Source organism: Desulfuromusa kysingii (genome assembly GCF_900107645.1).
Lineage (GTDB): Bacteria > Desulfobacterota > Desulfuromonadia > Desulfuromonadales > Geopsychrobacteraceae > Desulfuromusa > Desulfuromusa kysingii.
On sequence record NZ_FNQN01000002.1, the window covers coordinates 288358 to 346028 of the forward strand.

Genomic DNA, 57671 nt, shown 5'->3' on the forward strand with positions numbered 1-57671 from the left:
GGATCGAGGAAAGAAATAACATGTAGGGCTCTGGTGCTGAATTGGTTCCGCCATTGTCTTCAGGTTGGTCGGTGGAAACTTCAAACCCGGAAAAATTTGCATTTACTACTGCTCCGCCAGGAAAAGTAGCTGTAATCATTGCCATGAACGTTCTCCTTGTAGATTTGTAAGTATTGATCTGTTTCTTTTTCTTAATCCATCAGTCCCCAAACATCTGACTGATGTTATCAAAAAAACTGCTAGCACTTGCCGCTTCATCTTCCGGGGTGCTGTTCGTCTTTTGTTCGCCGGCTGACTTCTGGATTAACTCTTCCGGAATTTCACTGAGAAAGCGGCTGGGTTCACGTTGTTCCAGCTTGCCGTACTTGCGTCGTTGCTGGGCACCAGAAAAGAAAAGTTGCTGTTGCGCACGAGTTATACCGACATAGCAGAGTCTGCGCTCTTCATCAATATCAAAAGTTTCATATATTGATTTTTTATGCGGCAGGAACCCCTCTTCCAGACCGGTGAGAAAGACAACGGGGAACTCCAAACCTTTACTGGAATGTAAACTCATCAAAGTCACCGCATCAAGTGCGAGTTTGCTCTCTTTATCATTTTTACCTGGAGCATCATCATCAAAAAGAGATATGCGATCTAAAAAACCAGTCAGGTCAGGATCAGCTGTTCGGTCCAGATAAACGGACATGCTGTTCAGCAACTCTTCCTGATTTTCTACTCTACGTCTGGCAACTTGAGGATCCTTTTCCTGACGATAAATCTCGTCTGCGAACTTCAGTTCGACAAACAACTCCTGTAACGTCTCAAGCAATCGCAGCGGCTTCTTGAAGCGCTGCTGATAGCGCTTAATCAGGGTGGTGAAATCTGCACAAGCTGATGCCGTCCGCTCTTTCACTTCGGCAACCTGCTGCGGCTGTTGCAAAACCTTCCAGAGTGAAATTCCCCGGTCGGCAGAATGGCGAATAATCCGGTCAATGCTCCCGGCGCCAATGCCACGTTTGGGATAATTGAGAATGCGGAGCAAATTCACTTCGTCAGCGGGATTTTGAATCACTTTCAGGTAAGCAATGACATCTTTGATCTCTTTGCGGTCAAAAAACTGCTGACCACCAATCAAAACATAAGGGATATTTTCATAACGAAGCTGTTCTTCAAAAGCCCGGGATTGACTGTTGGTCCGATAAAGGATTGCAAAGTCACCATAATTGAGTTTATGGCGATACTTCTCGGCATGAATTCGTTCCATCACCTGACGGGCTTCATCTTCACTATCTTCACACAGGTGATATTCAATCTTTGCCCCACTCCCAGAAGCGGTCCATAACGCCTTGTCTTTACGTTTTACATTATTCTTGATGACGGCATTGGCAGCGGCAAGAATGTTTCCACTTGAACGATAGTTCTGCTCCAGCTTAATCACTTTCGTCCCTGGGAAGTCCTTTTCAAAGTCGAGGATGTTAGCGACATCTGCCCCGCGAAATGCGTAAATGGATTGATCATCATCGCCAACCACACAGAGGTTACCGTGCGCGCTTGCCAGCAGTTTCAATAAACGATACTGCACTGGGTTGGTATCTTGATATTCATCGACCATCTGATATTGAAACCGGGAACCATAGTGTTCAAGCAGGTCGGCATGTTCTTCTAGCAGTTGTACCGTAAACATGAGCAAATCATCAAAATCAACCGCGTTGAAGGCTTTCAGGGCTCTCTGGTAACGGGGATAGACCGCAGCGACAAGCGCAGAGACAGGATCTTGATCGCTAGCCTGATAGTTGTCGGCAGAGATCAGGTGGTTCTTGGCACTGCTGATCCGCCAGAGGACTTGATCCGCATCGGCAGAGCTGCTCTCTGAACTCAACTCTCGCAACAGATCTTTTATCAACCGTTGCTGGTCGGCGGACGCATAGATAGAAAAGTTCTTTTTGAACCCGAGCCGATCAATGTGGACTTTGAGGATGCGAACACAAAGAGAATGAAACGTTGCGATCATCATCCCTTTGGCCGCAGCTTGGCCCACCATCTCCCGAACCCGCTCGCGCATCTCCCGCGCAGCTTTGTTGGTGAAGGTTACGGCAAGAATCTGTTCAGCAGGAATTCCCTGGTGCAGCAGATGGGCAATTCGGCAGGTAATAACCCGGGTTTTCCCCGATCCTGCACCAGCTAAGAGGAGCAGTGAACCTTTTTTATGGATGACGGCTTGACGTTGTTCTGGATTAAGACTGTTGAGGTCGAACATATTATGTCTATACTCTGTTATCAGTTGTTGATTCGGGTGCATTCTTCTGCTAAATTGCGCCCCATGTTTCGATTAGTCATTCTACTTATTAGCCTTGTTTGGGCATCGTTAATGCTGATTTCTTGGAGTGGGGCAACCCCGGTCCAGAACAGTGCAGACGTTGAGATGCCCATCTCTGTCAGCTCCTAAGCCCTTTTAATCACGGCTTATCTCTGCTATTGCGGAGCGTACGCGATTTTTCTCTGCGCCTCACCTGGCATATTTATCCCCCTGTTTAGAGTTCCGTCGCTCCAGTTCAGCATCAATGGCATTCAGCACTTCCCATTTATTGATTGACCACAAAGGGGCAAGCAGTGCCTTGCGTGGGCCGTCTCCAGTGAGGCGGTGAATAAGCGTCTGTGGGGGCAACCGTTCAATAAAATCGACGACCGTCTCAACATACTCATCCATCGTCAACATCTGCACCTCACCACGTTTATAATATTCACCCAGAGTTGTCCCCTCTAAAATATGCAACAGGTGAATTTTGATACCGTCAACATTCAACCGTGCAATCTCAGCCGCAGTTGCCATCATATCAGCATGACTTTCACCGGGAAGGCCCAGGATGACATGGACACAAACCTTCAGGTTCCGCTGCTTGGCCCGTTGATAGGCGTCAAGAAAGCAGGCATAGTCATGCCCCCGCTGGAGATAATCAAGGGTACGGTCATAGATACTTTGCAGCCCCAGCTCCAACCAGAGATCTGTTTTCTGATGATATTCTCCGAGCAGATCCATGACCGGTTCCGGGACACAGTCCGGTCTGGTGCCAATCGCCAAGCCAACCACATCTTCCACTGCAAGTGCCTGATCATAATAATCACGCAACTTGGAAACGGGAGCAAAGGTATTGGAAAAAGGTTGAAAATAGGCGATAAACCACTTGGCCCGATATTTTCTTCGCATCACCTCTTTGGCATTCTCTATTTGCGTCGCAATCGATTCGCCGCGCTCAATACCGACCGAACCGGATCCTCCCGGACCACAGAAAATACAACCATCCGTATTGCGCCCACCTTTGCGGTTCGGACAGCCAAAACCTGCATCAATAGAGATCTTATGAACTCTGCCACCAAAGCTTTGCTTCAGATGGGTCGAGTAGAGATTGAAAGCTTTTTTTTGCATGGCCGGAACTATGCCAGTTGCCGGGCGACAGAGCAAGGGACTTATTTAAAAGGCTCAATTTCAACAACGTAATATTGATAAAAAGTCAGGACGCCACTCTCTGATTCGGTCTATAATGATTCTTTCAGCTCACTTTGTATCCATACAGTTACTGACGAATAGCAATAACCTGCGAAAGAAAAGGAAAGCGAATGGCAGCCCTTGCCGCGACGCCTGGAAATATAAAGCCCCTGAAAGTTTGCATCCTCTGGCACATGCATCAACCCGATTATCTCGACCCGATCAGCGGACAGACCCTACTTCCCTGGACCTGGTTGCACGGCGTCAAAGATTATGGGGAAATGTTAGATACCATTGTCGAAACCGACGCACGGGTCACCGTCAATCTGGTTCCATCCCTCCTTGAACAATTAGAACGTTACAGCAACGGGACAGATCATGATCGCTGGCTCGACATCCTCTCACGCAAGCCGGAAGAGCTCGCCGATACCGAACGTCAGTTCATGGTTGAGCATTTCTTCTCCGTGAACGAAGAAACCCAGATTCTCGCCCACACCCGGTACCACGAACTGTTTCGTCAACGTGGCAAAGGGGCACGACCCGACGCTCTGAACTTTAACGAACAGGACCTGCTGGATTTACAAGTCTGGTTTCTGTTGGCCTGGACAGGTCATTATCTGCGGCAAAAATCCACTCTGGTTGCCAAACTTTTACAGCAGGGGACACATTTCCGCGAAGAGCAGAAGCAACAGTTGTTAAGTTGCTGCAACGATGAGGTGAAACGAGTCCTCCAATTTCATCGCCAATTAGAAGAGAGTGGTCAAATAGAGATCTCTGTGACCCCCTATGCCCATCCAATCTTACCGCTCCTTTGTGATTTACATACGGCACAGGAAGCGAGCCCAGGCCTCCCCTTGCCGGCAGCGACATTTCGCTACCCGGAAGATGCCCGCTTGCAGGTGCGGGAGGGGTTAAAAACAGCTGAACGGATTTTTGGTCAGCGTCAACGTGGCATGTGGCCAGCAGAAGGGGGCGTCAGTGAAGCCGCTGTGACCATATTAGCGGAGGAAGGGGCCCTCTGGGGCGCAACGGATGAGGACATCCTCGCCCGTAGCCTTAACGGCGGTCTGAGTGATCGCAGTAAACTCTATCAGCCTTATGAATACAACGGCCTGCCGTTACTGTTTCGCGACCGTGAACTCTCTGACCGAATCGGTTTTCTTTACGCCAGCTGGGATGGCAAAGAAGCGGTCAAAGACCTGTTACAACGGTTGCATACCATCGCTCGATTGGCCCCGGGGGGAACCGTCGCGATCATTCTGGATGGTGAAAACTGTTGGGAGCGCTATCCTGATAACGGCTACCCTTTTCTGCGCGACCTGTACCTGTCTTTAAACCTTGCCCCGGATTTGCAGATGGAAACAGTTCAAGAAGCCCTCTCCCACTCTGAACCGCGTCATCTGGACCGGTTAGCTCCCGGATCATGGATTCGTTCCGACTTTACTACCTGGGTGGGCCATTCTGAAGAAAATCTGGCATGGGAGCTGCTACATCAGGCGCGCCAGGACACTGTCACCAATGAAATCCACCACGCCCTTGAACACCCGGATGAGCCCCTCACTGATCTGGTGCGTGAACTCCTTCGTGCCGAAGGGAGTGACTGGTTCTGGTGGTACGGTGATGAACATGCTTCAGCTCAGGCTGAAATTTTTGACCAGCTGTTCCGCCGGCACCTCGAAGGGTTGTATCAACTTCAAGGTCTTTCTGCCCCAGCCCATCTGTTTAAGGCGATTAAACCTGTTTCGGTCAAGGCCGCAGGCTTTGAACCCACCGCATGTTTTACCCCTGAGATCGATGGTTTGGTTGGAGATTATTTTGAGTGGTTAGCTGCAGGTTGTATTGAGCTGTCGGTTGGTGGTGCTATGTATGCCAGTCGTGAGAGCTTACAGAAACTGCACTACGGTTATGATGCCGCCAATCTCTACTTCAGGATCGACCAGATTGCGATGATCAGACGTCTTGCAGGCCAGAAAGGGATCTTTGAGATCCGTTTGATGATCAAAGAACTCTTTTATATCCGCTATAATCTTAGTAACAACATCCTTGAGATTTGCCGTAACGGCCAAGTTTTGGCCTCAGGAGAGGCGGCGAGTGATCAAGTCTTAGAGATGGCGGTTCCATTGGACAAGCTCGAGCTTCATCCCGGTGATATGGTGACCTTGAGTTGCCACGTCTATAAAGATAAACGTGAAAACGGCCGGTGGCCAACTGAAGGCAGTGCCAGCTTCTGTTACCGTGGAGCGGTTCTGGATGAAGAAAACTGGCTGGTTTAATGTTAAAATAGTATTTTTGCTGACCGGATAAAAACGTTCTTACCTTGAAAGGAAAAAGTCATTGTCAGAACTACGTTGGGATCCATTAAAAGATAATTGGACTATTCTCTCGCTGGGGCAAGGCCGTCGGCCACAAGATTTCTGGCAACAGCATGAAGCTCCCCCCGCCAGTTTTTGCCCTTTTTGCTCCGGAAATGAAAGTCATACCCCGGCGGAAATTTATGCTCACCGTCCGGGAGGAAGCCCTCCCAATCATCCGGGATGGCAAGTCCGGGTCATTCCAAACAAAGTTCCGGTTCTCGGGATTGAAGGAGAACTGGACAACCGGGCAGAGGGGCTTTACGACCGGATGAACGGCATCGGCGCCCATGAATTGATTATTGAAACGCCTGACCACGAAACCCAATTGGCGGATATGACAATTGAACAGATGACTGAAGTCCTGAAAGCCTACCGGGCACGGTTGCTGGACCTGCGGAATGATAGCCGCTTCCGCTATATTTTCATCTTCAAAAACTGTCGAGTTGGCACCGCTTCCCGTATCCGCCATTCCCACTCTCAGCTCATTGCCGTGCCGCTGATACCACCATTGGTGGCCACGGAACTGAACTCTTGCCGTGAACATTTCCAGCGCAAAGAGCGGTGTCTGATCTGCGACCTGATTAAACAGGAACGCAAACAAAAAGAGCGCATTGTCAGTGATGACGGTGCCTTTCTGGTTTACGCCCCTTATGCTTCTCGCTTTCCCTTTGAGTTGATGATCACTCCGGTAGAGCACAAGCATGACTTTGCGGCACAGACCGATCAACAATTGAAACAACTCGCGAGGACTCTACGCCAGTCCCTGCAACGAATCAGAACAGTTTTACGTGACCCACCCTACTCATTAATTCTGCATAGTGCTCCGCCGGTCCATTCTCGCTGGGGACGTCCCGATTATTGGGCGATGCTCCCCTTTAATTACCATTGGCATATTGAACTGGCCCCGAAGCTCACCAGAATGACCGGCTTTGAATGGGGCTCAGGTTTCCATATCAACCCAACGGCACCAGAAGAGGCGGCTGATTTTTTACGCCGGGCAGACATCAACGCGACGGTGAAACATGACAGCTAATTTTTTACAAAGGTACTACCCACTGGGTCTACAGTGTGGCCGCAACGCCTGGGATGGAGCACGACTGACACCACAGTTTTCACAAACCCCACGGCCCCAATGGACTTACTTCCGTCACTTACTTGCAGATCACCTGCGGACAGTAGCAACATCCCCCTTTACCGCAGCAGAGATGGAGCTTTGGGCGACGCTGAATGAGGTGCTGCGCTACGTTGCCAGTGACTTCCTCAACAGACGGGGTTTCCGGCTGCAAAACAACCAAATCAGCCTAGCCGACAAAACTCTCCAGGTGGCAAATGTCGATCATCTGTTACAACAATATTTACAACTTTTCCCGGTCCCTGAAATCGAGTTAAAGCAGATAGATTCTGCGAGGCTGATTTCTCTGCTGGAGGAGACACAGCAGACTCGGGAGCTGTTTCTGGAACTGGTGCTGCTCTACGTCCAGAGTCAAAATGTAGCATTGCAACCGGCGCGGACCCTTTTTGCTACGGAAGAGCAGCGGCTAAATGACGTCAGCCGTTATCGTCAGCAACTTGAGTTCATCGATCAGGAGATACCAGAAACAACAGACACTTTTAGCTCGCGACCACAAACACTCCTGGCACGACTGCTGGAATCCATCCGACAAGGGAAAACTCTGCAACAACAATTAACTCTCTTGCGGCAGATCTGGGGCGCTATCCTGCCAAAAACATTACTGGATCGCATTTCTACTGCTTTTGAACAATATGAACAGGAGGGCTTCCAACCTGGATTCCCGGGGAAACCAGAAACAATCGCATTAAACCCGGCAGTTTCTATGGATGAAGAATATGCCGATTTTACCATTGACCACGACTGGATGTCACGGACGGTGTTACTGGCGAAGTCAACCTATGTCTGGTTGGTACAACTTTCGCAAAAATACCAGCGCTCGATTCAGCGCCTTGACCAGATTCCGGATCAAGAGTTGGACCAACTCACCGACGACGGCTTTACCAGCCTCTGGTTGATTGGCATCTGGGAGCGCTCGAAAGCCTCTTTAAAAGTCAAGAACCTCAGCGGTCAACGACAAGTTGCCGCATCGGCCTACGCGATTGATGATTACCGGGTTGCCGCTGACTTGGGCGGTGACAGCGCGCTGGAGGATTTACGCCACCGTTGCCGCCAACGTGGACTGGACTTGGCTTGTGATGTGGTCACCAACCACACCGGAATTGAGTCAGCTTTGTTGCGCGAACATCCCGATTGGTTTATCCAGCTTCCTCATCCGCCATATCCTAGCTATCGTTTCACCGGTGTCGATCTAAGTGAAGACCCCACCTATGCGATGCAGATTGAAGATGGCTATTTTGATCATAGTGAAGCGGCCGTGGTCTGTCGCTACCAGAACCGTCAGACCGGAGAGGTTCGTTTCATCTATCATGGCAATGACGGAACCCACCTGCCGTGGAACGATACAGCACAATTAAATTATCTCTTACCTGAAGTCCGTGAAGCCATGATTCGCCTGATTATCGAGGTGGCGAAACGGTTTCGAATTATCCGCTTTGATGCCGCTATGACGCTGGCGAAAAAACACTTTCAGCGTCTTTGGTTCCCCCTCCCTGGAGGCGGTTCCGGAGTCCCATCACGGACCGATTATGCTATGAGTCAGGAAGAGTTCAATCGCCACTTTCCCGTCGAGTTCTGGCGAGAATTGGTCGATCGGATTCGCGTCGAGGCTCCCGACACGCTGTTGGTGGCTGAAGCCTTCTGGTTGATGGAAGGCTATTTTGTCCGCACCCTGGGGATGCACAGGGTCTACAACAGCGCCTTTATGAACATGTTAAAGAACGAGGAAAACGGCAAATACAGGGAAACCCTGAAGAATATTCTGGCCTTTGATCCGGCCATATTGCAACGCTTTGTCAACTTTATGAGCAACCCGGACGAAGAGCCCGCCGTTGAACAATTTGGCGATGGCGACAAATATTTCTGCGTCGCGACAATGCTGGCGACGATGCCAGGGTTGCCGATGTTTGGGCATGGTCAGGTTGAGGGATTACACGAAAAGTATGGGATGGAGTATCAGGCGCCACGTTGGCAGGAACAGGCCAATCAGCAATTGATTGAGCGACATGAGCAGCAGATCTTCCCTCTGCTGCGTAAGCGGTCATTGTTCAGTGGCGCTGAAATGTTCCAACTCTACGATTTTTCTTCAACTTATGGCGTCGAAGAGGATGTTCTTGCCTACAGCAACAGGTTAGCAAACAATACGGTTCTGGTCCTCTGTAACAATTCGCAGAAACAGATTTCCGGTAAAATAGGCCCGGCGGTGCCGATGGCCGATAAAAACGGGGTGAGCTTCCTCCACGCCTGCGGCATTGATGCCGATCAAGACTTTGTGCTGATGACCAACATCAGTGGTGGGCTGCAATGTCTTCAACCCGCAGAACAACTCCGCTCAGGGGGGAACTTCCATCTCCAACCTTACAGCCATCGGGTTCTGACCCATTTCAATAGTCTATCGGATCAAGACGGTCGTTGGCAGATGATCTGGGAGCGCTACGGTGATTCCGAACGACGGAATCTGTTGCTTGACCACGATGCAATCCTCATTGAATCCAGCTGGGATCTGGCCCACGCACTTCTTGAGCAGTCTTTTAGCAACAGGACTCACTCCAAATTTGAGCAACTCATCGAGAGACTCTTCGCCTGCTACCAAGCAGACAGGGTCACTTTGATGCCAGCAGAATACCTGCTTGAGATCATCGTTCAGGTCCTTTTCCCCGGATCAATGCTGCAAAAGGCTGACTTTTTAGAGCTGGCAACCCTCTTGCAGCGATCTCATCCCATGGATGATCGACAACTGTTCCAACAGCTTGATCGCTTCTTCAACCAACAATCATTCAGGACCCTGCTCTCCTGCCACTACTACGATCATGTCGACTGGCTTGCCGAGGAAAAACTCACAGATTTCTGTCTGATGATGCTGCAATTTGAAATCTTTAACTGTCGCTCAATAGCGAAACATGACCTGCCAGCAGCTCAAGCAAGAATTCTACAGCTGCTGAAGCAGCTCAAGCGGCTGACCCGATTGGCGAAACAGGTGGGCTATCAAGTTGACGCATTGTTGCAGCAACTTGAGACCGAAAAGATCACCGCGAAGGTTATTCCTGTCACAAAAGACCAAGGGATGAAGATCCTCTTCGTCGCCTCAGAGGCAACCCCTTTTGCCAAAACCGGCGGTTTAGCCGATGTCGTGGGCTCCTTGCCGCGAGCGTTGCGGCAACTCGGCCATGATGTGCAGGTGGTGATCCCTTATTATCGGGAAACCGCACGGGTAAAGGTCCCTCAAGTTAAACAAAATAAAAGCATTGAGATCACCTTCCACAACCGAGCTTTCCGAGGCAGTCTGAAACAGGCGGTCTACGATGGGGTCCCCTACTGGTTCATCGATACGCCTGAACTCTTTGATCGTGAAGGACTTTATGGAACCGCAGCAGGTGACTATGAGGATAACAGTTTACGTTTTGGCTTTTTCTCAAAAGCGATCCTTGAAATGGCAAAGGTGCTTGATTTCAAACCTGACATTATCCACATCCATGACTGGCAGAGCAGCCTGATTCCCGCGTTGCTCAAGACCAGCTATAGCCAACAGGAATTTTATGCGCACACCAGAACCCTGTTGACTATCCACAATCTGGGCTATCAAGGAATGTGTGCGACTGACACCTTAATGAAACTGGAATTACCCCCGGAGTTAGGTTCATCTTCAGCTCTGGAATACTACGGCCGCTTATCGATCCTCAAAGGTGGAATTAACTTTGTGGATTTGATTAATACCGTCTCCCCCACCTATTGTCAGGAAATCCAAATTCCTGGGCAGGGACAAGGTTTCGACGGTCTCTTGCGCGACCGCCGCGAAGATCTCTCTGGGATCATTAATGGTCTGGATCAGCGCGTCTGGAACCCGGAAACAGATCATCATCTGTCCCACCACTATGCTGCTAAAAATTTACGCGGCAAGGGGTTCTGCAAATCCTCGTTACAAAAAGAACTCAATCTGACCACCCGCAAAGATGCCCCCATCATTGCTGTCATCAGCCGTCTCGACCAGCAAAAAGGGATCGACCTGATTGAGGCAATCTGGGAACAACTTCTGGATCGCGACGTTCAATTTGTCCTCTTGGGTTCAGGCAGCCAACCACAGATGCAATTCTGGCAAGAGCAGCAAGGACGTTATCCCGGTCAGGTTTCGATCAACCTGACCTTTGACGAGACCCTTTCACACCGGATCTATGCGGCAGCGGATCTGCTGTTGGTCCCGAGTCGCTATGAACCTTGCGGCCTCACCCAGATGATTGCACTCACTTACGGCGCCTTGCCGATCGTCCGCCGCACTGGTGGACTTGCGGATACGGTCATTGATGTCAATGAGAAGCCGAAATCAGGCTACGGCTTTGTCTTTGAGAGATCAGATCCTTCAGAGTTATTGCATGCGATTGACCGAGCGTTGGAACTTTATGCGAACCAGAAAGGTTGGCGATCGATCGTCAAGCGAGGGATGTCTCAAGATTTCAGCTGGGGCCACTCTGCCCAGCGCTATCAAGCTTTATATCAAGACATGCAGGCAAAACAGGCCGAAAACAAGGTCTTGGAGGATAAACCTGTTTCGCCCAAAACCTGACGAAGTCTTCACTCACAACACCAAGGGAGTTTCACGGAGACAACTCCATTCGCCCATGGATGCATCATAAAGTCGATATTGCGGATATCCAAGCAGCTCCAGAACAAAAACACAAAAAGCGGCGCGGATACCCGACTGACAATAGGTGACGATGGTCTTGTCACGACGGAAGCCCAGATCGGTCAACATCCTTTCCAGTTCATTGTTTGACTTGAGAAACTCCGCTGCCCCCTCGCTGGGGGCAGCCAACAATAGATCTGACCAGGGACAGTGTCGTGCACCGGGAAGATGTCCACGACGCAGATTTTTAGTCTCTTCTATCCCCCAGTACTCAGCTTCCCGGCGGGCGTCCCAAATTTGTACTTCCGGGTTCTGGCACCATGATCGCAGCTCTTTCCAGCCGATAAAATAGTTCTCCCGGCGCTTAATGATCATGTCGGAGCCAAACTCTGGACGTTCTAAGATTTTAGAAACCGGACGCTGCTGGCTTATCCAACCTCTGCCACTGCCATCAAGGATACTGACGTTATCGACTCCAAAATGGCGGCAGACACATCTGAACCTCGCAGCGAGAAGACCGTTCTCATCATCATAAATAATGTAGTGTTTGTCGCGTTTGAGCCCAAGGTCATGACAGACAGTCTGAAACTCATCAGCAGTCATGACATATTGGGTCTTCTCACCGTTAGTGTCATAGCGTTTAAGGTGGGGATTGGTGGGCGAACAGACAGCTCCGGGGATATGCCCCTGTAGATAGGAGCTCTTATTCCGGGGATTTTCAATCACCTGAATTTGAGAATTATTCAAGTTCTCTTGCAGCCACTCAGGGCTGACCAGCAAGGGGATCGTCATCAGGTGTTGTGCTCCGGTTAGAGACGGTAGAACAGGAGCTATTTTAAACAGCTCCTCTACCTTCACCAAGGCTTGGCGATAGTCACAGAATCAACCACTTGACAGGCTTGAACATCTCATTCTGAACCCTGTCAACAGCACACTCCGTCCAACACCCGCCTTACCGTTTGGATTAATTCCGGCATGGTCAAAGGCTTCATGAGAAAAGCATCGGCACCGAAATTTTTAACTCCATTTTCATCAACCTTGTTGCTATAACCGGTGCAGACAATGGTACGAATATCGGGCCTGATCTTCTTCATCTCCAGAATCAGCTCCCGACCGGTTAAACCCGGCATAGTCTGATCTGTGAGCACCAGTTGGAAACCGTCGGCATTGGCAGCAAACAGTTTCAGAGCTTCCTGACTATCAGTCATCACCGAGACCTGATAACCCATCTCGGTCAACATGGTGTGACTCATTGTGGCGACCATCTCATCATCGTCAACCAGAAGGATTCGCTCGTCCCCGCTGGGCAACCCGGTGACGTTAAGCATGGGCTCATCGGCAGTTGCCCCTTCACAGACAGGGAAGTAAAGGTGGAAGGTTGCCCCTTGTCCGTTGTGACCTTCGACGGTAATCATCCCCTTAAGCTTTTCCATCACCCCTTGAACCGTCGCAAGCCCCATTCCGGTATGCGTCTCTTTGGTGGTGAAAAAGGGGTCGAAAATCTTTCCTTCAAGCCCTGGAACAATGCCGCAACCGGTATCCTTCACGCTAAGGTGAAGATAGCAGCCGGGCTGACAAAGGGAGTGGGCAGAAATTTGCTGTTGTTGTAATTCAACAGTTTCCAAGCTGACAGTCAGGCTCCCCTGATCTTCCATGGCATGGACCGCGTTATTACAAAGGTTAAGGAGAACTTCCTGAACCTGAGAAGCATTCGCTTGAATGTAGACAGGAATACTTTCTGGGCTTAAGTTCTGCTGTAAACAGACACTGCTGGGGATGGTCGACTTGACCATGTCAATCACTTCGGCGATCGTCTCAGAGAGTTGCAACCGCTCACTACATTGATCGTCCTTGCGGCTGTAGGTCATGATCTGTTTAATCAGGTCACGGGAACGCAGAACGGCAGTTTTAGCGCGGTCAATAAACTCATTGACCTTAACAGGATCGTAGCGTTTTATTTGTGCCAGTTCGAGATTACCGAGAATAACAGAAAGATTGTTATTGAAATTGTGAGCCATACCTCCGGCCAGAACACCGATGGCTTCCATCTTGTACTTCTGCTGCAATTGGTGTTCTAGGTCTCGGCGATCGGCTTCAGCTTTGACCCGATCGGTGATGTCATGGATGATGGAGAAAAGCAATACCCTCTTTTGTACCTGGATGGTGGTCGAATAAACTTCAACGGTCCGGACTTCCCCGCTGACAATCCGGTGCGGAAAAATAAAATGGTTCTCTTGCCCCTGATAAACACTTTGCCACGCCTTGACAATGATATCAGGGGATTCCATGTTGATCTGATTTATATTGGTCGCAATCAGTTCTTCATGTGAATAGCCATAAAATCTCTCTGCCGCCAGATTGGCATCAACGATCAAACCATTGTCAGGATCAACCAGAAACATCACCGCACTGTTATTCTGGAACATCTTCTTAAAGCGTTCCTCACTCTCGCGCAGGTTTTCCTCTGCTTTTTTTTCTACGGTAATATCCCGCGCGACCGCTACGGCTCCAGCGATGTTCCCCTGACGGTCAAAGTAGGGAGCGAAGCTATAGGTTCCAATCCAGGTTTCACCGGTATCCTTGCGACTTAGGATATACTCAACATTGGCCTCAGACTCCCCTCGCAAAGCTCTGGAGATTGGCCATTGAGACAAGGGGACCGGCGTCATATCCATCTGGTAAACTTGTAGGATTTTAGAGTATTCTGCTAAATGAAAGGTATATGCGTCCTTGTTTTTGAAGCGATGAAAACCAGCAAAGGCCTCGTTCAGATAAATCAGCTTCCCGGTATTATCCGAGACAAATACCGCATCGACCATCCCCTCTAGAATTTCATCGACCTTATCCTGATATCTCTGACGCTCCAGTTCGGCTTCTTTGAGGGCAGTGATGTCATTACCGATCGCAAGAATTTCCTCGAGGTTCCCTTCATCATCAAGAATCTCTTTATTCGTCCAGGTCACCCAAACCGTTCGACCGTCTTTGGTTATATTTTCACTCGAGACCGATACATATTGGCTGGGATTTTTTGTAATATCTGCAACCAGTTGATCGAGGTAGCGTCCCGTACTTTTTTCGACGTCCGGAACAATTGTCATGACCTGACGGCCCAGCAGCTCATCAGCGGTGTAACCGAAAAAGCGCAAGCCAAAACTATTGATATAACGGATGATTCGGTCCTTATCCCAGCGGATAATAATACTGTTTGCAGACTCAAGGAGCTCACGAGTGAAATTGAGCTCTTTTTGCAACTTTGAATTTTCTTCCTTTAGCTGTGATACGGACTCATCGTTCATCATTCTACCTCTCGGTTTTAGTCTTCTTCGAGGATGGAAATTGCGAACTACATAACCACGTTGACATTAATACCATTATTGTATTTGGTTGTTCATCTCTAATCTATTGTTATGTTTCACAATTGTCAATTTATACCTAATTCCCATTGCCATTTTATATTTTTATTCATCTGTGCCGCTGGCGTTTCCTTTCATACCCATTCAAATCACTGCCACCTAAAGAAAATCTGGATGAAACCGCCTCAGTTCGTTATGATGTGGTTTCACAACAACCTAACGAGGTCAGCATGTCAGAAGAAAAAAGTGCTTGGATGTGCCATATTTGTGACTATCATTCAACGATTGGTTCAGGGATCGCCTGTAGTGAATGCTTCAAGATTACCTGTAATGAACATATAACCACAGCGACTGTGATGAATCCCGAATCCGGACTTTATGAATTAAAAAACATCTGTGTCGAATGTCAGTTCAAAAAAACTCTAAATCACTAATATTAGCCATAAAGCCCTGCCCTGCCGGGCCATGAGAGAATTATGTCAAACTCCAACAGCAGACTCGTATACTCGGATGAAATGGGATCGACGTGCAAAAACTGCGGTCACCCGCTACAAAAATGCCATTGCAACCAGCAACCAGACAAGCACCCCAAAAGTGATGGGATCGTGCGGATTCAACGTGAAACCAAAGGGCGTAAAGGCAAAGGGGTGACAATTTTAACCGGAATCCCTCTGAACGGGCCCGAACTGAAGTCATTGGCAAAAACGCTGAAACAAAAGTGCGGCACCGGTGGAACCATCAAAAATGGGGTGATTGAAATCCAGGGGGACCACCGTGACCTGCTATTTGATCTTCTTTCAGCAAAAGGTTGGCAGGTTAAAAAAGCGGGGGGATAAGCGGATCCCCCCCCGCAACTTAGCTACCGAAATAGATTATTCAAGCTATCCACCCGCTTTATTTCAAGCAAGGCAGAATAGCAGTATGGCTCTCCCAAAATACATCACCTTTAACAAACACAACCAACAGATGATCACGGTTCTGTTTTTCTGCCATTTAATCTGGGGATTAGCTCTGGTGGCTTTCTGCTCTGTCGGTCAACGGATGAGCCCGGAAATCCCTTGGTTGACGGCCATATTCCTCGCCTTGCAACTTTATTCCGCGGCACAACTGCTGCTTCCGGCTCTGCTTCTAGAGCAAGAAAAACGTTCGCGCGGATTTTATTTTTTTTGGTTTAGCATCATGGTCCTGACCTTATTGCTGATCAATAAAATATCGATTGTTGGGATCTGGCAACTCCCACTAGTCGGGGTCAAATCCGGGTTGTTACTGTTCACCGGAACCCTGATCGGAACGGTACTGGCCCGCTTCGTCAACAAACTCTGGGAAGTAATCCCCATATGTATTGCCATGGCTCTGGCTGACCTTTTCAGTTGGTGGCTCGGACCGACGGCTAACTTTGCCAAAGAGATTGAACAATATTACCTTGCCCCGGTGGGATCACCTCCACTCATCGACATCGTTTTGGTCAAGTTGGCTCTCCCGAATGCGACCAGCCTGGTCCCGGTATTTGGGATCTCTGATTGGATCATGGTCGCCTTCTTCGTCAATGTTTCACAACATTACGCCATCAACGACAATCTGCTCGGGTTGTCCGGTGCGGGATCGGCAACGGGAACACTCCGGAGTCGCTATCTGCCGGTAGCCGTTGTGGCTCTCTTTACTGCTGTTATCCTGGCTCAGTCGAGCGGATTGTTTATTCCCGTATTGCCGCTGATTGCCACGATGATGTTGCTCTGGTATGCCGTCCATCAACTGCGTTCAGGTCAATCGACGGATTAATATGGAAAAATCGAAATTCATCAAAGCCTTTCTCAATGCCAAACCGCTGCCGCTCGATAATATCACCGAGGCCAGAAGACTCGAAAACGCCCGCTCTTCAAGATCGGCAAAAGTTCCTTTTCCCGGGCATATTGACAATGTTACAGCGGACACAGCGGCGGGAACAACCAAAGTCAGAATCTACACCCCCGCGGGAATTGGCCCCTTCCCCATCATTTTATACATGCACGGAGGTGGCTTCAGTATTGGCAGTCCCGAGACCACCGATAATCTCTGCCGGGTTTTCGCCAAAACGGCAAAAGCGGTTCTGGTCAGTGTCGACTATGCTCTGGCTCCTGAACACAAGTTCCCTTATGCGTTGGAGGAATGTTATCGAACTGCGCTCTGGATTCTGGAGAATGATGTCGCCCTCAATATCAGGGCAGACCAGTTGATCATTGCCGGAGACAGTGCTGGAGGAAATTTGGCAGCGGGGGTGTGTCTGCTGGCTGGGACGAGAAAAGATTTTAGCCCCATCTATCAAGTATTGTTCTGCCCGTCTCTTGATCTACAAACAGAGCATCAACACAAAATCAAAGACGTCAATGACAACCTGCTAACAGCCGAAAACAGCCGGACCTTCAGTCACTATTACCTGCAAGATCCAAATGACGTCAGCAACCCGTTGGTATCACCGCTTTTGGCAGAAGATCTTTCCAACCTCCCGCCGACGACGATTATCACCGCTGAGCTGGATGCTCTGGCGGCCGAAGCCATTGCTTACGGGAAGCGGTTGCAAGCGACAGGAATCGCCGTAATCCACCGCCACTACCTTGGGCAGGTTCATGACTTTGTGTTGTTTGTGAAGTCCTTGGATGAAGCTCGGGAGGCGGTTGAATATAGCGGCCATGATCTCATCAGGATAGTGGCCGAATAACCACCAGAATCTGTACCGTAAACCAACCTTTAAACTTCTCCAGCGGGTTTAGAAAAGATGACTGCTGCTGGCGGTCATAACGGCTCGTTGCAGCCATTTTCACGCTTACAGATCAATATTCAGACAATACTCACCGGGGCAAAGCCCCCCCCTGCGGTTTTCATATTGGTCACCTGCCCTTGATATAACCGAGCCCCGACGCCAAGCAGATGATTACGATAAACAAACAGACGGACGTCCATTTTATACTCCTGCCCCTCTGTAGACGTCTCAACCGATGGCGGAACCAACTGCTGAACTAGGGTTGTTTCAGGATCAAGATCAGCAAATCGTTTTCTGGTGATCCCTTTCCCGAGAAGAACTCCGCGACCGCCAAATGCGGTGACCGGTTTAAAGATCAACTTTTTTCGCCGTGACCAGAGATCACCCTCATCCTGCCCGGACAACAGGGAACTGGGGGGAACGACTTTTAGTAGCAACGCGGTATCTCTGGCTGACAGACCGAGATTGTCCAGCGACTCAGGATCAGACCAAAGCACCATCCTCCGCTTGTCAGCCAACAATCCGTAAGCAAAAGGGTTGGGGGAGAGACAAACCTGAGCGGTTAAATAGGCCTTTTTAAGTTCCTGCATCGGCTCAGTTTCAAGAAAAAAATCACAATGACGATTATAGATCAGGTCGACCTTTTCAGCGTTGAAATAGACACCATCGGCTTCCACCTGAAGATCTTCCGGGGAGGCGACATGGGCGTCAATGCCATTTTCACACAACCAATCGCGGAAACCGATCATTTCGAGAAACAGTGCCTGCTGGTCCAGGTTTTCATCCATGATGATAACCCTCTTCAATGGCTCATCAGCCGCAGAAAAATCCTGCCACTCCTGCAAGAAACTGTTCAACAATCTGCGTTTGAAGCGGTTGGAGAGAGCTGAACGGGTAGACGTTCCAGCCTGTTGCTCACTGAGCCAAGCGATATAAGCACCACCGGCATTCGTATTGACCTCGATCAAGCGTGGACCATCGGCGGTTAAGTGAAAATCATATCCCATCATCAATGCGGCGTGGTTGGGGTCAAAGCGGGCAACCTCGGGTAAATCAGGGAAGACTTTGTGGCGATAGCCACTGGACTGGCTTACTCGAAACAGCAAACGCACCAGCCGCAACATTTCACACAAATCCTGGCGGGGAATATGGGCCCTCACCCGGCTGATAAGGGATTGGTTATCTATAGACATTATGCACCTTTTAAAAAGAATTAATCCTGCGGATAAAGGACTTCAGCAAACCATAACTGCGCCGGTTAAAATCAACGGATAACCGTGGCAAGTGTTTCAGATCGGGCTGATCATCTTCTTCAGGAAAGTGAGAGCACAGACTCATCTTCCCTCCGGGGATCAGAATTCCACTAAATTCATTGGTGAGAATATGGAGATGATCAGAATCAAGAACTTTATTGAGGCGAATGATCAACTTGTTTTTAACAAACCGCAACGAGTGATAATTACGATAGAATTCATCTATGACCCGAACCGCTTCATCAGGATCACGGGTTATGGTGAACAGGCTGAAATCCTCACCAGAGATCAATCCCCTTTTCAGCAGGCTTTCTTTGAGAAAATCCAGCCAGTCAGTCCAATAACCACCTTCATCATCGATCATCACCAGTGGAATCGGTGGATTTTTTCCCGTCTGAATTAAAGTCATAATTTCCATGGTTTCATCCAGAGTTCCAAACCCTCCCGGGAACATCACCACGGCATCGGCCTCTTTGAGAAAAGCGACTTTGCGGTTGAAGAAGTATTTATAGGTGATCACTTTTTCATCTTTGTCCATCACCGGGTTGGTGTCCTGCTCAAACGGGAGACGGATATTAACAGCGAAGGAGTTTGCCGCACCTGCCCCCTCGTTGCCAGCACGCATAATTCCAGGGCCGCCACCAGTAATGACCATATAATTGTGTTCCACCAGCATCCGGGAAAACTCAACGCAGGTTTTATAGATCGGCGCATCGGCAGGAGTTCTGGCACTGCCGAAAATGGTTACTTTTCTACGGTTTCGATACGGAGAGAAAACCTTATTGGTGTAACGCATTTCTTTCATCGTTGTGCGCATCAATTTTTGGTCAGCCAGGTAATCATTCTCCTGACCCGACTTCAAAGCTCCCAGAATCATCTGGCGAATCATATCAGGATGATGAACTCCGGTTTTCCGCATCAGCTGGTCAATAAGCTCATCTATCACTCCGTTACAGCGATCAAAACGTAATGGCATAGCAACCTCCTCCTGATCTTTTCAGTTCATTGTGCTCCCACGAAAAAAGCGGCAGCATGATATTATCATACTGCCGCAAAAAAAGTGGCCAAAGAAGTACGTAAGCCGGGTTCTGTTTCCCGCTGAAGTTACCCGCAACGGGACAGTGATCATTCATCTAGGACCGTCGTTGCCAACGGTCTCCAGCAGCCAGACCCGGGAACTTTGGGCGGACAACCCTCAAACGTTCCCCTATTCGACCTTGCTCCGGATGGGGTTTACCGAGCTTCTGACGTCACCGCCAGAACTGGTGAGCTCTTACCTCACCCTTTCACCCTTATCCACACTGCGCCCGAAGGCTGGTGTAGACGGTCTCCTCTCTGTGGCACTTTCCCTGAGGTTACCCTCGGTTCCCGTTAGGAACCATCCTGTCCTGTGGAGCCCGGACTTTCCTCCCTCCAACGCAGCTAATGCTACGACAGACGGCGATCACCTGTCCTTCTTTGACCAAATTTGATGATTAAGAAATATTCAACATCAGTTGTCAATTTCGACATAAAGAATCCGGTTACAGTGGGGGCATGTCTGGATTTCTTCAACTTTGAGCAGCTTGTTATACTGTTGTGGCGGCAGCTGCATATGGCATCCAAGACAGGCTCCATTGCTAGCTAACGCGAGAGCAAGTCCGCCCCTGCGTTTAAACAAAGTATGATACTTACGCAGCAGGCTCACAGGGAGTTCAGTGGCAACAGACTCGCGGGCCTGAGTCCGTTTGAGCAGAATTTCATCGGCTTCTGCCAACGATTTTGCCAGCTCAGCACCGCGAGCTGCTGAATTTTCCTGGATCACTGCAAGTTCTTCCTGTTTTTCCTTGAGGTCTGCTTCCAACACAGCAACTTCTTGTTGCTTGGACAGCATTTGCTCCTCAACATCTTTGTTGGCCTTCTTAGCGGTATCGATCTCTTTCAGAACCGCAACATATTCCTTCTGCGTTTGAATCTCCGGTAACCGAGCCTCGACCCGATTAACATTATCACGCTCCTTCAACAAACCTTGCTGTAATTCAGCTTCTGCCTGTCGCAAAACAGCAACCTCTTCGGTCAACTGGTCGAGCATCTCCTGCACCCGTGTCGCATCGACTTCAAAGTCTTTCAATTCTTTATGGTAACCTTCTCGGGTTGCCTCGATAGCGCTGATCTCCTGATCAATCTCCTGCAGATCTTTCAGCAAGTTCATTGTGTTTTGCACGTTAATAACCTCCATTTTCAGTCAATGTTGTGACAGTCAGAACAAAATAAAAGGATCACTCTCGGCTGTCATTTCTATTACCTCAACCTCTAAATTCTGTCGGGATAAAACTTTCCGTAATCGCTTGGAGAGCTCTACCACCATGATTTGTTCTGTTGCAAAATGTCCGGCATCAATCAACGCAACGCCTTCAGCTCTTGCCCTTTGTGCTTCATGAAACTTGATATCAGCGGTCACCAGACAATCCGCACCTTGCCGTGAGGCTGCGGAAAACAGTGACATCCCTGTGCCACCACAGACCGCGACACGCTTTATCTTCCGCTCTAAATCTCCAACAATTTTCACCGTAGATAGATTTAATGCCCCCTTCACCTGTGCGGTGAATTGCTGTAGCGGAACCGCCTGTTCAAGCTGACCAATTCGCCCCAGACCCACATCGGTACGCTGATTTGCCAGTGAAATCAGGTCATAAGCGACCTCTTCATAGGGGTGAGCTTTCAGCATGCGGGACACAACTTTCTGAATCAACGCCGGTGGAACAATTGTCTCAAGACGCACTTCTTCTGTAACAACAGACTCTCCTGGGGCACCAATAAAGGCATCGGTTCCCTGGTCACCACGGAACGTTCCCACTCCGTGACTACTGAATGAGACGCGATCATAGGCCCCAATCCGTCCTGCTCCAGCAGCTAAAATGGCATCACGAACTTTCTCCTCATGACCGAGGGGTACGTAGACAACCAGTTTGTAATAATGACCGGGTTCAGGAGCCTCCAGGGGAGTTGTTTGAGTGACTCCAAGCCGTGCAGCAAGCCAGTCGTTCAAACCGTCTGCGGCACGATCCAGATTCGTGTGCGCACAGACAACAGCAATGTCGTGTTTGATTGCTTGAAAAAGAACCCGTCCAGTCATATCAGTAGGACTCAGGCGTTTGAGTGGTCTAAAAATCAAAGGATGATGGGAAATAAGAAGTTGCGCTCCACATCGATGAGCGGCTTCAATTGCGATCTCTTCGGGATCTAAAGAAATTAAAATTTTATCAATTTTTGCTCTTGGGTCACCGACCTGAAGACCAACATTGTCCCAATCTTCAGCTAAAACAGGGGGACAAAGACGGTTAAGAAGGCCGATGATATCAGCGAGACAGGCGATTTTCTGTTTAGCCATACAGCCGCCCCCACAAAAAGAAAGAGTGCACCGGTTTCTCGGTGCACTCTCTAGTTATTGCTTTCCCTATACTTACCCTCTGCGACGCGACCTTTACGTCTACCCTGGGTTCTATCTCTGGCAACGTAAACTTGGATAAAAGACTGTCTCCGTTCAATCTATAAGGCCTAATAAAGAATGTAGCGTCATTATCGCTAGGGGTTAATCTGGTGGGCCCACGAGGACTCGAACCTCGGACCAGCCGGTTATGAGCCGGCGGCTCTAACCAACTGAGCTATGGGCCCTTCGCACAAGAGATAAGGATAGTGAATACAGCTGCTTTCTGTCAAGCAAAAGTCTTCCATCCTCTTCAAATTTCTTGCGATTTGGTTAAATAAACATCAACTTTCCGTTGAGGCAAACCCTCGCAACCGTTTTGCCCGACTGGGATGACGCAGCTTTCTCAACGCTTTTGCTTCAATCTGCCGGATCCGCTCACGGGTGACGTTAAAGTCCTGGCCAACCTCTTCGAGGGTATGATCTGATTTTTCACCGATACCAAAACGCATCCGCAGCACTTTTTCTTCCCGCGGAGTCAGCGACGCAAGGACTCGCGAGGTCTGATCGGAAAGATTCCCTTTAAGAACCGCCTCCAGAGGAGAAACAACCCCTTTGTCCTCAATGAAATCACCAAGCGAGGAGTCTTCCTCCTCACCGATGGGGGTCTCTAGACTGATCGGCTCTTTTGCGATCTTCAGCACCCTACGGACCTTGTCGAGAGGGAGATCCATCCGATCAGCGATCTCCTCCGGGGTCGGTTCACGTCCACATTCCTGCACGAGCTGGCGTGTCGTTCTGATCAACTTATTGATCGTCTCAATCATATGGACTGGAATTCTGATTGTCCGGGCCTGATCAGCGATAGCTCGGGTAATCGCCTGACGAATCCACCAGGTGGCATAGGTTGAGAATTTATATCCGCGACGATATTCAAACTTGTCGACCGCCTTCATCAAGCCAATATTTCCCTCTTGAATCAAATCGAGAAATTGCAGGCCACGGTTGGTATATTTCTTGGCAATGGAAACCACGAGGCGGAGATTCGCCTCAACCAGTTCTGCTTTGGCTTTTTTCGCGATCCATTCCCCTTTATAAACTTTTTTCAAATACTCAAGCAGATCACCGGGCTCAAAACCGGACTCTTCAGTCACCCGCTTGAATTTTCTTTCAGCCGCCAGCAACCGCTTTTCGACCGACAGCAGGACGTCACCGGCGACATTTAACTCATCAGCAACGGCATGCGCTTCTTCGTCATTCTGTCGCATCCGGGTCAGATAACTGCTGATTTCGTTATAGGGGCGATTGATCTTTTCTTCGCAATCAGCAATTTCTGCTTTCCCTTTTTTAACTTGGTTGCCCATATCTTTAAGACGGTCAACAATCTTGGCAACCTGAAAATCTTTGAGCCGGACCTCACGTAACAGCTTGATCAGTTCTTTCCGGTCGGCCGCATCCTGTTCTTCGAGTTCCTGACGCTTCTTTTTACTGAGAGAACCCTGTAACGCTTCCTGCGTCTCCTGCAATCGCTGATCAATAACCTGGATCTGCTCATACGCTTCAAGTAAGCGCTTACGCTGCTTTCCTTCGGCTTCGCCACCCTCTTCTTCGTCATAGTCACGGGTGATATCTGATACCCGAATCTGCTCTTTCTCCAGTTTTGCAAGCAACTGCATTACCGCTTGAGCAGCGATCGGGGTCCGCATGACCACCTTCGTCACCTGAGCCTCACCCTCTTCAATACGTTTGGCGATCTCAACTTCACCTTCACGGGTCAACAGGGCAACTTGTCCCATTTCGCGTAGATACATCCGCACCGGATCGCTGGTTCGACCAAGAGTCCCGGCCTCAAGCTCAACTTCACGTTCATCACCATCATCATCGTCGTCGTCGTCTTTTGATGTTGATGCTTTACTTTCAGTTTCAACAATTTCAATGTCCATCTCGCCAAACATCCCCATCACATCTTCAAGTTGCTCTGAAGACACCATGTTAGCGGGCAACATGTCATTCACCTCATCATAGGTCAGGAAACCTTTTTCCTTCCCCATGTCGATTAGTTGCTGAATCTCATCCGGATTAATTTTTTTTGCCATTCGTCCCTGATCTCCTCTGCCGTCTGAAAAATGCAGACTTCTATATTCAAGTAAGTGTAACCGCTACTTCAAATTTTTAAACTGTTTGAGCAAATTATTTGCCTCATTTATCGTCCCTGAATCTCCACCCTGTTCAAATTTACGCAATTTTTCAATCGATTCCCGCCGTTTTTGCTTTTTCAATTCTCGCTGTAAAGCGGTTAAACAACCGGAAAAAACCGCATCCACTCCTTCACTGAATTGCCCCTTATCCAAAAGCGATATCGCCATCAATAACCGCGCTTTATCCGCCGGAAGGTCATCAATGAACGTGGCCATATCTAGGCCAGACTCAGTCGCCTGATCTAACAGTAGCTGTGCCATGTCCCGAGCTTCTTGATGATTAAAAAGATCAACGCCTCCAGCCTTCAATATCTGCTGACTGCTGACATGATTTTGCAACAAAAGACACAACAGCGTCTCCTCGGAACGACTCCAGTCGGGCTTTACTTCAGATCTCCTCGACGGAGGTGCATACCCTCCCGGTGCTTCCACGGGAAGAGGGGGTTCCGGAAGCGGACAGCTCTCCGTTGCAGGGGGTGACAAGGTCGGTCTTTTTTGTTGTCCCCGACCGATAACCTTGTTGTTCACCTGACGCAAACGCTCAAGATCAATGCCACTGCGCTGCGCCAACTCCTTCAAATAAAGATCCTGCTCTAACTCACTGCTCAGCTTCGCAATCTGCTCCACAATCTGTTCGGCCGCTCTGACCTTTGCCTCAATTCCGTTCCCCGCCTCAGAAAGGACATCTGCCATGAAGAAATCCATAGCCGAACGTGCTTTTCCAAGCCGGACACGGAAGGCATCGACACCTTCCTTGCGCATAAAGGAGTCGGGATCCTCACCCTTTGGCAATTCAATGACAGCAGCAGGAATCCCCTCCTCCTGCAATACGGTCATCGCCTTGAATGTCGCCTTTTTACCGGCGGAATCCTGATCAAACAAAAGGACAACCCGCTGAACATAACGCTTGAGCAAGTGCGCATGGTCTGTCGTCAATGCGGTGCCACAGGTCGCAACAACCTGAGGAAATCCAGCCCGATACAGCGCCAACTGATCAAAGTAACCCTCGACTAAAAGAACTTCTCCACACTGGCGCATGGCCTGTCGTGCCTGAAACAGACCAAACAGAATCCGCCCTTTATGATAGATGGGCGATTCGGGTGAATTAATATATTTGGGCTTACTATCATCCAACACCCGCCCGGCAAAGGCGATAATCCGCCCCGACAGATCATGGACCGGAAAAATCAGCCGTCCACGAAACGGGTCATAGTCACCACGCTCTTGCTTCCCGGGCCGCAATAGCCCCAGAACGCGAGCATCATCCGTAGCAAGGCCCTGTTCTTCTAAATGGGTCCTCAGCCCGTCCCAGGATTCGGAAAAACCGATCTGGTATTCCCCCGAAGCTTTACGACCATAACCACGAACTTTCATATACTGACGCGCAGGCTCACCTGCCGGATGCTCCATCAGCAAGCGATGAAAGTATGCCGCCGCCACCTCGTTGACCCGGTATAGGCGCGCCCGTTGCCGTTCTCGTTGCTCCTCTTCCGGTGTCGGGATATGCTCTTCCAGCTCAATCCCGGACCGTTCTGCCAGCATCCTTACCGCATCCGGGAAGACAAGCCCTTCGATTTTCATCAAAAAGGAGAAGACATCACCACCAACGCCGCAACCGAAACAGTGGAAAAACTGCCGCGCAGAATTGACACTGAACGAGGGCGTTTTTTCCGAATGAAAAGGGCAAAGTCCGGTATGATTAGCCCCGGAATGTTTCAAACTGACATATTGAGAAATTAACTCAACAATATCTGTTCGCTCACGGATTTCATTGATTTTACTCTCTGAAATTTGCCCGGACATCCGTTAATCTCTCAATTCAACGATAGTTATATTATCTCCGCCCTGAGCAATCGGAGCCGCATAAAAAGCTGTCACTCCAGCCTCTGCCGCAAGATGCTCACGCACAGCCCGGCGCAGAATCCCCTCTCCTGAACCGTGGATGATTTCAATTTTTTGCAAATTATTTAACATGGCGTCATCAATGAAGCGGCCTAGCTGCGCCATCGCTTCATCAACCCGTTGGCCAATCAGTTTAATCTCTGGACGAATCTGCCGATCCACCATGCTACGTGAAACCTGACCGCCACCGCTGGAACTGGCAACAAAGCGACGTGGGCTAAACTGTTCCAACGCTTCAAGCGACTGGCGCATGCGTTTGCCACCAACCAATAAATCAATCTCCGCACCCTGAATCCGCTCGACCTGGGCCTCAACCCCTAACGCAGAAATCCGCACCAACTCCCCGACCGTTAGCTGGACCGGAACGCTGCCGGACCGCTTTAGTTTCGGTCTATAAGGGGACAAGTCTGCTCTGGCAGCCGAAAATTGCTGTTTTTCATCTATGGCCTGTTGCGGTGACACCGTGCCGGGCTTGCTCCTGCGCAAGACCTTCATCCGTGACTCAGTTGCAGCAATCAACTCATCAGCCTGTCGGGTCGCCCTAGCAAGGATCTCCTTCTTTTTCTCCTTGAGCTGCTGCAGTTGTTGTTTGCGTAACTGTTGAGCTGAGTCAGCTTCAAGCCGCAACCGTTTGGTCAGGACAAGTTCCTGATCGAGCTCCTGCTGTCTGCGATTCAACTTTATCAACAAAGCACTATGGTCATGCTCTTCCTGACCAAGGTATTGAACCGCACGCTGTAAAACATGTTGCGGCAATCCCAATCGTTTAGCTGTCGTCAACGCACTGCTGGCTCCGGGGATTCCATAACGGAGTCGATACGTTGGTGCCAGAGTTTCAGGATCAAACTCAACCGCCGCATTCTCAATCGCAGGCTGCCCGTGAGCAAAATGCTTCAACTGACCCAAATGGGTAGTCAGCAGCGTCTTGGCTCCCTGCTGGCAAAGCTGATCAAGCACCGCTTGAACCAGAGCCGCACCTTCTGCAGGATCGGTTCCCGTCCCCGCCTCATCAAGCAGAACCAGAGTTTCAGCATCAGCTTGTTCAAGAATTTCCCGCATTTTCAGCAAGTGACCTGAAAAAGTTGATAAACTCTGCGCAATGCTTTGCTGATCACCGATATCAACATGCAGATGCTGATAGAGATGCAAGCGGCTCTCCGGGTGACAGGGAACATGTAGCCCTGAACGCAGCATCAGCAACTGTAGACCCAATGTCTTCAAAGCAACGGACTTACCCCCGGTATTCGGGCCACTGATCACTAGAGCGTGACAATCCTTCCCCAGCAACACATCGATCCCAACCGCAGCATCATGATCAAAACGACCGTCGATCTCCATCAACAGAGGGTGCCGCGCTTGTTTTAATTCAATGACCGAATCACTGGCCAACTCTGGCCGGCACCCCTGATATCCACGAGACAACCGCCCCGCCGCAAAGCGAAGATCAATCCGGGCCAGTGTTTTCTGATTGTTTTGCAGCACCGGCGTATCACGACGCACCAGCCCTGCCAACTCCAGTAAAATCCGCCGTTCTTCCCGCTGCTCTTCCCGCGCTAATTGTTGTAGACGGTTGTTCCCCTCCAACACCTGCGAAGGCTCCAGATAGAGGGTCTGGCCACTAGCTGACTCATCTTGCACAAAACCTTTCAGTTGGCCACGGCAATCACTTTTCAGTGGCACGACATAGCGGTTATTGCGGATAGTTATCAGCCGTTCCTGAAACAGGCTCGAAGAGTGCTCACCGGTTAACAACTGGTCTAGTTGCTGCTTGATACGACTACGCGTCTGGCGGATCTGATAACGCAAATCTCCCAACACAAATGACGCACTATCGAGCAGTTCACCACGGGACCCAATTGAGTCTTGCAGGCGCCGTTGCAATTCAGCCAGAGGAGTTATGTTAAAGGCTAAAGTCGCGAGAGAGAGATCTTGACTCTGCGTCTTAAACCAGAGGCGACAATCCTCCATAACCCGCAACGACTGCACAACTTTCAGCAACTCTTCAGTGGCAATCAGACTCCCTTCAGCCCGGACCTGACCAAGCAACTCGGTCAAATCCCAGCAACCACCAAGGGATGGGGCCTGGCCATCATTGAGACATTGGACAGCCTCATCCACTTCAGTCAAAGCGGCCTCAATATCAACTTGAGCTGACAGAGGCTGCAATTGCTCAGCAGACAGACGCCCTGGCTCTGACTGAGTTTGACCGGCTAGAAGCCCCTTTAACCGGGGATATTCCAGACGTTGCATTGCCGTTTCACTACAGATCATCGCCTGATTATTGTCCAATCAAACTTCGGCTTCCCATAAATATTGATTCTCCGAGAGTGGCAAACGGTGGCGCCAACTGTGAGGCCTTGATCTTCCCTCTGACAAAATCGGGAGCAACGGAAGAGTTGAGAGCGAGGACGATCATTGACAGGACCACTACACCCTGGACCACCCCGAATATCGCCCCTGCTAAGCGGTTAAACCCACCAAGAAAAATAAGTTTAACAAACCGGTTGAGGACAAAACCAATAACGGCAAAAAGGAAAACCAGAAGTAAAAATATTGCGAGGAATGAGCCCCAGACGCACAGCTTATCTGGCAAGCTGAAAGAATCTTGCAGCAGTTGCGCCAAGGGCAAGTAAAAGGTAAAAGCAAAGACTCCACCCAAAACCAGCCCGAGTAACGAACAAACCTCTTTCAGTAACCCCCGGAAAATCCCCTTAAAAAGGAAGAAAACAAGGACCACCAATATGACAATATCAACCAACCCCAAGAATCACTCCATCGTTACCCTGCCAGAAGTTCCCGCACCAACTGATTGACAACCTTGCCATCAGCAGAGCCTTTCGTCTTCGCCATAACCAGCGGCATCACCTTCCCCATATCTTTCATGGATGCTGCACCAATCTCCGCAATCACTGATGTCACAATACTGCGAATTTCAGCTTCATCCAGTTGGGCGGGAAGATACTGCTGTAAAACCGCCAATTCAGCCTCTTCTTTAGCTGCCAACTCGGGACGGCCATTGTCGCTGTACATCTGTGCGGCTTCGCGACGCTGCTTCACTGCAGTACTGATCACACCAAGAATACCGTCATCATCAAGCTCTTGTTGTATTTCGATCTCTTTATTTTTGATGGCACTGCGCAACTGCCGAATCGTTCCAAGACGGTCCGCTTGTTTGGCCTTCATCGCCTCTTTCATATCCTGCATAAGTTGATCTTTGAGATTCATAGATTCCCCTGTGAAAAAGAAAGCCTGCCAGATCTATACTCTGGCTCTTTAAATACAAAGAGGGTGTCCGGAAAATTCCGACACCCGCAATAAAATATGGTCTCTAACAAACGCCACTGATATTTTGCCTTCAGCTTATATACTCATTTAAAATAATCTGGTAGTTTATGTGTTTCAAAGCCATAAAGCAAGATTTCTTTACATGTACCACTTGCTTTTTGCTTTCGCACGTATTTTGGAGCTGAATAAGAATTGATGATCAGCTCCAATAGCACGACAGGAATTGATCGACACCGAGCCCTTAAGGGAACTTCAAAGGTGAACAGAAGCCATCAGAACGAATGCTAAAGAGCCTATCCCCGGATCCGATTCATCAACGCAAACCGCCAAGATCGCTCCTCATATCTGGAGCCGCAGCAGATGAACCCTTTTACCTCTCCTCAAGGCATGATATAAACGCCCATATTCTTCGTATGTTCTTTACTGTTATTCCATAAGATCAAAGCTGATTGAGATCAAACTTGGCGGGGAAGCATGATTCGCAATCTTTTTGCATTTTTCAATAACCTGAAAATTCGCTGGAAAATGCTGGTGATCACCCTACCTTTGTTGGTCTTCCCCATTTTTTTGCTGGGCGGGATGATCGGTTACATTGCCACGACCGAAGCCTATAAGGGGATCATTGACGCGAGCAAAGCCGATCTTGACCACATGGCCAGCTTCACCCTCGACCTTCTGGATGGTCATCATCGCCAATTCGAGGTCTATCGCGAAGACAAAAAAAAGACCGTTCGCCAAGAGATGAAAACCCTGGTCGAGTTGGCCTACACGTTGATCAATGAGCAACAACATCAATACGATCTCGGCAATATCAGCCTCTCAGAAGCCCAGCAATCGACCAGAAACAGCTTCAAAGATGTCAGTATCGGCAGCAGCGGCTATCTGTTCGCAGTCACCAGCAAAGGAGAGCTAAGGGTTCATCCCACCCGTGAGGGGGAGAACATTATTAGCGCAAAAGATAAAAATGGTCGTCTGTTTATCCGTGAACTGGCCGAGCGGGCGCTTAATTCCAAGCCCGGAGAGGTTCTCTACACCATCTATCCCTGGCGCAATGAAACTCTGGGAGACAAACACCCGCGCAACAAAATTGTCGCGTTCCGATATTACCCACAATGGGACTGGATCGTCGCGGCCGGGGGATATCTGGATGAAACATACGATGATCCAGAATTTGAACAACAATCCCTGATCACCCTCTCACAACAAATTAAAAGCAAAAAGGTTGGCATCACCGGCTACGTTTATTGTATGACGAGCGACGGGGTCATGACCATCCATCCCGATGCAGAGGGTCAAAGTCTCATCTCCGAACAAGACACCACCGGGCACAAATTTATCGCTGAGATGACAGAGAAGAAAGATGGCTGGATTCGCTATCCATGGCTAAACAAGGGGGATAAAAAAGCACGGATGAAGATCGTCCGTTATCGCTACTTTGCACCCTGGGACTGGATTATTGCTGTCAGCAGCTACGAAGATGAATTCTATCAAGCGGCCAACAATCTTAAATGGCGCATTGCCGGATATGTCCTGCTGTTACCAATCTTAATAGGAGTTGTTGCCACCCTTCTACTATTTTTAGCCTCCAAAGTCATGACCGATCCGATCCATAAAATGATCACCGTCATCCGTAGAGTTAAGCAAGGACGATTGGATGAGCAGGTGCCGGTCACCAGTCATGATGAAATTGGTGAGCTGGCCATCTCTTTTAACCGGATGACACGCATACTGAAAAAAAACAAGGAACTGGAAGCCACCCTAGCCCAGCAGGGAAAGATGGCGTCCCTTGGCGTTTTATCCTCAGGTGTGGCTCATGAAATCAACAACCCCCTAGGAGTCATTCTCGGCTATGCAGGACACTTGGAAAAAAAGATTACCCCAGAAGATCCGAACTACGCCTTCATCCATGAGATAAAACGGGAAAGTAAACGCTGCAAAAAAATTGTTCAGAACCTCCTGAGCTATTCACGCACACCGCGACCGGTCCTTGAACCCACCGACATCAACCGCCTGCTCAGTCAAATCATTGATTTTGCCAGCAATCACTCTGACCTGTTCAAAATTAATGTTATTGAAAACTTTAGCACGGATATCCCTAAGATTTCTGCTGACATGGACCAACTGCGACAGGTAACGATCAATCTGCTCCTCAACGCTGCATCCGCATCTGCGGAAGGGGGAGAGATCCGGGTTGCAACCGGTCTCGACGGTGATCAGTTTGTCCGCATCGAATTTTCAGATGACGGTGAAGGTATTTCCGAGGAAAACCTTGAAAAAATCTTTGAACCGTTCTTCACAACAAAAACCAAAGGAACCGGACTGGGTCTGGCTATCACCAAACAGATCATTGAAATGCATCAGGGAGAAATCTTCATCGATTCAGAGACAGGCAAGGGGACGACAGTCGTCATTCGCTTACCGCTAACCCGTGAAGAATATTAAATCGACAAAGAATTTAAAGGCTTATTATGGCAGCTAAAAAAATTATGATTATTGATGATGAGGAGGGGCTCTGCCGCATGATGGCAGCGGTATTGATGGACGAAGGCCATGCCGTACGCAGCTTCAATAATCCGCTGGAGGCCGTGGAATTATTTCGTCCCAACCTGTGGGATCTGGTTATTAGCGATATTAAAATGCCCGGAATCAATGGCCTGGAAGTGCTACAAAGAATCAAAGCGATTGAAGCTGATATCCCGGTGATTGTCATCACCGCCTATGCCACAGTAGAGATGTCCATTCAGGCTCTACGCAAGGGGGCATACGATATGCTGACCAAACCCTTTGAACCGGAGGAACTGCTATTTCGGGTTCGCAATGCTCTGAATCACAACCAACTCAAAACAGAGAATCAAAAGCTACGTCAGGAGCTTAAAGGGAAGTTTAATTTTGATAATATCGTTGGCGCTTCGACACGACTGCAACATCTGCTCGACAAGGTTGAAAAGGTTTCCGTACGTGACACCTCGGTCTTGATCAGTGGTGAATCAGGAACCGGAAAAGAATTGATAGCCCACGCCATCCACTATAATTCACCCCGCAAAGAGAAAGCCTTTATCGCGATTAATTGCGGAGCGATTCCTGACTCGGTCATGGAGAGTGAACTTTTTGGCCACAAAAAAGGGGCTTTTACCGGCGCTGATACCGACAAGGAGGGGCTTCTCAAAGCGGCAGACGGGGGGACCCTGTTTCTGGATGAAATCGGCAATCTACCCCTCAATATTCAAAAGACATTATTGCGGTTTCTCCAAGAACAGGAGTTCAGACGGGTGGGCGAGACAACCGCGACCCGTGTTGATGTCAGGCTGATCTCAGCAACCAACTCAGACCTGGAAAAAGAGATAGAAAAAGGGACCTTCCGTGAAGACCTCTTCTATCGGCTTAACGTCATCAATTTGCATTTACCACCATTACGTCAGCGCAGACCTGACATCCCGCTACTAGCAGCTCACTTTATCGTTGCACAGAATAAAAAGTTCAAAACCGAGATCCGTGGACTTTCCCCTGAAGCCCAACAAGCGGCGATTGAATATTCGTGGCCCGGCAATATCCGCCAACTGAAGAACGTGATTGAAGCCTGCATCACGATTGAGACAGAGCCCCATATCAGCCTGACAACCCTAGCGCAGTTTATCGAAACCGATGAGACCTTAACCGATAGTGATGATTACAACAAAGCACTGGCCCACTTTGAAATTGATTACCTGCGGCAGCTGCTGAGTTCAGTGGATGGCAACATTGAGGAGGCTGCGAAGAAGGCGAGTATGAACATGGCGACCATCTACCGCAAGTTGAAAAAGTACGGTCTTCGCAAACAAGACATACTGAAGTCGTGACATCAATAGATTATTTAAAAGAGAGCAACTCAAGAAATGAAACCCCAACCGGCTTCATAATCCAGATTCCCAAGGCACAAATAATAAACGCCGCCATCACCCAGTTGAGGATCTGTGTACGTAAAGCCCAATTGGGTTCGGGGGACTGTTTTTTTTCAGCATCGGGGTCAAGATCTTCCCGAGAACGCTTGCGGGCACCGTTACGAATCAAGCGGCCCGATGATAAGAAGATAAAGGCAGAGACCAAAAACTGGGGCATGACTTCGGTACTGACCACACCAGTCGCCAATAACACCGCATAATAAATCAATGCGGCCAAGCCTAAAAAAGTCATCTGTTGACTTAATTTCATCTTCCCAGCCCCAGACAAAAAGATTGCCTGTCATCAAAAAGGTTGCACCTGCGAAAAGCTTATCAAACCTGCTTAAAACTTCCCAGACTGCTGCACCCAGAAATTCATTCTGGCAATGCCAACAAAGCGACATAGGCCGCTACTAACGCAGAAAAAAGGCCAAAGACACAGCCAATTGCCAGAAATACTGAGTCTTCCCTTAGCTGATCTAATGATAATGCCATTAAACAGACCATCATCGTCCCGTAAAGGTATTGCATCGCTAACCGTTGTCTAAAGCTGCGGAGAAAGAGGATGGCAACGAACAAGGACCAGATACTCAAATAAGAAAACATTGCAACGGCGTTCGGAGGAAGACCGATGCCGATTCGGGGAAAAATTTCATAACCGATAATGGATAACCAGAACATCCCGAAGGGAAGTAATGTTGCTGCAGCATAGGGGTGTCCCTGCTGTTGACTACGCATCCCGATCAGGATTTGAATTGCTCCGGTCACCAGCAGAACAATGCCGATCAAGGTCGCCGACGATTCGAACAACCCGGACATGCAGACAACATAAGCCATCAGACTCATTGCCAGTGCCAGCAGACCTGAACGGGGCAACCGCTTTTGCTCTGGAGAATAGTAGTCGGTCATGGAGGACTCCGTGGTACAGAAACGCATTGAAAGGACCTTGCTTGAGACAAGGTCCTTTCAACACACAGATTCAGCAAACAATCAGTCCTGAACTTTTTGCAGAACCAATTCTTCCTCTTCGACAAAAACCGATTCTTTCGCCGGTACAGCCACCTTCTTGGGGCGCAGCGACATTGACATCATCGCCCCCACCAAGAGTAGAACTCCTGCGACAATAAAAGAGGATTCCATACTGCCGGTCTTTACTTTGAGCATTTCAGAAACGCGCACCAGAACAAAAGCACCAATGCCCCAGGCTGAAAACAGCAACCCATAATTCATGCCGAAGTTTTTCATCCCCCAGTAATCTTTAGCAAAGGAGGGGAACAGTGACAGGTTCGTCCCATAGTTAAAGACCATCGCGGTTACCAACAATGCCACCAGAATCGGACTGGAGCCATCACTTCCCAAGATGGGAATGGCAGCAAACATCATACAGGCCTGGAAAACCAGCACGATACATAATGTTGTTGCTCGCCCAATTTTATCTGAAACGACTCCGGCAATCAAACGGCCAGCGGCATTACCAATGGACATGATCACCACGACAAGAAAAGCCATCTCCCCCATTGACGCCTTGGCTAAACCCTTGGCACTACCAATCACCATCAGTCCGGCACCGGAACCGATAAAGAAACATAACCAGAGGGTATAAAATTTACCGTTGGTAAACAGTTGTGAAGGTTTAAGATCAATCACCGCGGCCGTCACAGCCTTAGAAACTGTTTTTTGCTGCGGATCAGCAACAAAATCTGCGGGTGGATTTGACACCAGCATTCCCAAGCCAGTGACAACCACAGCAAAAGCGATCCCAAAATACATCATTGATTGCTGTAAACCTACTTCAGCAAGCAAATACCGGGCTAAGGGGGCAATATACACCGACGCAAGGCCAAAACCAGAGACAACGATCCCGGCAATCAATCCCGTTTTCGCTGGCGAGAACCACTTCAAAGCGGGAGGAGTTGCCGCCGAATAACCAAACCCAATCCCGGTTCCGGCCAACATGCCAAAGCCAACAACCCAGGCCCAATAGTTTGTGGTCTGAGAAATCCAGATAAATCCTGCCCCCACCAACAAACCACCGATCGCACAGGTGACTTGGGGGCCAAACTTGTCTTGACATTTACCCGCAAGAATCATGGCTCCCGCAAAAGCAAGACAAGCGACGGCATACGGATCATTGATACTTGCAGCATCCCAGGTAAAAGCCCCCGGTCCACCAGTGGCAATGGAATCGACAATGGCACTCTTAAAAATACTCCAAGTGTAAAGTATGCCCAAGGCCAGGTTAATTCCAGTGCCGGCCAGCACCACCTGCAGACCGCGGTTTTTGATTTTTTGTGGTTGCATAGATTTTCTCTCCTTAGTTGGCAGTTCCGCTGTCAAAGAATCAACCTCTGCGACATTCGCGGAATGGTATTGAATAGGATCTCGACGAGATATCATGTGTGCAAGGCGGTGAGACAACGGCCACCTGTTATTAAATTTTATCTTCAAAGGCACAGTATTTACGGAAGAACTCACTCGCGGCGACACAGCCGCTGAAACCGGTGACAACACGGCTGGTTGTTGCAACGATTTAATCCGGGAATCCGTCTGCACCAAAACTTCAGGATACCTCCGGGCTAACAGGTCGAACTTTTCACACTCCCGATAGCGGGAGGAGCAGAAATGCGACATCGCCACAACATCATATGGAGAGATATAATCTTCACCGACATCACAAAATCTTTCGTCTTGGTCAAAGTACGGACATATCGCCATAAATTCCTCCCGTAGCACCACAATGTGCATGCCCCCTTCATCGCAAACTACGTACCAAATCGAAAGATTATTAGTCCCTTTAATTACAGTAAGTTAGTGGTCTTTACCCATTCGGGCGAAAATCGCTTTTTTCGCATAATTGCAAAAAGGCAACTCTCCTCACCGGCTAAACCAAACAGAAAAACAGAACTATGTTTTATTTATAACTGACCGGTTTTCTTGACATTAAATTAAAAAACATCCTCTTTATATTTAAATAGAAAACGTTATTTTGCATTTCTGAAAACAGTCTGAGGGTTTTTCGCAAATATGCAAAAAACCCTCAGGTCACAAACAGTGAGATTTTATTGGCAATAAACGGAGCGGCCCAACAGGAGGGAAAATCGACAAACAAATAACCGCTCAGACAGGATTAAACTTCAGATGTTAACTATTCATAAGCCAAGGGAACGGCACAGATAAACTTGAAATCCTCAGTCGCTGAAGAGTTGCGATACTGATGTTTTTCGTTCGGAAGCACCATGGAAAAATCTCCCCCTTTAACCGGATGCTGGTGACCGTCAGCATCGACCAACACCCCTTCACCTTGAAGAATATAATTTAAATGTTCCACATCATGAATATGATAAGGAGTATTGCCTCCCGGGCTGATCGTAAAAACCCGAAAAGAAAAATTCGGAGCTCCATCGGTCTTCCCCAAAGGGACTTGCTTGGCAACATTAACCGCCCCCTCCATCGACATCGGTATTGTAGGAACCTGATCTAACGAAGTGATTTTCATAAACAACCTCCTTGAGAGCGTAATATAGGACGAGTCAGTTAAGATAACAGACCCGCACTCTTACAACAAGAAGCCAAATAGGCACACATTCATAGGGTAATAATGTTGTTATCTCTTCAGCCATTGTGCTAAATTTCTCGGGTAATTTCTCACAAAGACGCCTGTTTCGAAAGAAAACCTCTTTCTAGCCAACATTTTGGAGAAGAATCGATGAATCCTGCTACACTGATTCCCACACCTGATGCCATTTCCGCGCCCTGGGGCTGGTTCTATGTTCTGCTTTTGCTCACCTTCCTGCTACACGTTCTGGTCATGAACGCCATGCTCGGTGGCGGCATCATTGCCTTATTCAGTGCTCTGCGCGGTGACCAGCAAAACACCCTATTAGGCAAAGAGTTCGGTTATAAATGGCCATACACCATCGCCTTTGCAGTTAACATGGGAGTTGCACCACTGCTGTTTGTTCAGGTTTTATACGGTCAGTTCATTTATAGCAGTTCGATTCTCATGGCTGTCTGGTGGTTCTCCATCTTCGGCCTGGTGATTCTGGCCTACTACAGTGCCTATATTTATGACTTCAAGTTTGAGGCCTTAGGAAATCCACGCATCTTTTTACTGGAATTCTCGGTCTTCATTTTGCTTTTTGTCGCCTTCCTTTTCAGCAACAATATGACCCTGATGCTCCAGCCAGAAAAGTGGCAAGCTTATTTCAGTAATGGTGGCGGCACATTGCTGAACTTAAGCGATCCCACATTGTATCCTCGCTATCTCCACTTTGTCGTTGGGTCTGTCGCGGTCGCAGGATTGTTCCTCGCCCTTGTCGGTCATTTCCGTTTCACGAAAAGTAACGTCGATCAAAATTTTCTAATTGCGCAGGGGATGACCTATTTCACGTACGCCACGGCTATGCAAATTTTTATCGGTTTCTGGTTTCTGCTTGCCTTGCCTAAAAACGTGATGATGATCTTCATGGGCGGCAGCGTTCTCAGCACCATTCTGTTATTAGCTGGAATCATTCTTGGATTTACAGCACTTTATTTCGGTTATAAAAAACGGGTTGTTCTCACCTCTGCCATCGCCCTGGTGACATTAATCGTGATGGTCATTATGCGTGATCTGGTCCGGTCCGCCTATCTACAACCCTATTTTCAACTTTCGGATCTGACTGTTGAACCACAGTATTCTCCTCTGATTTTCTTCCTGCTCGTCTTTGCTGGTGGACTACTTTTAATTGGTTACATGCTTAAACTTGCCTTTGGCTGCCGCAAGGAGGTCACAAAATGAACTATCCAGTCTGGGAACTCACAACTTTTGGTGGCGGTTTTCTGATTGCATTTGTCGCAATCGTCCACGTTCTGGTCGCCCACTTTGCCGTTGGCGGCGGGCTCTATCTGATCATGCTGGAAAAAAAGGCCTACAAGGACGATGACGCCGGCTTACTCGATTATGTCAAAAAACACAGCAAATTCTTTCTATTGGTTTCAATGGTCTTTGGTGGTCTCACTGGGGTCGGCATCTGGTGGACAATCGCCCTCTTGAATCCTGCGGCAACATCCAGTCTTATCCATATCTTCGTCTTTGGCTGGGCAGCGGAGTGGGTCTTCTTCGTCACCGAAATTGTCGCCCTGTTTATCTACTTCTATACCTTTGGCAAGATGGACCGCAAGAACCATATCATCATCGGCTGGCTCTACTTCTTCAGCGCCTGGATGTCACTGTTTTTGATCAATGGCATCATCGGCTTCATGTTGACCCCCGGCGGATGGATTGAAGACCACAACTTCTGGTCGGGTTTCTTCAATCCGACCATGTGGCCTTCATTGATTTTCCGTACCGGCATCTCCTTGACCTTGTGTGGAGTCTTCGGCTTTATTACCGCCTCCTTTGTTAAAGATGCAAACCTGCGTCAAAAAGTGATGCGCACCTGCTCTGCCTGGGTTGGTTTCCCCTTTATCCTGATGATCTTAGGTGGTTGGTGGTACTTTAAAGCCATCCCGGAACCAGCGATAACCCTGATCCTTGAAAAATCACCGCAGGTGGGCGACTTCCTACTGCTGCTGGCCTGGGTCATGCCCCTTCTGTTTATCGCCTCAATGATCATGGCAATCCGCTTACCCAACAGCTTTCAGCGGTTCTTCAGTTTTGTCATCGTCGCTATAGCTCTGATCTATTTTGGTGCGTTTGAATTTGTCCGTGAGGGGGGACGCCACCCCTACATTATCTATGATCATATGTATGCCAATCAGGTTTACACCAAAGATGTTCCTGACATCCAGAAAGCCGGGTTCCTCGCCACGGCAAAATGGACCGAGAACTCAGACGTCAGTGATCAAAATCTTATCGCCGCCGGTCGGGACCTCTTCAAGTTTCAATGCAGCGCCTGTCACTCTGTCGATGGCATCCTCAATGACATCAAGCCACTGGTTAAAAAGTATGACAGTGTCTTCGGTATGGATTCAAAACTCAACGGTCTCGGCAAACTAAATCAGTACATGCCTCACTTCATGGGGACCCGTGAAGAGCGCTTTGCTCTCGCCAGCTATATTGTCTACAGCCTGAATCAAGTTGATGATCTCAACATGGGGAATCCAGTTGTGGAAGCCAAAGAGCTACCCGTCGCTATTCCTGCCTTCGACAAAGAAAAAGATGACTACGTGCTGCTGGCATGGAATAACCTGGGCATGCATTGCGTCTCTGACAGCGACCCCTACTGGATTCTGTTACCTCCCGCGAATGACCTCTATGCTCAGCTGGTAAAACGTGGCGATTCTCCAGAAATTATTACTGAGGGGGTTGAAATCACCTATCAGGTCGAAGAAGGTTTTGAATATCCCGAAAAACAAGTCCGTTTTTGGGAATTTGCCGATAAATTGCTCGGCAAAGATCTCGCCCCCGGTGTTGGTGTGAGCGGCTTGAAAGTTGCCGGGAAAATGGCCCTCGCAGAGGACCATCGTGCCTTCACCGCAGCGTTTGTTCCAGTGGTCCCTTATCCTGCGGATGGCAGCTACAACCCCTATCCGATCTTTACCATCACGGCTAAAGACAAGGAGACCGGGAAAATATTAATGACTACCAAAACCGTCGCTCCGACCTCCACCGAGATGGGCTGTAAAAATTGTCATGATGGTGGTTGGCGAGTCGATGGGGTGGCTGGTTTTTCTGATGAAACCAGTCTTGATGTCCTCGTTGCCCACGATAAGAACAGCGGCACCAACCTCGTTGAGAGGGCTAAAAATGGGGAACCGATGCTCTGTCAATCCTGTCATGCTGACCCGGTATTGGGGACCAAAGGCAACCCTGAACTCCTGAATTTCCCTGCAGCGATTCATGGCTGGCATGCCAACTTCCTCACCGACCGGGAAGGGATGCAGGCCTGCGCAGCATGTCACCCTTCACGTCCCGATGGCCCGACACAGTGCTTCCGCAGTCACCATTCCGAATTTATGGATTGCACTAACTGTCACGGCACCATGGAAGACCATTCACTTAGTCTCCTGAAACATGAACTGGATGCTGGCAAAAAAGGGGCTGCCAGATTAATGGAAAACTTGCAACCGCGAGTTGTTGAGACTGTTGCCGAGATTAATCCACGTCTCCCTTGGCTCAATGAACCGGATTGCCTCAATTGTCATGAGGAGTTTGAAATGGGGAACACAACCGATGCTTTCAACACCTGGACAGAAAACGCTGAAGGGTTGTACCGAAATCGCCACGATCAAATGGAGGCCATGATGTGTGAGGCTTGTCATGGCAGCACCCATGCGGTATATCCAGCAACATTGAATAAGTTCGGGACCAACCGTGACAGTATCCAACCGTTACAATACCAGGGTAACAACCGCCCCATTGGCAATGATTGTACCGTCTGTCATACCGTTCAACCGGAGTTTGAAGGACATCACCCGAACTCATTACGATTGTAAAAAGAACGCCAATAATTTTCAAAACATCCTGGACAGGACAGCTAAATAGCTGTCCTGTCTACGTTTGGTCATCATTGTTTTGAAACCTGCCATGTTTACATTTGACAGTCACAATAAGCAAGAGTATACAGAAAGATAGCCAATTTTACATATATTCAATTTTTACTATAAATAAGAACCAAGAGATTTATCAGGAGGTAAAGATGAAATTTTCAGAAGCGTTTGAACTTGGCCAATTAAAGCTGAAAAACAGATTTATCATGGCTCCGGTAAAAAGCGCCTATGGCAACCTTAAAGGGGAAGTCACCCCGCGGCACTTGATCTACTATGACAACCTCTCAAAAGGTGGCGTGGCAATGATCATCCTGGAACCCGTCGCCGTCAGCAAATCGGGGAAAGAGCACCCGAAACAACTCACGGTTCACCTGCCGGAGAGTCAAAAGAATCTGGAAAAGATTGTCACTGTTCTCCATCAGAATGACACTCTGGCCTGCCTGAACATCAATCATGCAGGTCGTGCCGCCAACCCGAAAGCGACAGGGATGGCAGCAGAGGCTCCGTCAGCTGTCCCCTGCCCCGCGACTGGTCAGACCCCGGAAATTCTTCAAAAGGCCGAAATTAAAGGGATCCTCAGTGGCTATCGCCGGGCGATCCGAACCGCAATTGCCGCTGGATTTGATGCTATTGAAATCCAGGCGGGCCACGGTTATCTCATCCAACAGTTCCTCTCTCCGCGCACCAACCGGCGCGAAGACATCTACGGACGGGACAAATCACTATTCATGAAAGAAGTTTTTGACATTGTTCGTGAAGAAAGACAACAGTTAACGGTCTTAGTCAGAATCTCAGGGAGTGAGTTTGTCGATGGCGGTTTTGGTCCGGCAGATAACGGAATTATTCTGAAACTGGCGCAGGAATATGGCTTTGATGCCATCCACTGCGGATTCGGTAATGCCTGTGACACTCCGCCCTGGTATTACAACCATATGGCATTGCCAGAACAGAAGCAGCAGGAAGTCGTCCAGGCCATACGCAAACAGACAACTCTCCCGCTCATCGTCGCCGGACGGATGGGAGATATCAATAAACTTGAAACCTATGAGCGTGAAAATCTGGCCGATTGCATTGCTCTTGGCAGACCTCTTATCGCCGATCCAAACTTTGTTAATAAGATTTTACACCAACAGACAGACGACATCACCTCCTGTGGCTACTGCCTGCAGGGGTGTCTCGCCAATGTTAAAAATGGCAGCGGCATTGGTTGTATTGTCAATCCACGCATCGATAAACAACCATTACAAACAAAAGATCCCAAAACAGTCGCAGTTATCGGAGGCGGACCTGCGGGAATGGCCGCAGCAACACAGCTGGCAATGATGGGACATCAAGCTACCCTGTACGAAAAGCATCCAACCTTAGGCGGTCAGTTTGAATTGGCCTATAAGGCTCCCCACAAAGAGTCCATGCTCCGCCCTTTGCATAGCCTGATTCAGCAGACAGAGAAGCAGGCCGTTAATATTCTTTTGGGAACCACGGCCACTGCGGCCTCAGTTGAAAACTTTGATTGTTGTATTGTCGCCACTGGGGCCCGACAGATGATTCCTGAAATCACTGGACTTGACGACCAATATTCAATGACCAGCCTGGAATTCTTCGCCAAGACAAAACCGGTTCAAGGAAAACGGATCTTGATTATCGGAGCTGGAATGGTCGGTATAGAGGCGGCTGAAATGCTTGCCGATGAGGGCTACGATGTGGTCATTACCAAGAGAACCGACACGGTTGGCAACGACATGGAAATGATCACCAAGAAAATGCTCCTTAAGCGTTTAGAGCAGAAAAAAAACCTGTTAATCTCTGTCAATACGACAGTGCTGGAATTCACCAAACAGCAGGTCAAATATAAACATCACCGCAAAGAGGGAGAATGGGCTCCGTTTGACACCGTTATCATCGCTGCAGGAATGTGCCCCGAGGATGATCTGTACGCACAACTTCAAGCCACAGGAAAATCGGTCCAACTGATTGGCGATGCAGCAACACCTGCTGACATCTATGCGGCCACGCAGATGGGCTACCTAGCAGCGGCAACATTGGTTTGATCAACCGTCAGAACGATAGGGACTTGTCTATAACAATTTTAAGCTAAGGAAAAACAACCATGAAAAAAATGATTGTAGGGCTTCTCGTGCTATTTTCCCTCGCCTTTGCAGCGTCCGCTTATGCCAAGGATGTGAAGGCGGCCTTTATCTATGTAGGACCGGTCGGTGATGGGGGCTGGACCTATGCCCATGACCAAGGACGGATCGCGATGGCGGAGCTTCCTTTTGTCACGAAAACGACTTTTATCGAGTCTGTCCCTGAAGGGGCTGATGCAACCCGAGTCATTACCGGTCTTGCCAACAAAGGCTACAACCTTATCTTCACAACCAGTTTCGGGTTTATGGACTCAACTGTTGAGGTCGCTAACAGGTTCAAAGATATCGCCTTTGAACACTGTTCCGGTTACAAAACGACGGCCAATATGGGCAACTACTTTGGCCGTTTCTATCAAGGTAAATATCTCTCTGGTATCGTCGCTGGATCGATGACCAAATCTGACAATATTGGCTATGTTGCCGCCTACCCGATCCCTGAAGTTATTAGAGGAATCAATGCGTTTACCATTGGTGTCCGTGAAGTAAACCCCAAAGCGACCGTCAAAGTTGTCTGGACTCAGACATGGTTTAATCCTGGTCTGGAAAAAGATGCTGCAGATTCATTGCTGGATGTCGGCGCAGATGTCCTCTCCATGCATCAGGACACACCAGCCACACTCCAAGCGGCTGAAGAGCGGGGCAAATTTGCCATCGGTAATGATTCTGATATGAGACAGTTTGCCCCCAATGCTTTTTTGACTGCTCCGATCTGGGACTGGGGGGTGTTGTATAAGGAATTTGCCACCAACGTCCATAATGACACATGGACACCAGAAGAAATCTGGGCAGGAATGGAGACAGGTGTGGTCAAGCTGGCTCCTCTGAGCGACAAAGTCCCCGCAGCCGTACAAACCCTGGTAGCCGAAAAACAACAGGCTCTTATGGAGCATAAGATGCAGGTCTTTGCTGGGCCGATCAAAGATCAAGCCGGAGATGTCATCCTCCCGACAGGAAAAACCTATAGCGACAAAGAACTATTGAGCATGAATTTCTTTGTTGAGGGAGTACAAGGATCAATCGCTGAATAAGGTTCTTCAACTGCCAACTCGCATCAACAACAAAATGGCCGCTAACCAAAGTCCTTGGTTAGCGGCCAAAATAATTGCGATCTCAATCGGTCTGAAAAAGTTATTCCTCCCAGGGTGGAAGCATCCCTAACGTTGTCAATTTGTCTGCAAATTCCAGCGCTTCCCGCGATAAAACGAGTTGACCGTCTTTATCTTTAAGCCAGCCGCTGTTTTTACACCAATCCAGAGCCGCCTGTTTTTTCTGCCCCGCCAACAGAGCCAATAACTCCTGATCCTGCTGGGATAAGGTCATCCGCTTAAAACGGTAATCCTTAAACGCTTCCCAAGCCTGAGGAACCCAACGACTGACGATCTGCTCACCAATAGTTTCAGCATAGTTGCGAATCTCCAGTTGGGCATGAGAATCCATGCGCAAAGCGAGAAAATGAAACAAGTTATGCAGATCAATCTGCCAGAAGGCTTCGGTATAGGTACTTAAGGGGAGGTCTTTACGTGCCTGTTCTCTGGCAACACCACCATCAAGACGATGGTGGTAGACCTCTTTTGACAAACGGTGCAACTCCTGTTCTGCATGCGTAAGCTCCTGGCCGATACTTTGATCAAAATACCCGGAACTACCCTGCTTATTATCTTGCGCCTGTTGTCGCCACTGGTCCGCAGCTGTCATTTGGGCACCGTCGATGGCAATGGAATAGCGGGTACTGTACTCATTGACGCTGGCAGTACGGTGGCGAATCCACTGGCGCCAGGTATCCATAGGCACCCGAACATGGAGTTTCAGACTGCACATTTCAAAAGGGGTTGTATGGTAGTTGCGCAGCAGATAACGGATCAGGGCGCGATCCTGTGAAACTTTTTTCGTGCCGTCACCATAAGAGACCCGAGCAGCCTGTACGATCGAGGAATCATTGCCCATATAATCAACAACACGGACAAAACCGTCATCAAGAACTGGGAAGGTTTGACCAAGGATGGCATCGAGCTCTGGGCTAACTGGACGTATTAATTGAGTTGTCACGTAATTTATCCTTTAACGATGTGAAGATGTAGCTAAAAGGGCACCAAAACCTACGAAAATTGATCCGCTGACCCGACCAAATATTTTCATCCGCCGTGGCTTCATCAACCAGAATTTGGCTTTGTGGGCCAATAGAGCATAAAACATAAGGAAGGCAAACGAGAAGAACATTAATGTCGCAATCAAAATAGAGAATTGGGGCAAGATAGGCAGCTCGACATGCATAAACTGAGGGAGCAACGCGGTCAAGAAGACGATTGCCTTAGGGTTACTCAAAGCCACCCCCAATGCCTGAACAAACATTTTTTTTGCCGATTTCACTTCTGGTTGCAAACACGACTGCACCTGATTGAAATCGATCCCGCGTTGACAAAACATCTTTATCCCCAGATACGCAAGATATGCGGCTCCCGCATATTTAACCAGATTGAAAACCAATTCAGAGGTATTGAGCAGTGCCCCCAGGCCGGTTACAGCAATAATCCCCATAATCAACAAGCCGGAAATATTACCAAGAGCGGCAAAAATGGCTTTTTTCCATCCATGTAATGTACTGTTGGTCATAATAAACAAAACAGCCGGACCTGGTGTTGACGCTGCAACAAGGACCAATATCAAGTACATGAACCAAGCATGAATCGTCATAGATCATCTCCAGTATTATTTTTTTAAACGCTAAAAATAACACATTTCGCCAAGATTTTATTTCAATTTTTTTCTTTGCGACATTTCTAACAAAATTTAAAACGGATTTGTGGCTGCAAGCAGGGTCAAGAGACAACGGGAGGGTTCTGCAGAGGAGAGAAAATGACTATTTTTCAGCGTAAGGACCTGACAATCAAAGACTGCCAGGCCCATTGACGACGATAATTAAAACTGCCACGCCAGAGAGAAGTCGACCGCGTCCTCGCTGAGATTCGATTCAAGCTCAACCGGGGTACCATCAGGCATGGTTCCGCTCGACTTAACACTGCTGTCAAATGCATGCATATAGCCGAGATTAATATTCACGGTTTCAGTAATCTGATAACCCAGACCGACCGTGATATGGTGTTCAGAGATGGCCGGAAAGCCAATAATACGCAAGGTCTCATAACCATAGGCATTAACAGACTTACCTTGAATTTTTACCGTGGTTGTACCATCAAAGTTACTATGTTCTTTAAGCTGATTCTCTGCATAGTTATAGCCAAGGCGCAGGATCAGTTTGGCGGTGGGTTTGAATTGTCCACCAATCGCAATGACGTACTGATCATCCCAATCCAGATCATCGTAACCCTTCGCATCAGACCAGTTAAGCCATTTCGCGTCGAGAGCAACGAGGAAACGATCTGAAGGACTATATGAGACGCCAAAACCGAGGGTTTGTGGGGCTTCCAGAGCAAAATCATCCATAGTGCCATCACCGTCAAGATCATAGACATTTTGATGGTCAGCATTGATCGGGCTCATATAAGTCGCGCCAATGGAAAATGCGTTTGTCAGTTGATAAATAGCACCGAGTTGTCCGCCAAATCCATAGTTGCCAGAGGTCCCATTGTCCAGATCCAGAGCAGAATTGACCAGATGTGCGGCAAAACCCACCGAGAGCTTTTCGTTGATTTGATAGGCAAACGTTGGGGCAAACTTTAAAATCATCAACTGAGTCGAATCAACCGCACCGGTGTTAGCGATATCGGTATCGCGATAATCAACTCCTAGCCCGGTCACCCCGTAAGCGGCTAAACCAACCCGCATCTTATCGTTAATCGGGGTCGAAATGCCAAATGCCGGCACCATGTAGACCTTCTGATCCGAATCGGCGGTGAGTGGAGTGCCATTATTGATCGTCACTTTGGCGTCAATCTTTGGGGCAAAAAACGTTGAAGCAAAATCAAATTGCGATTCGGGACAATAAGGACCAACATTCATCGCCGCAGGATTGCTGAAGGTTGCGCTGATTGCATCCTGTGGTGCGGCGATCCCAGTTCCACCCATAGCACGTGAAACCGGGCCAACACCAATCAGATTATCACCATTGGTCGCATAGCTTAAACATGGCAGAAGCATTGCGGCACAACAAAACATCGACGTCACGAGAAACTTCTTCATATAACCTCCTCACCTCATTATGAGGTGTCGCTCAAAAAATTAAGGCCCTCGCAGATTTCATCAAATCCGAGAGGGCCTTGGGCTTTACTTCATTGCGTCTTGCAGTTCATCTTTACTGAGCTTCCGTGGCGCATCCATCAACAATTGCTTTTCCAGTTCTGGATACGAGAGGTCTTTCTCTTGCAGGAAGATGTCATCATTACCGTGGCAGTTTTCACACATCACCTTTCCACCTTCTTTGTGAATCGGAGCAAGTTGCAAGAAGTGAGTTGTGTAAGGAACCCAGGCAGCCTTAGACTCAAGGTCTTTCTGCTGCAGATGAATCCCCATGTGGTTAAAAGCATCAGCTGAAGTTGTCCCGGTGGTATGAACCATGGGATAAACTTTGCCGTCGAATTCACCTAACTTAAAGATATGCTCATCTTCAGGGACCCGGTTGTGACAGGCGACACAGGATTCATACTCAGTCCCGTGACAAGCCTGACAGCTAACGAACTCGCCATGAATTTCATGGGCTTCGTTTGTTGTCGCCGCATCTTGATGACAATCATAACAGCTGGCTTTGATCAGCCCCGGGCTCATCATGCCCAGTTGTTCTTGATCACCGCCACGACCATGATATTCCTGCTCGCTCCGATGACAGGAATTACAGTCCATTCCCAAGGCGACATGGAGATTTTTCTCCTGGGTAAAGAAGCCAGCGCCTGCCAGATGGTGACAAGGGATACAAACTTGCAGGTTATCAGGCTTGACCTCGACCTTATGGTTGGCTTGCAGCCCAGCATTAGCTATCGGGGCGGTACCAATATGACAGGTGCCACAGGTCGCATGACAAGCCAGACAGTCCCCTTCCATGATTTGCCCCACCACAACTTCTTTCTCATGAGTCTTGCCGAGACGAGCAGAAAGCTTATTGCGAACACCGGTCATATTGAAATGGATTGAAGTCTGGGCATTCTTGACAATATCCTGATGACAAGATGCGCAAATCTTTTGCCCCCCATCTGCCGTTGGATCTTTAATGATCCCTTCGTGCGCTAGCTTGACATCAGTCGCGTCAGGATTGCCACCGTGACAGAACTCACAAGATTGCCGACCATGGATGCGGTCGTTAACAAATTCCGGGCCGACATATAATCCTTGGGCCACAGTTTCAGCCGCAACATCATGGCCATAACCATCTTTAGTGTCTGCGGTGACTGAACGTAAATAATCCAGTTGACCATGACATACGAGACATTGGCTGGCATTTTTGGGGTTTGCATAAGATTTAGGTTGAACACTTGTATGACTGCTCTGGCCATGTGAGCTAGCGAAAACACCACCAGCCAGAAGTAAACTTAACAGCACGCTGAGACTAGCTACGAACAAAACTCTTTTAATCATATTTTCCTCCATTGTTGTTTTAATTCTTACGTGGCAGCGGTTCTGACGATTCAGAATCGGTTAAAGCGCTCCTTTCTAAAGATGAAGGGTTGAGAAAAAAACCGAACGCTCGGTCTGTGGCAGAATAAAAAAATATATCCAGTCAGCAGCGCGAAAAAATCCCTCATTGGGAATATATTGTGAAGCCAACTCTCTCGCTGTTGGATATTTCCTACGTTGTTAAAAGACTCTGTTTCAGCCTGTCTGATATAAATGATGGAGATGATCCCATTCTGAACGGATGGGTTAAAAAGAAGGGTCGAAATACTGTGTCGATTTAAGGGGAATGTACCTGTGCGCATAAATCCTCTTAATACCATTAAAAATCCAAGTATCAGCGCATAGATTTGCCAATCAAACGATTGCAAACCGAGCGCTCGTTCGGCCTGACGCGAAGAGAATAATAGCCTCTCAAACAAAAGTCAAGACCGAACGCTCGTTTTGCTAAATAAATTTAATTTTTTTATTTTACGGGGAAATTAAAAAGGGGGAATGGGGATAATATTGATCTCATGCTGCAACCAGACTGTTGTTTTTCGGCCTCTCAACAGGTCGAATAGCAACTGCTTAGCGGGCGACACCTTTCCAGGCACAATCCCAGACCATTTCCAGATGGGGGGGAAGTGGTTCTTTAAAAATACCATCAAGACGCAAATTGATCATCCGGAACATGCCGCCAAACAGGCAGGTTGCCGCGAGGGTTACGTCCATTTCCCGGATCTCACCGTTATTGATTCCGGTCTGGACAACTTCGCGCATCATTGCCAGAGGGCGGGAAGAACAAACGGGAATGGCTGAAGGCATAAATTCCTTATGCTTGGCGTGGAGCATAAATTCCATCTCGGCAGGATTGGTTTCAGCCCAATCAAAGAGCATTCTCATGATTGCTTTAGCCCGTTCCTGAGTCGAATCGTATTGAACCATGATCTCATCCATCGACTTCGTCATCACTTCGAGCATTTCTGCATAGATCGCCTTGGCAATCTCTTCCTTGCTTTTAAAGTGATGATAAACCGCACCGATGCTAATATCTGCTGTCCGCTTTATATCGTGAACAGAGGTATTAAAATATCCTTTACTGGTAAAAAGGATAAGGGCCGTCTTTAAAATTGTTTGTCGCAGGTCAACAGCGTTGCCATTTTTCTTCTTGGTCTTCGGCATAAATGGATCATCCTGTCTAGAAAATGAACCTTCGTTCGGCGTAAATAAACAATATAGAGAATATTCAAATAGACCGCAAGGGCTTCCTCTGTCTTGATTATTATCGACAATGACGAATGCCAAACATGTGGTCGAAACCAATCGTGACAGCAACGCAAAAAGGACTCCCGATGGGAGCCCCTTGCGATCGTGTCAAAGAGATCAAGTCTACTTGCTGCTCGACTTTTGCGCCCGCGGGGAAGTTCTCTGCACGGCGGCCTTGGTCATCCCCACCAACACCAGCACCGCAGGGACCAGTTGGGCAACAATGAGCAACGCACAAAAACCGATCAACAGCAGGACCAAAATGCCACTGTTGTAGGTTTGCGTCGTATCAACAGCAAATGCAGGACTAACAAACATCATGATCATAGCAATCGTCGACAAGGCAGATTTAACGGGAAACATCGCCTTCGCCTTATGCTTTTTATTCGCCTTGATAGCTGTATTTTCGGCATATTTTTTAAATGCGTAGCTGACGACCTGACGAATCTCTTCACCATTATCTTCACCAACCGTTTTCAGTGCGTGATAAAAAATCCCTTCTTTACGAATCCGACGCTCCATCTCAATCGGCATTTCATCTGAAACCAAAATAATCGAAATATTGCGGTTACATTTTTTCAACAATGGAATCAACTTGACAATATTCTGTTCATCGTAGTGACCATCAATCACAACCACCTGAATATCTTTATTGATAATTCCTTCAAGAGCATTCGCAACAGCATCAACTGTTGTCACCTGATAATCACTGGCATTAAAGAGGCTCGCCAATTGCTCCCGGGATCCCTGATTTTTATTTGCTATCAATAGACCTTGCATAATTGCCACCTTTCTATCTTAAAGATTCCACTTAGGGACCTAGGAATCAATGTGAAGATTTCACTTCCTTGCTGCTCTTACCAGCCAATCCTTTTATTATCCCGATGAGCATGATTGTAGCTGGAACCAGTTGAAAGACCACAATCAGGGCAAAGAAGCCGATAAACAATGAGAGCAGCAAACTCCCCCCACCAGCACTTCCTTGATCTGCGGCAAAAGCGGATCCAGAAAAAAAACTCAGGGCAATCAAAGTGTTGCGTAAGGTGTTTTTCATAATGTCCTCCATCTATATAAAAGATTTATTTTTATTCCGTCTCTTGTGATTAAAGATAAGCACAGCACGTGCCAAGTCTGCAAAATATCAACGTTTAAAGATTAACCCCCTGTATTTATTGAAAAAGAAGTTTTCAACTTGAGAATATCACGGCATGCAAATAGCTATCTTGTATATAATTGACATACATCAAGACAACAATAACTGGGAGAAAAATCCAAAGAAAAACACTTAAGGCGCTGATATAAAAGGGATTTCACTCAAAGGTTGGGTGTATAAAGTTTTTTATCTGGAGATATTTTATTTATTAGCCCAGAGCGATTAAAACGGTAGCTGCTATACTTTTCAAACAAACACACTTGCGTTGACAACAGCATCACAACCGACTCTTTGGAGGTCTTTATGCCACATCTACAGTTTGAGATAAATCAATCCTTAACGGATGCAGACAAAATGGATTTTTCCGAACAGGTCCGTCAGTTATTTTCCGAGATTATGGACACTGGCACCGACCATATCAGTATTTCAATTCGTGAATTCGGCACTCATAATTTGTCCATAGGTCGAGTAAAAGAACCAGAAAAAGGAATTGCTGTCGTCAATGCCGATATCCGCGAGGGACGGACCATGAAACAGCGGAGGACTTTGACTTTAGGATTTATGGACCTGCTGCAGAGGACTTGGGATATCCCCAAGGAGCATATGTACGTCACCCTGACCGAACATAAAGGGGAAGATTTTCATCTGGTCGAGAGATATTTATCCGGTTGGCAAGAGGGGGAAGATCCCCTGGTAGATTGAACGGCTAAAACCTATACGTTCGGACAATAGAATCGGCACAGTAAATAAATACCCCCAACCAGATCAGCGTAAAAGTTATCCCACTGTGCCAATCAAATGGTTCCCGGTAGACAAACACTCCCAGAGTAAAAGCAATTGTCGGCGCTAAGTACTGTAAGATCCCTACCGTCGAAAGCTTCAGCTTTCTCGCAGCAGCAGCGAACCAGAGTAAGGGCAAACTCGTCGCAACACCTGCGCCAACCAGCCAAAGGGTGATGTTAAGATCGACAAAGAAGAGACTGCCAAAAAAGATCTGCCGGTAACAGATATAAGCCAACGCAGGAATGAGCAATACGCAGGTCTCAATCAGCAAACCGGGAATCGGTGCGACTTGGATTTTTTTACGGGCATAACCATAAAAAGCAAAAGTAAATGCCAACGTGAGCGCAAACAGCGGTAAATCACCATAAGCCAACAATGAATAGCTGACGCCAGCCAATGCACAAAGGATCGACATCAACTGCAAGCGGTTGAATTTCTCACCCAACAACAGAAAACCGAGCAAAATATTAACCATCGGCGTAATGTAGTAACCTAAACTGGTTTCGATAACATGCTCCGTATTGACCGCCCAAATATAGATAAACCAATTCAAGCCGATCAGCAGACCACTGCCACAGAGTTTTTTCAGATTTGCTGAATTGCTGGCAATCTGTCTGACTTCGGACCATCTATGCTGAAAACTGATAATCAAACAGAGAAAAAGACAAGACCAGACAATCCGATGACAGATAATCTCAAACGGGACGACATCATGCAATTGCTTCCAGTAAACAGGTAAAAAGCCCCAGGTGGTAAACGCAGCAAGGCCGAACAAAATTCCAGATAGTTGTTGGTTCATAGTAACCCTTAAAATATCGTAAGCAGTGGGAACGCGAATATAGCACCAACAACCAGAGAAATAACCCAACAAATCAAAATTAAATTGATCGTTATCCATGCAACTCCATTGTGATCAAGTTACAATGCAAAAAGGACAGCCGGTTGGCTGCCCTTTTTGTGAAATGGAGTTTGCTCTTATATTTTAGTTCTTAGCCGAAACTGTTTTCCGGCCACTTTGCTTGGCGGCCTCCTTGGTCAGACCAAACAGAGCTAATACAGCAGGAACCAATTGAGCAATGATCAACAACGCACAGAAACCGACAAACAGAAGAACCAGGATGCCGCTGTTATAGGTCTTGCTTGTATCCACAGCAAAGGCAGGTACGGCGAACAAAATCAAACTGAGGGTTGCGATGATAGCTTTCATGATGATCTCCTTGAAATGATTAAGTCAGGGTTATATGTTTTATTGCTGCTTGGTGACTTTGGCCTTACGCTTACAACTGGAGATATAGCAGCGTCCATGCCAAGCCATATAATCCATCAAAAAAAACCATTCAACCTCCTAGTTTTATTAATAATTATGCTTCATCTGCAACTTCGAGGATTAACGTTCTCGAGGTAGCGTGTATAAAAAAAATATACGCAAAGGAGGGTTCAAAACAGCAGAGATAACAGGGATGAACAGATAACACCCTGATATTTAATATTTTTATTTAAATACCAGGGTGTATATAAAAATATGCAGCAGATATATTTTTTCCGCATACAAGCAGGGTGACGCTTACAAAGACAGTTACAATACCGCTGCCATCTGCTCGGCGATAGAGAATAAACCAAACAGCCCACCGGTGTGCACAAAGACAATCCTTGGGCCAAAACATTGCGGATTTTTTTCCAGTTCAGAAATCATGGCAAAGTAAGCTTTCCCAGTATAAACAGGATCCAGCACCACCCCCTCTAAACGGGCTAGGTCTCTAATCGCCTCCAGTTCTGCAGGCTGAGATAACGCATATCCCTTACCGACATAACCATCGAGAATCTCTATATCCGCCGGCGAAACAATAGATTGTGGTAAATATCGCTCCTGAAAGTCATCCATGATCGTGCCGATAACCCGCTGGAAATATTCCCGGTCATCACAGACATTGACACCGACGACCCGAAAACCCGCAGCAAAGAGCTTATTACCCAAGACCAATCCAGCCGTGGTTCCACCTGATCCGACTGCTGAGATGACCGTCGTTGTAGCTGCGACTGAAGCATCCAGCTCTTTCACGTCATTGACAAGTTCTTCAACAGCAGAGACATAACCCCAAGCGCCGAGGGCATTAGAACCCCCTTCCGGGATAATATATGGGCAAGCACCGGCCGCTACCAATTGCTCTGCCTGCCGGGCAAAGTAAAGATTCCGCTGTTGATACTGTTCTGGTGTGATCCAGATAACCGTAGCATCAGCAAGATAATCGAGTAAAATATTGGCCTCGGTCGCCGGTGGCTGAGCGGGGTTCGGGGTGCGCAACAGCAGCACCGTCTTGAGCCCCAGTCGTTTGGCCGCAAAAGCAGTTGCACGGCAATGATTGGATTGCGCCCCGCCGCAAGTAATCACTGTATCCACACCCATCTGCAGGGCACGGTGGAGCAGAAACTCTAATTTCCGAACTTTGTTTCCCGAAAGCTCAGTGCCGGTGTAATCATCCCGCTTAAAATAGATATCAACTCCGAAACGATCACTTAAACGTTCCATTTTTTGCAACGGAGTCGGTGTCTGCGCCAGTTGAACCCGTTCAGGATATTGAAATGAGATAGACTGTGACATGAGACTCCCTTTCATTTTAGGGTGATAAATTCCCGTAAATCAGATTCCAGGATGGTTTGCAATTCGGCAAAATCCTCTTCTTGCGTCTCCAAAAGGAGAAAACCGAAAACCGGATACTGACGAAAATCAATCTGTCTGAGCTCAAGCGGATGCTTAAACTTTGTCAGCAACTTTTCGTAGTCAAACGACGCGATGGCATCAATCTCAAAGCCACTTGAGTTATCCAACACAACCATACTGTAGAGCACTCCCTCTTTCCCCTGAAGAAGCTGTGACCAGTCAGGTTTTTGTTGTCCATAAAAATACCGATAGGGATTAAAGCCATAAGCCATGGCGGTCAGGTCTGCGGTCGTGCACCAGCCTCCGAAGCGCATTGCGTTGACTTCGATGGGCAGAACGGTACCATCACGCCCCTTACGCAACTCAATGTGTACGGGAAAGTTTTTCACCCCGGCCAGACGACCAATTTTATCTGCAAAGCGGGTAAATGCCGTCAGGTTCTCCTCAACAATCTCCTTTGATGAGATATAAACTCTGTCACTGACGTCAGCATCCGAAGAGAAAACATGCTTCAGGATCCCCAGAACAACCGCCTCACCCGCATCATTATAATAGACATCGACGGCGAACTCTTCACCATCAATACATTGCTCAATAATAAAAGCATTGGTGTCCAGTACTGAGTCGGGATACAAGCCTTTGACCTGATCGATCTCGGCAACAATTGCCGCCTTGGCTGCCTGCCACTCTTTCTCGTTGGCAACCTTGTAAACGCCCATGCTCATGAAACCAATACTCGGCTTGATGATAAATGGCAGGGGCAGTTGATCAAATTGAAGATCTTGCAACTCATTGAGGTTGACACCGCGGAAATAAAAGTCCGGGAAAATTGTTTGCGTCAATTGACGGAATTTCAATTTATCCTTAAACAGTGCAATTTTGTCTGGCAGATCACTAAAAGACAGGTTCTCCGTTATCCAGCTGATAGCATTCTCAGAGGTTGTGTAGATCGGAAGACTTTGGTTTTGTTGTACCATCTCGATCGCGCGGGATTCACTGATCAGATTCGTGCCGGCATAAAGATCCATCTGTCTGGATAACTCAGTCGCTACCACAGGAATGCCGCTATCCATCATCGTCTGTTTAAAAAAATCTGAAATATAGGGCTTATCGACTAAAAACATTTTCTTTCAACTCCCTCTCTCGTATCGACACCATGCTGATAATCGCAGGTGATATTCAGCACACTGTATAACATCCCCATCACAGACGGGCAATATAGACACAATGGCTCACACTGTGGTTCTCGGTATGTTGTCGCAAGAGATGAAGATAAAGGGCCAAGTTGAGCCAAAGAGGCCTGAACCCCTCAGTCCAAGCGGACGCACAGTTATTCAACCACCCGTGCCCGGACTACCTGCCCCCGAACCTTATCCAAGCTGGTAAAGGGCCCGATTCCAGTCGAAACGGTCTTTGCCTGCTGCGAACCAAGACGGCCGGGAATCTCCATGCGCACGTTCCGCACTTGCCCCTGAACATCCGTGAATTGGACAACAAAACCAATATGGCTAACGCTCTGCTCCGTCCCGTTGCTGACCTGTACCAGAAGATAGTTGCTACGATCGCGACCTAATCTGAGTTGTAAATATTTGTCTGGATTATCAGGCAGATCGAGCCGGACAAAAGCTTGGGCAGCAGCTTTTCCCGCTGTAGAATTGGAGCTTGCTGCGGCTGAAAAATAGTTTTTCGCCGTCACGATATCGCCACTAGCTAAAGATAATTCCCCCAGAGCGTTCATTGCCGGAGCCGTCGGTAGCAAGGTGATACTCTTTTTCAGGTCAGCTTCACCTTGAGCTTTTTCATGCAACTGTAAATGTGCCAATCCGCGTTGCAGATAGTAATGAAAATATTCGCGGTTATACTGCACCGCCCGATCATAGTTCGTGATGGCATCCCGATATTGATGCTGCTTTAAACGCACATCGCCACGCAACGAATGAAATAAAGCCTCGCGAGGTTGCAGCTGCAACGCTTTATTCGCCAGGTTCAGAGCTCGCTCATAATTGTCCTCGCTCAACGCCTTGCGCCCTGCATCATAGGCCTGATACGCATCGCTATCGCGCAACAACGGTGCCAGCGCCTGCTGATAACGATCCCGACCGATTTCTCCGCCCTGCGGCAAGTTAGCCGCCGTGATCCGGTTGGCATCCACCCGCTCCTGTGACGGGGGATGACTGGCAAACAATCCGCTGAGCCAGTTGGCGTCACCGCCTGCAGACAAGCGGACAAAGGTCTCCTGTAATTTTATTGCCGCGCGGGGATCATAACCTGCCTTGGACATGTATTTCATGCCGTAGAAATCGGCTTCAGTTTCAGCATCGCGACTATATCGCTGGGTGATTAATTGTGCCGCAATCCCAGCACCACCGATGGCCAGCTGTGAAAACTCACTATTTTGCGAAGCGATCCCTGCGGCCATAACCGCTCCTTGCAACAGCATCCCCCGCTCCATCCCTTTGGCCCCATGACGCGCGGCAGCATGGACAATTTCATGGCCCAGCACAGCAGCCAATTCCGCCTCGCTCTCAAGCTCCACCAGCAAGCCACGGTTGATGACGATTTTCCCACCGGGGAGCGCCCAGGCATTGGGAGTCGAATCATTGATCACATTAAATTCATACGGTAGGTCGCGATCACTCACCGCCGCCAGTCGTTGCCCGACCCCTTTGACATAAGTGACAACCTGCGGAGAAACATTATAATCTCCCCCTTGCATCTGCCGACTGGGAAGATATTGCTCATTACCGATATTAATCTCAGTCGCTTCAGGGACCAGAGCCAATTCATTCTTTCCCGTGACCGGATTCACAGCACAACCGGACAAACAAAGAAAAACCATCAGCCAGATGAATGCTAATTTTCTCTGCATATTTTTCTCCAATATCTTTATAGTAATCACTTAAGTCATCCACTGAGGATATCACAACTTTAACCAACACGGAAAAGAGGCATTCATGAAATACCTGTTTCTCACTTTATTATCTTTTTCACTGTTGCAATCCAGTGTCTTTGCAAAACCCACAGCCGTTGTCCT

Annotated in this window: 45 protein-coding genes, 1 tRNA gene and 1 other RNA gene (2 of these 47 only partly in view); 15 read left to right on the plus strand and 32 right to left on the minus strand. The window is 48.3% G+C overall.

What is annotated here, in order from left to right:
* From BLU87_RS04490 to mnmL, 3 genes are all read right to left on the minus strand, one after another.
* Positions 1–145, minus strand: the beginning of a protein-coding gene (locus tag BLU87_RS04490) for an OsmC family protein (RefSeq protein WP_245706367.1). The gene continues 248 nt to the left of window position 1, outside the view; the window shows 145 of its 393 coding nt (coding positions 1–145); it begins with the start codon at positions 143–145; its stop codon lies off the left edge, out of view.
* 54 nt (positions 146–199) lie between these two features.
* Complete coding sequence (locus tag BLU87_RS04495) at positions 200–2239, minus strand: ATP-dependent helicase (RefSeq protein WP_092345135.1); 2040 nt, start codon at positions 2237–2239, stop codon at positions 200–202.
* Positions 2240–2488: 249 nt separating this feature from the next.
* Entirely contained in the window at positions 2489–3406 is a 918-nt protein-coding gene (gene mnmL, locus BLU87_RS04500) for a tRNA modification radical SAM protein MnmL/YtqA (protein ID WP_092345137.1), read from the minus strand.
* Between the two features lie 191 nt (positions 3407–3597).
* On the opposite strand from mnmL, the gene BLU87_RS04505 reads away from it, so the two are divergent.
* From BLU87_RS04505 to glgA, 3 genes are all read left to right on the plus strand, one after another.
* Positions 3598–5739: a glycoside hydrolase family 57 protein gene (locus BLU87_RS04505; RefSeq protein ID WP_092345139.1), complete on the plus strand. Its 2142-nt coding sequence runs from the start codon at positions 3598–3600 to the stop codon at positions 5737–5739.
* Positions 5740–5800: 61 nt separating this feature from the next.
* Entirely contained in the window at positions 5801–6853 is a 1053-nt protein-coding gene (locus BLU87_RS04510; protein ID WP_092345141.1) for a galactose-1-phosphate uridylyltransferase, read from the plus strand.
* Complete coding sequence (glgA, locus tag BLU87_RS04515) at positions 6843–11507, plus strand: glycogen synthase GlgA (protein ID WP_092345143.1); 4665 nt, start codon at positions 6843–6845, stop codon at positions 11505–11507. Before BLU87_RS04510 ends, glgA begins: the two co-directional genes overlap by 11 nt.
* A gap of 12 nt (positions 11508–11519) precedes the next feature.
* Here the strand turns inward: glgA and BLU87_RS04520 are convergent, their stop codons facing one another.
* Both BLU87_RS04520 and BLU87_RS04525 read right to left on the minus strand, forming a co-directional pair.
* Complete coding sequence (locus BLU87_RS04520; protein WP_092345145.1) at positions 11520–12359, minus strand: sulfurtransferase; 840 nt, start codon at positions 12357–12359, stop codon at positions 11520–11522.
* 131 nt (positions 12360–12490) lie between these two features.
* On the minus strand, positions 12491–14866 hold the full coding sequence (locus tag BLU87_RS04525) for a PAS domain-containing hybrid sensor histidine kinase/response regulator (protein WP_092345147.1): 2376 nt from the start codon (positions 14864–14866) through the stop codon (positions 12491–12493).
* Positions 14867–15150: 284 nt separating this feature from the next.
* Here BLU87_RS04525 and BLU87_RS04530 point away from each other — a divergent pair, with 284 nt between their 5' ends.
* The 4 genes from BLU87_RS04530 to BLU87_RS04545 all read left to right on the plus strand — a co-directional run bounded on the left by BLU87_RS04530 (position 15151) and on the right by BLU87_RS04545 (position 17615).
* Complete coding sequence (locus BLU87_RS04530) at positions 15151–15354, plus strand: hypothetical protein (protein WP_092345149.1); 204 nt, start codon at positions 15151–15153, stop codon at positions 15352–15354.
* Positions 15355–15396: 42 nt separating this feature from the next.
* Positions 15397–15756, plus strand: coding sequence for a translation initiation factor Sui1 (locus tag BLU87_RS04535; RefSeq protein WP_092345151.1), 360 nt, complete (start codon positions 15397–15399; stop codon positions 15754–15756).
* 85 nt (positions 15757–15841) lie between these two features.
* Positions 15842–16699, plus strand: coding sequence for a hypothetical protein (locus BLU87_RS04540; protein ID WP_092345153.1), 858 nt, complete (start codon positions 15842–15844; stop codon positions 16697–16699).
* Position 16700: 1 nt separating this feature from the next.
* Entirely contained in the window at positions 16701–17615 is a 915-nt protein-coding gene (locus tag BLU87_RS04545) for an alpha/beta hydrolase (protein WP_175498262.1), read from the plus strand.
* Positions 17616–17734: 119 nt separating this feature from the next.
* Here BLU87_RS04545 and BLU87_RS04550 read toward each other — a convergent pair whose 3' ends face one another.
* From BLU87_RS04550 to BLU87_RS04600, 11 genes are all read right to left on the minus strand, one after another.
* The gene (locus BLU87_RS04550; protein WP_139167465.1) at positions 17735–18850 is read right to left on the minus strand and encodes a hypothetical protein; all 1116 of its coding nucleotides are present in this window, start codon (positions 18848–18850) and stop codon (positions 17735–17737) included.
* Positions 18851–18860: 10 nt separating this feature from the next.
* On the minus strand, positions 18861–19886 hold the full coding sequence (locus tag BLU87_RS04555) for an LOG family protein (protein WP_092345159.1): 1026 nt from the start codon (positions 19884–19886) through the stop codon (positions 18861–18863).
* Between the two features lie 86 nt (positions 19887–19972).
* An RNA gene (gene rnpB, locus BLU87_RS04560) (RNase P RNA component class A) lies at positions 19973–20370 on the minus strand.
* Positions 20371–20402: 32 nt separating this feature from the next.
* On the minus strand, positions 20403–21113 hold the full coding sequence (locus BLU87_RS04565; RefSeq protein ID WP_175498263.1) for a zinc ribbon domain-containing protein: 711 nt from the start codon (positions 21111–21113) through the stop codon (positions 20403–20405).
* Positions 21114–21149: 36 nt separating this feature from the next.
* A complete protein-coding gene (locus tag BLU87_RS04570; protein WP_092345163.1) occupies positions 21150–22280 on the minus strand; it encodes a Nif3-like dinuclear metal center hexameric protein in 1131 nt (376 codons plus the stop codon).
* 207 nt (positions 22281–22487) lie between these two features.
* A tRNA-Ile gene (locus tag BLU87_RS04575) sits at positions 22488–22564 on the minus strand.
* Between the two features lie 96 nt (positions 22565–22660).
* Positions 22661–24412, minus strand: coding sequence for an RNA polymerase sigma factor RpoD (gene rpoD, locus BLU87_RS04580; protein WP_092345165.1), 1752 nt, complete (start codon positions 24410–24412; stop codon positions 22661–22663).
* A gap of 63 nt (positions 24413–24475) precedes the next feature.
* Positions 24476–26317 carry a DNA primase gene (gene dnaG, locus BLU87_RS04585; RefSeq protein ID WP_092345167.1) on the minus strand — a complete coding sequence of 614 codons (1842 nt, stop codon included), beginning with the start codon at positions 26315–26317 and terminating at the stop codon, positions 24476–24478.
* A gap of 3 nt (positions 26318–26320) precedes the next feature.
* Positions 26321–28705 carry an endonuclease MutS2 gene (locus BLU87_RS04590; RefSeq protein ID WP_092345169.1) on the minus strand — a complete coding sequence of 795 codons (2385 nt, stop codon included), beginning with the start codon at positions 28703–28705 and terminating at the stop codon, positions 26321–26323.
* On the minus strand, positions 28695–29180 hold the full coding sequence (locus BLU87_RS04595) for a CvpA family protein (RefSeq protein WP_092345171.1): 486 nt from the start codon (positions 29178–29180) through the stop codon (positions 28695–28697). Before BLU87_RS04595 ends, BLU87_RS04590 begins: the two co-directional genes overlap by 11 nt.
* Positions 29181–29194: 14 nt before the next feature.
* The gene (locus BLU87_RS04600) at positions 29195–29641 is read right to left on the minus strand and encodes a GatB/YqeY domain-containing protein (RefSeq protein WP_092345173.1); all 447 of its coding nucleotides are present in this window, start codon (positions 29639–29641) and stop codon (positions 29195–29197) included.
* A gap of 534 nt (positions 29642–30175) precedes the next feature.
* Here BLU87_RS04600 and BLU87_RS04605 point away from each other — a divergent pair.
* Together BLU87_RS04605 and BLU87_RS04610 are read left to right on the plus strand one after the other, a co-directional pair.
* The gene (locus BLU87_RS04605; RefSeq protein WP_092345174.1) at positions 30176–32143 is read left to right on the plus strand and encodes a cache domain-containing protein; all 1968 of its coding nucleotides are present in this window, start codon (positions 30176–30178) and stop codon (positions 32141–32143) included.
* Positions 32144–32169: 26 nt separating this feature from the next.
* Positions 32170–33537 carry a sigma-54-dependent transcriptional regulator gene (locus BLU87_RS04610; RefSeq protein WP_281242497.1) on the plus strand — a complete coding sequence of 456 codons (1368 nt, stop codon included), beginning with the start codon at positions 32170–32172 and terminating at the stop codon, positions 33535–33537.
* A 10-nt stretch (positions 33538–33547) separates the two neighbouring features.
* On the opposite strand, the gene BLU87_RS04615 is transcribed toward BLU87_RS04610, so the two are convergent.
* The 4 genes from BLU87_RS04615 to BLU87_RS04630 all read right to left on the minus strand — a co-directional run bounded on the left by BLU87_RS04615 (position 33548) and on the right by BLU87_RS04630 (position 37114).
* The gene (locus tag BLU87_RS04615; protein WP_092345178.1) at positions 33548–33889 is read right to left on the minus strand and encodes a hypothetical protein; all 342 of its coding nucleotides are present in this window, start codon (positions 33887–33889) and stop codon (positions 33548–33550) included.
* A gap of 104 nt (positions 33890–33993) precedes the next feature.
* A complete protein-coding gene (locus tag BLU87_RS04620) occupies positions 33994–34527 on the minus strand; it encodes an acetate uptake transporter (RefSeq protein ID WP_175498264.1) in 534 nt (177 codons plus the stop codon).
* Between the two features lie 81 nt (positions 34528–34608).
* Positions 34609–36333: an L-lactate MFS transporter gene (locus BLU87_RS04625; protein ID WP_245706369.1), complete on the minus strand. Its 1725-nt coding sequence runs from the start codon at positions 36331–36333 to the stop codon at positions 34609–34611.
* 430 nt (positions 36334–36763) lie between these two features.
* Positions 36764–37114: a cupin domain-containing protein gene (locus BLU87_RS04630; RefSeq protein ID WP_092345182.1), complete on the minus strand. Its 351-nt coding sequence runs from the start codon at positions 37112–37114 to the stop codon at positions 36764–36766.
* Between the two features lie 210 nt (positions 37115–37324).
* Here BLU87_RS04630 and BLU87_RS04635 point away from each other — a divergent pair, with 210 nt between their 5' ends.
* From BLU87_RS04635 to BLU87_RS04650, 4 genes are all read left to right on the plus strand, one after another.
* On the plus strand, positions 37325–38398 hold the full coding sequence (locus BLU87_RS04635) for a hypothetical protein (protein WP_092345184.1): 1074 nt from the start codon (positions 37325–37327) through the stop codon (positions 38396–38398).
* Positions 38395–41037 carry a cytochrome ubiquinol oxidase subunit I gene (locus tag BLU87_RS04640; RefSeq protein ID WP_092345186.1) on the plus strand — a complete coding sequence of 881 codons (2643 nt, stop codon included), beginning with the start codon at positions 38395–38397 and terminating at the stop codon, positions 41035–41037. Before BLU87_RS04635 ends, BLU87_RS04640 begins: the two co-directional genes overlap by 4 nt.
* Positions 41038–41240: 203 nt before the next feature.
* Complete coding sequence (locus tag BLU87_RS04645; RefSeq protein WP_092345188.1) at positions 41241–43139, plus strand: oxidoreductase; 1899 nt, start codon at positions 41241–41243, stop codon at positions 43137–43139.
* Between the two features lie 59 nt (positions 43140–43198).
* Positions 43199–44263 (plus strand): BMP family ABC transporter substrate-binding protein, encoded by a 1065-nt coding sequence (locus BLU87_RS04650; RefSeq protein WP_092345190.1) that lies wholly within the window; start codon positions 43199–43201, stop codon positions 44261–44263.
* 100 nt (positions 44264–44363) lie between these two features.
* Here the strand turns inward: BLU87_RS04650 and thyX are convergent, their stop codons facing one another.
* The 7 genes from thyX to BLU87_RS04690 all read right to left on the minus strand — a co-directional run bounded on the left by thyX (position 44364) and on the right by BLU87_RS04690 (position 51096).
* On the minus strand, positions 44364–45281 hold the full coding sequence (gene thyX, locus BLU87_RS04655) for an FAD-dependent thymidylate synthase (RefSeq protein ID WP_217637434.1): 918 nt from the start codon (positions 45279–45281) through the stop codon (positions 44364–44366).
* A 12-nt stretch (positions 45282–45293) separates the two neighbouring features.
* Positions 45294–45926, minus strand: a complete 633-nt coding sequence (locus BLU87_RS04660) for a LysE family translocator (RefSeq protein WP_092345194.1) — start codon at positions 45924–45926, stop codon at positions 45294–45296.
* Positions 45927–46151: 225 nt separating this feature from the next.
* On the minus strand, positions 46152–47372 hold the full coding sequence (locus BLU87_RS04665) for an OmpP1/FadL family transporter (protein ID WP_092345196.1): 1221 nt from the start codon (positions 47370–47372) through the stop codon (positions 46152–46154).
* Between the two features lie 84 nt (positions 47373–47456).
* On the minus strand, positions 47457–48758 hold the full coding sequence (locus BLU87_RS04670) for a multiheme c-type cytochrome (RefSeq protein ID WP_092345198.1): 1302 nt from the start codon (positions 48756–48758) through the stop codon (positions 47457–47459).
* 606 nt (positions 48759–49364) lie between these two features.
* The gene (locus BLU87_RS04675) at positions 49365–49958 is read right to left on the minus strand and encodes a TetR/AcrR family transcriptional regulator (protein WP_092345200.1); all 594 of its coding nucleotides are present in this window, start codon (positions 49956–49958) and stop codon (positions 49365–49367) included.
* A gap of 207 nt (positions 49959–50165) precedes the next feature.
* Positions 50166–50822 (minus strand): DNA-binding transcriptional response regulator, encoded by a 657-nt coding sequence (locus BLU87_RS17580; protein WP_245706370.1) that lies wholly within the window; start codon positions 50820–50822, stop codon positions 50166–50168.
* A 46-nt stretch (positions 50823–50868) separates the two neighbouring features.
* Complete coding sequence (locus BLU87_RS04690) at positions 50869–51096, minus strand: hypothetical protein (RefSeq protein ID WP_092345202.1); 228 nt, start codon at positions 51094–51096, stop codon at positions 50869–50871.
* A 402-nt stretch (positions 51097–51498) separates the two neighbouring features.
* Between BLU87_RS04690 and BLU87_RS04695 the strand changes: the two genes are divergently transcribed.
* On the plus strand, positions 51499–51897 hold the full coding sequence (locus tag BLU87_RS04695; protein ID WP_092345204.1) for a tautomerase family protein: 399 nt from the start codon (positions 51499–51501) through the stop codon (positions 51895–51897).
* A gap of 4 nt (positions 51898–51901) precedes the next feature.
* On the opposite strand, the gene rarD is transcribed toward BLU87_RS04695, so the two are convergent.
* The 5 genes from rarD to BLU87_RS04720 all read right to left on the minus strand — a co-directional run bounded on the left by rarD (position 51902) and on the right by BLU87_RS04720 (position 57506).
* Positions 51902–52876, minus strand: a complete 975-nt coding sequence (gene rarD / locus BLU87_RS04700) for an EamA family transporter RarD (RefSeq protein WP_217637435.1) — start codon at positions 52874–52876, stop codon at positions 51902–51904.
* A gap of 84 nt (positions 52877–52960) precedes the next feature.
* Positions 52961–53185 (minus strand): hypothetical protein, encoded by a 225-nt coding sequence (locus BLU87_RS04705; protein WP_092345206.1) that lies wholly within the window; start codon positions 53183–53185, stop codon positions 52961–52963.
* A 369-nt stretch (positions 53186–53554) separates the two neighbouring features.
* On the minus strand, positions 53555–54577 hold the full coding sequence (locus BLU87_RS04710; protein ID WP_092345208.1) for a D-cysteine desulfhydrase family protein: 1023 nt from the start codon (positions 54575–54577) through the stop codon (positions 53555–53557).
* 11 nt (positions 54578–54588) lie between these two features.
* Positions 54589–55761 carry an ATP-grasp domain-containing protein gene (locus BLU87_RS04715; protein WP_092345210.1) on the minus strand — a complete coding sequence of 391 codons (1173 nt, stop codon included), beginning with the start codon at positions 55759–55761 and terminating at the stop codon, positions 54589–54591.
* A gap of 206 nt (positions 55762–55967) precedes the next feature.
* Positions 55968–57506 carry a M48 family metalloprotease gene (locus tag BLU87_RS04720; protein ID WP_092345212.1) on the minus strand — a complete coding sequence of 513 codons (1539 nt, stop codon included), beginning with the start codon at positions 57504–57506 and terminating at the stop codon, positions 55968–55970.
* An 85-nt stretch (positions 57507–57591) separates the two neighbouring features.
* Between BLU87_RS04720 and BLU87_RS04725 the strand changes: the two genes are divergently transcribed.
* Positions 57592–57671, plus strand: partial view of a mucoidy inhibitor MuiA family protein gene (locus tag BLU87_RS04725; protein ID WP_092345214.1) — the beginning only. The gene runs 1447 nt beyond the window's last position; 80 of the gene's 1527 nt are visible here — the first part of the coding sequence; its start codon is at positions 57592–57594; the stop codon falls past the right edge of the window.

Excerpts from the sequence above, each read along its gene's own strand:
- BLU87_RS17580 (WP_245706370.1), bottom strand. The coding sequence starts at position 50,822 with ATGCAAGGTCTATTGATAGCAAATAAAAATCAGGGATCCCGGGAGCAA.
- BLU87_RS04650 (WP_092345190.1), top strand. The coding sequence starts at position 43,199 with ATGAAAAAAATGATTGTAGGGCTTCTCGTGCTATTTTCCCTCGCCTTT.
- BLU87_RS04635 (WP_092345184.1), top strand. The coding sequence starts at position 37,325 with ATGAATCCTGCTACACTGATTCCCACACCTGATGCCATTTCCGCGCCC.
- BLU87_RS04640 (WP_092345186.1), top strand. The coding sequence starts at position 38,395 with ATGAACTATCCAGTCTGGGAACTCACAACTTTTGGTGGCGGTTTTCTG.
- BLU87_RS04710 (WP_092345208.1), bottom strand. The coding sequence starts at position 54,577 with ATGTCACAGTCTATCTCATTTCAATATCCTGAACGGGTTCAACTGGCG.
- BLU87_RS04645 (WP_092345188.1), top strand. The coding sequence starts at position 41,241 with ATGAAATTTTCAGAAGCGTTTGAACTTGGCCAATTAAAGCTGAAAAAC.
- BLU87_RS04620 (WP_175498264.1), bottom strand. The coding sequence starts at position 34,527 with ATGACCGACTACTATTCTCCAGAGCAAAAGCGGTTGCCCCGTTCAGGT.
- BLU87_RS04570 (WP_092345163.1), bottom strand. The coding sequence starts at position 22,280 with ATGGCTAAACAGAAAATCGCCTGTCTCGCTGATATCATCGGCCTTCTT.
- BLU87_RS04505 (WP_092345139.1), top strand. The coding sequence starts at position 3,598 with ATGGCAGCCCTTGCCGCGACGCCTGGAAATATAAAGCCCCTGAAAGTT.
- rpoD (WP_092345165.1), bottom strand. The coding sequence starts at position 24,412 with ATGGCAAAAAAAATTAATCCGGATGAGATTCAGCAACTAATCGACATG.
- BLU87_RS04705 (WP_092345206.1), bottom strand. The coding sequence starts at position 53,185 with ATGAAAGCTATCATCGCAACCCTCAGTTTGATTTTGTTCGCCGTACCT.
- BLU87_RS04530 (WP_092345149.1), top strand. The coding sequence starts at position 15,151 with ATGTCAGAAGAAAAAAGTGCTTGGATGTGCCATATTTGTGACTATCAT.
- BLU87_RS04615 (WP_092345178.1), bottom strand. The coding sequence starts at position 33,889 with ATGAAATTAAGTCAACAGATGACTTTTTTAGGCTTGGCCGCATTGATT.
- BLU87_RS04540 (WP_092345153.1), top strand. The coding sequence starts at position 15,842 with ATGGCTCTCCCAAAATACATCACCTTTAACAAACACAACCAACAGATG.
- BLU87_RS04625 (WP_245706369.1), bottom strand. The coding sequence starts at position 36,333 with ATGGCGATATGTCCGTACTTTGACCAAGACGAAAGATTTTGTGATGTC.
- BLU87_RS04720 (WP_092345212.1), bottom strand. The coding sequence starts at position 57,506 with ATGCAGAGAAAATTAGCATTCATCTGGCTGATGGTTTTTCTTTGTTTG.
- BLU87_RS04550 (WP_139167465.1), bottom strand. The coding sequence starts at position 18,850 with ATGTCTATAGATAACCAATCCCTTATCAGCCGGGTGAGGGCCCATATT.
- glgA (WP_092345143.1), top strand. The coding sequence starts at position 6,843 with ATGACAGCTAATTTTTTACAAAGGTACTACCCACTGGGTCTACAGTGT.
- BLU87_RS04610 (WP_281242497.1), top strand. The coding sequence starts at position 32,170 with ATGGCAGCTAAAAAAATTATGATTATTGATGATGAGGAGGGGCTCTGC.
- BLU87_RS04605 (WP_092345174.1), top strand. The coding sequence starts at position 30,176 with ATGATTCGCAATCTTTTTGCATTTTTCAATAACCTGAAAATTCGCTGG.
- BLU87_RS04520 (WP_092345145.1), bottom strand. The coding sequence starts at position 12,359 with ATGACGATCCCCTTGCTGGTCAGCCCTGAGTGGCTGCAAGAGAACTTG.
- BLU87_RS04695 (WP_092345204.1), top strand. The coding sequence starts at position 51,499 with ATGCCACATCTACAGTTTGAGATAAATCAATCCTTAACGGATGCAGAC.
- BLU87_RS04535 (WP_092345151.1), top strand. The coding sequence starts at position 15,397 with ATGTCAAACTCCAACAGCAGACTCGTATACTCGGATGAAATGGGATCG.
- BLU87_RS04675 (WP_092345200.1), bottom strand. The coding sequence starts at position 49,958 with ATGCCGAAGACCAAGAAGAAAAATGGCAACGCTGTTGACCTGCGACAA.
- BLU87_RS04545 (WP_175498262.1), top strand. The coding sequence starts at position 16,701 with ATGGAAAAATCGAAATTCATCAAAGCCTTTCTCAATGCCAAACCGCTG.
- BLU87_RS04525 (WP_092345147.1), bottom strand. The coding sequence starts at position 14,866 with ATGATGAACGATGAGTCCGTATCACAGCTAAAGGAAGAAAATTCAAAG.
- BLU87_RS04690 (WP_092345202.1), bottom strand. The coding sequence starts at position 51,096 with ATGAAAAACACCTTACGCAACACTTTGATTGCCCTGAGTTTTTTTTCT.
- BLU87_RS04665 (WP_092345196.1), bottom strand. The coding sequence starts at position 47,372 with ATGAAGAAGTTTCTCGTGACGTCGATGTTTTGTTGTGCCGCAATGCTT.
- BLU87_RS04660 (WP_092345194.1), bottom strand. The coding sequence starts at position 45,926 with ATGACGATTCATGCTTGGTTCATGTACTTGATATTGGTCCTTGTTGCA.
- BLU87_RS04630 (WP_092345182.1), bottom strand. The coding sequence starts at position 37,114 with ATGAAAATCACTTCGTTAGATCAGGTTCCTACAATACCGATGTCGATG.
- BLU87_RS04715 (WP_092345210.1), bottom strand. The coding sequence starts at position 55,761 with ATGTTTTTAGTCGATAAGCCCTATATTTCAGATTTTTTTAAACAGACG.
- BLU87_RS04495 (WP_092345135.1), bottom strand. The coding sequence starts at position 2,239 with ATGTTCGACCTCAACAGTCTTAATCCAGAACAACGTCAAGCCGTCATC.
- mnmL (WP_092345137.1), bottom strand. The coding sequence starts at position 3,406 with ATGCAAAAAAAAGCTTTCAATCTCTACTCGACCCATCTGAAGCAAAGC.
- BLU87_RS04600 (WP_092345173.1), bottom strand. The coding sequence starts at position 29,641 with ATGAATCTCAAAGATCAACTTATGCAGGATATGAAAGAGGCGATGAAG.
- BLU87_RS04555 (WP_092345159.1), bottom strand. The coding sequence starts at position 19,886 with ATGCCATTACGTTTTGATCGCTGTAACGGAGTGATAGATGAGCTTATT.
- dnaG (WP_092345167.1), bottom strand. The coding sequence starts at position 26,317 with ATGTCCGGGCAAATTTCAGAGAGTAAAATCAATGAAATCCGTGAGCGA.
- rarD (WP_217637435.1), bottom strand. The coding sequence starts at position 52,876 with ATGGATAACGATCAATTTAATTTTGATTTGTTGGGTTATTTCTCTGGT.
- BLU87_RS04670 (WP_092345198.1), bottom strand. The coding sequence starts at position 48,758 with ATGATTAAAAGAGTTTTGTTCGTAGCTAGTCTCAGCGTGCTGTTAAGT.